56 protein-coding genes, 1 tRNA gene, 1 other RNA gene and 1 pseudogene (1 of these 59 cut by a window edge) are annotated in these 57,671 nt (G+C 46.0%); 9 read left to right on the top strand and 50 right to left on the bottom strand.

Going from position 1 to position 57,671, the window contains the following annotated elements:
• The 6 genes from rnr to gap all read right to left on the bottom strand — a co-directional run.
• Nucleotides 1-251, bottom strand: partial view of a ribonuclease R gene (gene rnr / locus M3M39_RS06715; RefSeq protein ID WP_252797078.1) — the 5' portion only. The gene continues 2,089 nt to the left of window position 1, outside the view; only the first 251 of its 2,340 coding nucleotides appear in the window; the start codon lies at nt 249-251; its stop codon lies beyond the left edge, outside the window.
• An 89-nt stretch (nt 252-340) separates the two neighbouring features.
• The gene (gene secG / locus M3M39_RS06720; protein ID WP_252797079.1) at nt 341-577 is read right to left on the bottom strand and encodes a preprotein translocase subunit SecG; all 237 of its coding nucleotides are present in this window, start codon (nt 575-577) and stop codon (nt 341-343) included.
• Between the two features lie 143 nt (nt 578-720).
• Complete coding sequence (eno, locus tag M3M39_RS06725) at nt 721-2,040, bottom strand: phosphopyruvate hydratase (RefSeq protein WP_252797080.1); 1,320 nt, start codon at nt 2,038-2,040, stop codon at nt 721-723.
• 87 nt (nt 2,041-2,127) lie between these two features.
• Nucleotides 2,128-2,886: a triose-phosphate isomerase gene (gene tpiA, locus M3M39_RS06730; RefSeq protein ID WP_252797081.1), complete on the bottom strand. Its 759-nt coding sequence runs from the start codon at nt 2,884-2,886 to the stop codon at nt 2,128-2,130.
• A gap of 115 nt (nt 2,887-3,001) precedes the next feature.
• Complete coding sequence (locus tag M3M39_RS06735) at nt 3,002-4,219, bottom strand: phosphoglycerate kinase (RefSeq protein WP_252797082.1); 1,218 nt, start codon at nt 4,217-4,219, stop codon at nt 3,002-3,004.
• A gap of 103 nt (nt 4,220-4,322) precedes the next feature.
• Nucleotides 4,323-5,327: a type I glyceraldehyde-3-phosphate dehydrogenase gene (gene gap / locus M3M39_RS06740; protein ID WP_252797083.1), complete on the bottom strand. Its 1,005-nt coding sequence runs from the start codon at nt 5,325-5,327 to the stop codon at nt 4,323-4,325.
• 248 nt (nt 5,328-5,575) lie between these two features.
• On the opposite strand from gap, the gene M3M39_RS06745 reads away from it, so the two are divergent.
• Nucleotides 5,576-5,647 (top strand) — tRNA-Arg (locus M3M39_RS06745).
• Between the two features lie 91 nt (nt 5,648-5,738).
• Here the strand turns inward: M3M39_RS06745 and M3M39_RS06750 are convergent.
• Nucleotides 5,739-6,245 carry a phenolic acid decarboxylase gene (locus M3M39_RS06750; protein ID WP_274705462.1) on the bottom strand — a complete coding sequence of 169 codons (507 nt, stop codon included), beginning with the start codon at nt 6,243-6,245 and terminating at the stop codon, nt 5,739-5,741.
• A 169-nt stretch (nt 6,246-6,414) separates the two neighbouring features.
• On the opposite strand from M3M39_RS06750, the gene clpP reads away from it, so the two are divergent.
• Complete coding sequence (gene clpP / locus M3M39_RS06755; protein ID WP_274705502.1) at nt 6,415-7,041, top strand: ATP-dependent Clp endopeptidase proteolytic subunit ClpP; 627 nt, start codon at nt 6,415-6,417, stop codon at nt 7,039-7,041.
• A 56-nt stretch (nt 7,042-7,097) separates the two neighbouring features.
• On the opposite strand, the gene whiA is transcribed toward clpP, so the two are convergent.
• From whiA to M3M39_RS06835, 16 genes are all read right to left on the bottom strand, one after another.
• Nucleotides 7,098-8,030: a DNA-binding protein WhiA gene (gene whiA, locus M3M39_RS06760; RefSeq protein WP_252797085.1), complete on the bottom strand. Its 933-nt coding sequence runs from the start codon at nt 8,028-8,030 to the stop codon at nt 7,098-7,100.
• 12 nt (nt 8,031-8,042) lie between these two features.
• Nucleotides 8,043-9,050 (bottom strand): gluconeogenesis factor YvcK family protein, encoded by a 1,008-nt coding sequence (locus tag M3M39_RS06765; RefSeq protein ID WP_252797086.1) that lies wholly within the window; start codon nt 9,048-9,050, stop codon nt 8,043-8,045.
• An 8-nt stretch (nt 9,051-9,058) separates the two neighbouring features.
• A complete protein-coding gene (gene rapZ, locus M3M39_RS06770) occupies nt 9,059-9,934 on the bottom strand; it encodes an RNase adapter RapZ (protein ID WP_252797087.1) in 876 nt (291 codons plus the stop codon).
• 85 nt (nt 9,935-10,019) lie between these two features.
• On the bottom strand, nt 10,020-12,878 hold the full coding sequence (gene uvrA / locus M3M39_RS06775) for an excinuclease ABC subunit UvrA (RefSeq protein ID WP_252797088.1): 2,859 nt from the start codon (nt 12,876-12,878) through the stop codon (nt 10,020-10,022).
• A gap of 21 nt (nt 12,879-12,899) precedes the next feature.
• On the bottom strand, nt 12,900-14,906 hold the full coding sequence (gene uvrB, locus M3M39_RS06780; RefSeq protein ID WP_252797089.1) for an excinuclease ABC subunit UvrB: 2,007 nt from the start codon (nt 14,904-14,906) through the stop codon (nt 12,900-12,902).
• A 143-nt stretch (nt 14,907-15,049) separates the two neighbouring features.
• The gene (trxB, locus tag M3M39_RS06785; protein WP_252797090.1) at nt 15,050-15,979 is read right to left on the bottom strand and encodes a thioredoxin-disulfide reductase; all 930 of its coding nucleotides are present in this window, start codon (nt 15,977-15,979) and stop codon (nt 15,050-15,052) included.
• Nucleotides 15,980-16,068: 89 nt separating this feature from the next.
• A complete protein-coding gene (locus tag M3M39_RS06790) occupies nt 16,069-17,085 on the bottom strand; it encodes an NAD(P)H-dependent glycerol-3-phosphate dehydrogenase (RefSeq protein ID WP_252797091.1) in 1,017 nt (338 codons plus the stop codon).
• A 4-nt stretch (nt 17,086-17,089) separates the two neighbouring features.
• A complete protein-coding gene (gene lgt, locus M3M39_RS06795; protein ID WP_252797092.1) occupies nt 17,090-17,920 on the bottom strand; it encodes a prolipoprotein diacylglyceryl transferase in 831 nt (276 codons plus the stop codon).
• Between the two features lie 15 nt (nt 17,921-17,935).
• Nucleotides 17,936-18,898 (bottom strand): HPr(Ser) kinase/phosphatase, encoded by a 963-nt coding sequence (gene hprK, locus M3M39_RS06800; RefSeq protein WP_252797093.1) that lies wholly within the window; start codon nt 18,896-18,898, stop codon nt 17,936-17,938.
• Nucleotides 18,899-18,913: 15 nt separating this feature from the next.
• A complete protein-coding gene (locus M3M39_RS06805; RefSeq protein WP_252797094.1) occupies nt 18,914-19,252 on the bottom strand; it encodes a phage holin family protein in 339 nt (112 codons plus the stop codon).
• The gene (locus M3M39_RS06810) at nt 19,249-20,430 is read right to left on the bottom strand and encodes a PDZ domain-containing protein (RefSeq protein WP_252797095.1); all 1,182 of its coding nucleotides are present in this window, start codon (nt 20,428-20,430) and stop codon (nt 19,249-19,251) included. The genes M3M39_RS06805 and M3M39_RS06810 overlap by 4 nt, the downstream gene beginning before the upstream one ends.
• A gap of 11 nt (nt 20,431-20,441) precedes the next feature.
• A protein-coding gene (prfB, locus tag M3M39_RS06815) for a peptide chain release factor 2 (RefSeq protein WP_252798009.1) occupies nt 20,442-21,555 on the bottom strand; the annotation gives its coding sequence in 2 pieces (ribosomal slippage) (nt 20,442-21,482 and nt 21,484-21,555; 1,113 coding nt in all).
• Nucleotides 21,556-21,630: 75 nt separating this feature from the next.
• Nucleotides 21,631-23,997, bottom strand: coding sequence for a preprotein translocase subunit SecA (secA, locus tag M3M39_RS06820; RefSeq protein ID WP_252797096.1), 2,367 nt, complete (start codon nt 23,995-23,997; stop codon nt 21,631-21,633).
• A gap of 171 nt (nt 23,998-24,168) precedes the next feature.
• Complete coding sequence (locus M3M39_RS06825; RefSeq protein WP_252797097.1) at nt 24,169-24,702, bottom strand: ribosome hibernation promotion factor; 534 nt, start codon at nt 24,700-24,702, stop codon at nt 24,169-24,171.
• An 82-nt stretch (nt 24,703-24,784) separates the two neighbouring features.
• Entirely contained in the window at nt 24,785-25,465 is a 681-nt protein-coding gene (locus M3M39_RS06830) for a ComF family protein (RefSeq protein ID WP_252797098.1), read from the bottom strand.
• Nucleotides 25,458-26,777, bottom strand: coding sequence for an ATP-dependent helicase ComFA (locus tag M3M39_RS06835; RefSeq protein ID WP_252797099.1), 1,320 nt, complete (start codon nt 26,775-26,777; stop codon nt 25,458-25,460). The genes M3M39_RS06830 and M3M39_RS06835 overlap by 8 nt, the downstream gene beginning before the upstream one ends.
• Nucleotides 26,778-26,817: 40 nt before the next feature.
• Between M3M39_RS06835 and M3M39_RS06840 the strand changes: the two genes are divergently transcribed.
• The 3 genes from M3M39_RS06840 (at nt 26,818) to lrgB (ending at nt 28,690) form a co-directional block, all read left to right on the top strand.
• On the top strand, nt 26,818-27,465 hold the full coding sequence (locus tag M3M39_RS06840; RefSeq protein WP_252797100.1) for a YigZ family protein: 648 nt from the start codon (nt 26,818-26,820) through the stop codon (nt 27,463-27,465).
• Between the two features lie 70 nt (nt 27,466-27,535).
• Nucleotides 27,536-27,946, top strand: coding sequence for a CidA/LrgA family protein (locus M3M39_RS06845; protein ID WP_252797101.1), 411 nt, complete (start codon nt 27,536-27,538; stop codon nt 27,944-27,946).
• Between the two features lie 6 nt (nt 27,947-27,952).
• Complete coding sequence (lrgB, locus tag M3M39_RS06850; protein ID WP_252797102.1) at nt 27,953-28,690, top strand: antiholin-like protein LrgB; 738 nt, start codon at nt 27,953-27,955, stop codon at nt 28,688-28,690.
• Nucleotides 28,691-28,756: 66 nt separating this feature from the next.
• On the opposite strand, the gene M3M39_RS06855 is transcribed toward lrgB, so the two are convergent.
• The 4 genes from M3M39_RS06855 to M3M39_RS06870 form a co-directional block, all read right to left on the bottom strand.
• Nucleotides 28,757-30,595 (bottom strand): APC family permease, encoded by a 1,839-nt coding sequence (locus tag M3M39_RS06855; RefSeq protein ID WP_252797103.1) that lies wholly within the window; start codon nt 30,593-30,595, stop codon nt 28,757-28,759.
• Nucleotides 30,596-30,733: 138 nt separating this feature from the next.
• Nucleotides 30,734-32,359, bottom strand: a complete 1,626-nt coding sequence (groL, locus tag M3M39_RS06860) for a chaperonin GroEL (protein WP_252797104.1) — start codon at nt 32,357-32,359, stop codon at nt 30,734-30,736.
• A 61-nt stretch (nt 32,360-32,420) separates the two neighbouring features.
• Nucleotides 32,421-32,705, bottom strand: a complete 285-nt coding sequence (gene groES, locus M3M39_RS06865) for a co-chaperone GroES (RefSeq protein WP_252797105.1) — start codon at nt 32,703-32,705, stop codon at nt 32,421-32,423.
• 134 nt (nt 32,706-32,839) lie between these two features.
• Entirely contained in the window at nt 32,840-33,484 is a 645-nt protein-coding gene (locus M3M39_RS06870) for a redox-sensing transcriptional repressor Rex (RefSeq protein ID WP_252797106.1), read from the bottom strand.
• A 225-nt stretch (nt 33,485-33,709) separates the two neighbouring features.
• On the opposite strand from M3M39_RS06870, the gene M3M39_RS06875 reads away from it, so the two are divergent.
• Nucleotides 33,710-35,656: an ABC-F family ATP-binding cassette domain-containing protein gene (locus tag M3M39_RS06875; RefSeq protein ID WP_252798015.1), complete on the top strand. Its 1,947-nt coding sequence runs from the start codon at nt 33,710-33,712 to the stop codon at nt 35,654-35,656.
• 55 nt (nt 35,657-35,711) lie between these two features.
• On the opposite strand, the gene M3M39_RS06880 is transcribed toward M3M39_RS06875, so the two are convergent.
• The 20 genes from M3M39_RS06880 to M3M39_RS06975 all read right to left on the bottom strand — a co-directional run bounded on the left by M3M39_RS06880 (nt 35,712) and on the right by M3M39_RS06975 (nt 50,732).
• A complete protein-coding gene (locus tag M3M39_RS06880) occupies nt 35,712-36,212 on the bottom strand; it encodes a hypothetical protein (RefSeq protein WP_252797107.1) in 501 nt (166 codons plus the stop codon).
• A gap of 174 nt (nt 36,213-36,386) precedes the next feature.
• Nucleotides 36,387-37,178: a MucBP domain-containing protein gene (locus M3M39_RS06885; protein ID WP_252797108.1), complete on the bottom strand. Its 792-nt coding sequence runs from the start codon at nt 37,176-37,178 to the stop codon at nt 36,387-36,389.
• 91 nt (nt 37,179-37,269) lie between these two features.
• Nucleotides 37,270-37,641 (bottom strand): hypothetical protein, encoded by a 372-nt coding sequence (locus M3M39_RS06890; protein WP_252797109.1) that lies wholly within the window; start codon nt 37,639-37,641, stop codon nt 37,270-37,272.
• Nucleotides 37,642-37,794: 153 nt separating this feature from the next.
• Nucleotides 37,795-38,853 (bottom strand): tRNA (adenosine(37)-N6)-threonylcarbamoyltransferase complex transferase subunit TsaD, encoded by a 1,059-nt coding sequence (tsaD, locus tag M3M39_RS06895; RefSeq protein WP_252797110.1) that lies wholly within the window; start codon nt 38,851-38,853, stop codon nt 37,795-37,797.
• Nucleotides 38,853-39,452: a GNAT family N-acetyltransferase gene (locus M3M39_RS06900; RefSeq protein ID WP_252797111.1), complete on the bottom strand. Its 600-nt coding sequence runs from the start codon at nt 39,450-39,452 to the stop codon at nt 38,853-38,855. The genes tsaD and M3M39_RS06900 overlap by 1 nt, the downstream gene beginning before the upstream one ends.
• Nucleotides 39,436-40,161, bottom strand: coding sequence for a tRNA (adenosine(37)-N6)-threonylcarbamoyltransferase complex dimerization subunit type 1 TsaB (tsaB, locus tag M3M39_RS06905; protein ID WP_252797112.1), 726 nt, complete (start codon nt 40,159-40,161; stop codon nt 39,436-39,438). The genes M3M39_RS06900 and tsaB overlap by 17 nt, the downstream gene beginning before the upstream one ends.
• Nucleotides 40,158-40,928 carry an acyl-[acyl-carrier-protein] thioesterase gene (locus M3M39_RS06910; RefSeq protein ID WP_252797113.1) on the bottom strand — a complete coding sequence of 257 codons (771 nt, stop codon included), beginning with the start codon at nt 40,926-40,928 and terminating at the stop codon, nt 40,158-40,160. Before M3M39_RS06910 ends, tsaB begins: the two co-directional genes overlap by 4 nt.
• Nucleotides 40,928-41,827 carry a 16S rRNA (cytidine(1402)-2'-O)-methyltransferase gene (gene rsmI, locus M3M39_RS06915; protein WP_252797114.1) on the bottom strand — a complete coding sequence of 300 codons (900 nt, stop codon included), beginning with the start codon at nt 41,825-41,827 and terminating at the stop codon, nt 40,928-40,930. Before rsmI ends, M3M39_RS06910 begins: the two co-directional genes overlap by 1 nt.
• 2 nt (nt 41,828-41,829) lie before the next feature.
• Nucleotides 41,830-42,156: a DNA replication initiation control protein YabA gene (locus M3M39_RS06920; RefSeq protein WP_252797115.1), complete on the bottom strand. Its 327-nt coding sequence runs from the start codon at nt 42,154-42,156 to the stop codon at nt 41,830-41,832.
• Between the two features lie 17 nt (nt 42,157-42,173).
• Nucleotides 42,174-43,187, bottom strand: a complete 1,014-nt coding sequence (holB, locus tag M3M39_RS06925) for a DNA polymerase III subunit delta' (protein ID WP_252797116.1) — start codon at nt 43,185-43,187, stop codon at nt 42,174-42,176.
• Nucleotides 43,188-43,203: 16 nt separating this feature from the next.
• Entirely contained in the window at nt 43,204-43,530 is a 327-nt protein-coding gene (locus M3M39_RS06930; protein ID WP_252797117.1) for a cyclic-di-AMP receptor, read from the bottom strand.
• A 21-nt stretch (nt 43,531-43,551) separates the two neighbouring features.
• The gene (tmk, locus tag M3M39_RS06935) at nt 43,552-44,187 is read right to left on the bottom strand and encodes a dTMP kinase (protein ID WP_252797118.1); all 636 of its coding nucleotides are present in this window, start codon (nt 44,185-44,187) and stop codon (nt 43,552-43,554) included.
• A gap of 118 nt (nt 44,188-44,305) precedes the next feature.
• Complete coding sequence (locus tag M3M39_RS06940; protein ID WP_252797119.1) at nt 44,306-46,246, bottom strand: ABC transporter ATP-binding protein/permease; 1,941 nt, start codon at nt 46,244-46,246, stop codon at nt 44,306-44,308.
• Nucleotides 46,247-46,378: 132 nt separating this feature from the next.
• On the bottom strand, nt 46,379-46,624 hold the full coding sequence (locus M3M39_RS06945) for a YaaL family protein (protein ID WP_252797120.1): 246 nt from the start codon (nt 46,622-46,624) through the stop codon (nt 46,379-46,381).
• Nucleotides 46,625-46,631: 7 nt separating this feature from the next.
• Nucleotides 46,632-47,231: a recombination mediator RecR gene (gene recR, locus M3M39_RS06950; RefSeq protein ID WP_252797121.1), complete on the bottom strand. Its 600-nt coding sequence runs from the start codon at nt 47,229-47,231 to the stop codon at nt 46,632-46,634.
• A 25-nt stretch (nt 47,232-47,256) separates the two neighbouring features.
• On the bottom strand, nt 47,257-47,598 hold the full coding sequence (locus M3M39_RS06955) for a YbaB/EbfC family nucleoid-associated protein (RefSeq protein WP_420843011.1): 342 nt from the start codon (nt 47,596-47,598) through the stop codon (nt 47,257-47,259).
• Nucleotides 47,599-49,362, bottom strand: coding sequence for a DNA polymerase III subunit gamma/tau (dnaX, locus tag M3M39_RS06960; RefSeq protein WP_252797122.1), 1,764 nt, complete (start codon nt 49,360-49,362; stop codon nt 47,599-47,601).
• Nucleotides 49,363-49,514: 152 nt separating this feature from the next.
• An RNA gene (gene ffs, locus M3M39_RS06965) (signal recognition particle sRNA small type) lies at nt 49,515-49,603 on the bottom strand.
• A gap of 32 nt (nt 49,604-49,635) precedes the next feature.
• On the bottom strand, nt 49,636-50,127 hold the full coding sequence (locus tag M3M39_RS06970; protein WP_252797123.1) for a nucleoside deaminase: 492 nt from the start codon (nt 50,125-50,127) through the stop codon (nt 49,636-49,638).
• Nucleotides 50,124-50,732 carry a class I SAM-dependent methyltransferase gene (locus M3M39_RS06975; RefSeq protein ID WP_252797124.1) on the bottom strand — a complete coding sequence of 203 codons (609 nt, stop codon included), beginning with the start codon at nt 50,730-50,732 and terminating at the stop codon, nt 50,124-50,126. The genes M3M39_RS06970 and M3M39_RS06975 overlap by 4 nt, the downstream gene beginning before the upstream one ends.
• A 154-nt stretch (nt 50,733-50,886) precedes the next feature.
• On the opposite strand from M3M39_RS06975, the gene nrdH reads away from it, so the two are divergent.
• Genes nrdH through nrdF form a run of 3 tightly spaced genes read left to right on the top strand, consistent with a single transcriptional unit; the run spans nt 50,887 to nt 54,384 of the window.
• The gene (nrdH, locus tag M3M39_RS06980) at nt 50,887-51,132 is read left to right on the top strand and encodes a glutaredoxin-like protein NrdH (RefSeq protein WP_252797125.1); all 246 of its coding nucleotides are present in this window, start codon (nt 50,887-50,889) and stop codon (nt 51,130-51,132) included.
• A gap of 39 nt (nt 51,133-51,171) precedes the next feature.
• Nucleotides 51,172-53,340, top strand: a complete 2,169-nt coding sequence (nrdE, locus tag M3M39_RS06985; RefSeq protein WP_252797126.1) for a class 1b ribonucleoside-diphosphate reductase subunit alpha — start codon at nt 51,172-51,174, stop codon at nt 53,338-53,340.
• Nucleotides 53,341-53,355: 15 nt separating this feature from the next.
• On the top strand, nt 53,356-54,384 hold the full coding sequence (gene nrdF, locus M3M39_RS06990; protein ID WP_252797127.1) for a class 1b ribonucleoside-diphosphate reductase subunit beta: 1,029 nt from the start codon (nt 53,356-53,358) through the stop codon (nt 54,382-54,384).
• A 55-nt stretch (nt 54,385-54,439) separates the two neighbouring features.
• Here the strand turns inward: nrdF and M3M39_RS06995 are convergent, their stop codons facing one another.
• The 3 genes and pseudogenes from M3M39_RS06995 to M3M39_RS07005 all read right to left on the bottom strand — a co-directional run bounded on the left by M3M39_RS06995 (nt 54,440) and on the right by M3M39_RS07005 (nt 57,657).
• Entirely contained in the window at nt 54,440-55,363 is a 924-nt protein-coding gene (locus M3M39_RS06995; protein WP_252797128.1) for an L-lactate dehydrogenase, read from the bottom strand.
• A 55-nt stretch (nt 55,364-55,418) separates the two neighbouring features.
• The gene (mmuM, locus tag M3M39_RS07000; protein ID WP_420842997.1) at nt 55,419-56,333 is read right to left on the bottom strand and encodes a homocysteine S-methyltransferase; all 915 of its coding nucleotides are present in this window, start codon (nt 56,331-56,333) and stop codon (nt 55,419-55,421) included.
• Nucleotides 56,305-57,657: pseudogene (locus M3M39_RS07005) on the bottom strand (amino acid permease). Before M3M39_RS07005 ends, mmuM begins: the two are co-directional and overlap by 29 nt.
• Nucleotides 57,658-57,671: the final 14 nt, after the last annotated feature.

Genomic DNA, 57,671 nt, shown 5'->3' on the forward strand with positions numbered 1-57,671 from the left:
CCAAATCCCTTCGGATTAGAGTGAAAAACCCCCTCGTGTGAGAGTTCTTGCGGGTTAATTTTGAAATTGCCGTCGTTAGTCACCACGACCACACGCGCCCGTTCTAATTCAGCTAGTTCTTGCACGATTAGTTTAAAGGCCGCTGAGCCATGGTAGCGGAGTTGATCCGCAATTTTTTCCACGTCAAACTGTTCATTTGGATGCGTTTGGAGCAGTTCAGCGATTTCTTGTTGTAATTTATTATCTTGCACGTTAATTTCCTCTTTTTTCTCTTACTTGCACTGCTAGTCTAGCCGGAATTGTATAAAAAAAGCCCCTGTAAGCAACAGGAGTTTTTTAATTAATGTTGCGCAATCCACATTAAAACGAGGGCGATCGCAAAGAACAAAATTCCTAATCCCACCGTTACTTTTTGGATAAATGATTCAAAGCCCCGGGATTTTGATTCTGAAAATAGGTCGCTAGCCCCACCGGTAAATGATGCCATGGCATCGTTATTCTTGGAAGGTTGCATTAACACGGCTACAATAATGAGCACGCTTACGATCCACAGGATAATCATCAATACATTAGTCACAAAAATTCCTCCTAGACAGTTATTCACGGTCTAACAATTCATGTTTTCAATTATAACACAACCACTCTAATGATTCTAACGTGGAGGAAACTTTTGCAAAAGAAAAAGCCGTTAGCAACCGCTAACGACTTTTAAAGGGTAATTTACTTGTTGATGATGTTTTCGCGAGCATCGTAGTCCAAGTTGTAGAAGGAGTGAATTCCTTTGTATTGAGCAACTGAACCTAATTGGTCTTCGATTCTCATCAATTGGTTGTACTTGGCAATCCGTTCGCCCCGGCTCATGGAACCAGTCTTGATTTGACCAGCGTTTAAGGCAACAACTAAGTCAGCAATCGTGGTGTCTTCCGTTTCACCAGAACGGTGGGAAATGATGGCCGTGTAGCCGGCTTCCTTAGCCATGTTAACGGCGTTAACCGTTTCAGTTAAGGTTCCAATTTGGTTTAACTTGATCAAGATCGAGTTAGCCACGTGCATCTTAATTCCCTTTTCAAGGTATTCAGTGTTCGTTACGAAGAGGTCGTCTCCCACGATTTGCACTTTCTTACCTAATTCAGCAGTAGCAACCTTCCAGTCTTCCCATTCGTTTTCGTCCAATGGGTCTTCGATGGAGATGATTGGGTACTTTTCAACTAAGGAATCAAGCAAGGCCACGAATTCAGAAGCAGTGTAAGACTTGCCGTCTCCCACTAAATCATACTTCTTCGTTTCCGTGTTGTAGAATTCAGAAGCAGCACAGTCAAAGGCAATGCAGATGTCCTTGCCAGGCTTGTAACCAGCTCGTTCAATGGCTTCTACCAAAATTTCAAATGGCTCTTCGTTGTTCTTCAGGTTAGGAGCAAATCCACCTTCATCACCAACGGCCGTGGAGTAACCACGTTCATTTAAGATAGCCTTTAAGTTGTGGAACGTTTCAGAACCCATCCGGACGGCTTCACGTAACGTTGGAGCACCAACTGGCATAATCATAAATTCTTGGAAGTCAACCTTGTTGTTGGCGTGCTTTCCACCATTGATAACGTTCATCATTGGAGTTGGTAAGACGTGAGCGTCAAATCCACCCAAGTAGTTGTATAAAGGAGTGCCTAATTCATCAGCAGCTGCACGAGCAACGGCGATGGAAACGGCTAAAATTGCGTTGGCACCTAACTTAGCTTTGTTAGGAGTACCGTCTAACTTAATCATGGCTTGGTCAATGCCAAGTTGATCAGTAACATCGTAACCGATAACTTCCTTAGCGATCTTATCGTTTACGTTAGCAACGGCCTTCGTCACCCCTTTACCCATAAAGCGGTTTTTGTCGCCATCACGTAATTCAACGGCTTCGTGTTCACCAGTTGAGGCACCAGAAGGAACGATTCCGCGTCCCATTGCGCCGTCTTCAGTGTAAACTTCAGCTTCAACCGTTGGATTACCACGAGAGTCAAGGACTTCACGTGCATATACATCAGAAATAATTGACATAGTAAATCTCCTTAGTAGTTTAATATACTATTTCTATCCACCTAAATTTTACAGTTTTAAAAATCACTTTGCAAATGATTTCACCAACTATTTTAAATGGTTAAAGTTAGCAAGCTTTGTAAATTCATCCGTAGTTAAACTAGCTTTCCCGGCCAGCACCCCGTCGATGTCTGGTTGTTTCATGAGTTCCCGAATGTTTTCGTGGTTAACACTACCACCGTATAAAATCCGAACCTGATTAGCAATTTGGTCAGAATAAATATCAGCAATGGTCTGCCGAATCAAATAACAACCTTCCTCAGCAGCATCGGCCGGAGCGGTATGTCCCGTTCCGATGGCCCAGCTTGGTTCGTAAGCAACCACTGCTTTTTTCACGTCATCAGCATCTAAACCACGAATAGCAGCCGTAACCTGGTTCACCATCCAGGAAATGTGATCCCCAATTTCATAGCGACCCATCGTTTCGTCACAACAGATAATCGGCAACATGTGGTTCCGGTAAACGGCATGAACCTTTTTATTCACAATTTCATCAGTTTCATGAAAGTATTTGCGCCGTTCTGAATGACCCACAATGCTGTACTTGATGCCCATCTCACTTAGCGCCTTGGGACTCACCTCACCGGTATAAGCCCCTTCATCTTCGTAAAAACAGTTTTCCGCAGCAACTAGTAACGGACTATGGTTGTGCTCCTGCATTGTTTGTAAAAACAACGGGGAGGCAGCCAGAACCGTTTCCACCTCGCTACTAGGGGGTAACTCAGTTTGAATTTCATCAATAAACTGAGCGGCCTCCGCAAGCGATAAATTCATTTTCCAGTTACCACCAATAAAGGGAGTTCTCATTTTCTCTTTCTCCTCTCGTTTCATTAGTTTAATTTTAGCGGAAATCTCCCCAAATAACTAGCAATCTCTCCAAAGAAAAAAGACCGATGCTAAATTGCACCGGTCTTTTTTGGAATTAATCTTTATTTGAAACACAAGCAATTCCTGGTAAAGTCTTTCCTTCCAAGTATTCCAAGGAAGCTCCCCCACCAGTAGAGATGTGAGTTAACTTGTCAGCAACGCCGAGTTCTTTCACGGCAGCAGTTGAGTCTCCTCCACCAACGATGGTGGTAGCATCCTTCAAAGTCCCAAGGTAACGACCAATTGCGAGCGTACCTTCGGCAAAGTTTGGCATTTCAAAGACACCCATTGGTCCGTTCCAAACCACCGTCTTAGCGTCCTTTAAGACGTCTTCAAACAGTTGAATTGATTTTGGTCCAATGTCTAAGGCCATCATGCCATCCGGAATTGAACCATCCACGACTTTGGTGTTGGCATCGTTTGCAAACTTGTCAGCACAAACGGAATCCACGGGCAGCACAATCTTGTCGCCACCCTTTTTCAGAATTTCTTTGGCAACGTCAATCTTGTCTTTTTCGACTAATGAGTTTCCAACGCCAATTCCCTTAGCAGCGTAGAAAGTGTAGGTCATTCCCCCACCGATGATGATCTTATCGGCCTTATCTAAGAGGTGATCAATCACACCGATCTTATCGGAAACCTTAGCACCCCCTAAGATAGCTACGAATGGGTGTTTTGGATTATCAACCGCATTTCCTAAGAACTTGATTTCTTTTTCTAATAAGAAACCAGCGGCAACTGGCTTGCCAGCTTTTTCCATTGCCGTCGCAATTCCTACGTTAGAAGCATGGCTCCGGTGAGCAGTCCCGAAAGCATCGTTTACAAAAACGTCGCCAAGGGAAGCCCAGTATTCGCCAAGTTTAGGATCATTGCCAGATTCACGTTTAACCTGTTCGCCGTTAATGACATCTTGGTAACGAGTATTTTCAGCTAGTAGGACTTGCCCATCTTGCATGTTGTCGATGGCTTCTTCTAGTTGGGGTCCTTCGTTCACTGGAACAAAGGTTACTGGTTTCCCCAATAATTTGGATAACTTTTCTGCTACCGGACGTAATGATAATCCAGGCTTGTCATCTTCAGATTTAATCCGACCCAAGTGAGAGAACAAGATGGCTTTGCCACCGTGATCAATCACGTATTTAATGGAAGGTAAAGCGGCTACGATTCGGTTATCGTCTCCAACTACACCATCTTTAATCGGCACGTTGAAATCAACCCGCATTAAGACTTTTTTATCTTTGAGATCTAAATCATCAATGATTAATTTACTCATGCTGTGTTTCCTCCTCTTGATCCCTTGATTAGTAAAAAAGCGGGGGAGGTTTCCCCTCCTCCGCCTTTTCAATCACATACAGTTCATTGAACTAGTGGTTAAATTACATCGTAGCGAACTTAAGTAAAGTCCGAACCATGTTGCAAGTGAAACCCCATTCGTTATCGTACCAAGCGACCGTCTTAACTAATTGTAAACCATCGTTTTCAACGATTTCAGTTTGGTTAGGATCGAAAATGGAACCGTGGTCATCATCAACGATGTCTGAAGATACGATGAAGTCGTCGTTGTAACCAAAGGCTTCGTTTTCGTGGCTCTTCATAGCGTCGTTAACTTCGTCAACCGTAACGTTCTTGTCTAGAACAGTTACTAATTCAGTTAAGGAACCATCGATAGTAGCAACCCGTTGTGCGTGACCCTTCAAAGCACCATCAAGTTCTGGGATAACTAAACCAATAGCTTTAGCAGCACCAGAACTGTGAGGAATCGTGTTAACGGCAGCAGCACGGTTGTTAGCAAACTTAGCACTCCGTGGACCATCTTGCAATGCTTGAGTAGCAGTGTAAGCGTGGACAGTGGTCATAGTACCAACCTTAACACCGAAGTCTTTGTTTAACCAGTAAGCCATAGGTGCTAAACAACTAGTAGTACATGAACCAGCAGAAACGATCTTATCGTCTTGGCTCAAGACATCCAAGTTAACACCAGGAACAACAGTAGTAATGTCACCAGCAGGAGCTGAAATCAATACTCGTTTTGCACCAGCGTCCAAGTGAGCTTGTGATTTTTCTTTGGAAGTGTAGAAACCAGTACATTCAAGTACGAAGTCAACACCATCGTTCTTAACCCAAGGAATGTTCTTAGCATCACGTTCTGCGTAAACAGGAATGCGCTTACCATCAACGATGATTGCATCTTCAGTTGATTCAACTTTACCAGGGAAACGACCGTGAACAGAGTCATACTTCAATAAGTAAGCCAACATTGAAGGGGTAGTTAAGTCGTTAATTGCAGCAACTTCGATCCCTTCAGCGCCAAGTTCGTGAATCCGACGGAATGCAAGACGACCAATTCGTCCGAAACCATTAATACCAATCTTTGTAGTCATAATCGGCTTCCTCCTTCAGGAATATCTAATTTTTAATACGTAATTATATTACCACTTTTGTCAGGAAATGTCAGTGATTCCTACTCGCTGATCAAGCGGTAACCGATAATCACCGTATTAGTAGCCGGTCGCTGGCCAACTACGGTTTTTAGTATAGCAAAAGCGGCTTTGAATGCAAAATAAACCGTTTTTAAATTAGGGGTTGATTATTTGGTATGAATCGTTTAATATAATAAGAGTGTTTTGACGCGCCACTAGTGTAATGGATAGCACGTAAGATTCCGGTTCTTGAGATGGGGGTTCGATTCCCTCGTGGCGCATTTATAATAAAAAGAGAGGTTGCTTAAGCAGCCTCTCTTTTTATTTATTTTAAAAATAAGCTATTTTTTCACTAAAAAATATGACCAACCATTAAATTTTTTTGGTTCTAATATCTTCAACCATTCCTGAGTAAGGAGCTTGGTTGATTACACTTTCATCATTACTTCCTCGTTGCCGCTTAACGGTAATCGTTGAAAACTCAGAAACGACCGTTTTCGGATAAGTGGAGTACTTTTCTCGAGCCTCATGCATCTGCTCAAGATAATCATTTTGATAACAAACTGTAATTTCTGGATGTTCATCAACCCACTTGGGAAAAAAGATTTCCCCGTGCGTTTTATTTTCATTGGGCATGAAGTCCAAGGATACATCAGTTCCAGTGGGTTCCGTCCAAACCACCTTAAAAATTCCCGGAGCCAGTTCTATCAGATTAACGGTTTGATTTTTAACCCAACGTCCCCCCACGATACCACTATGGATCCGGTAATCAATTTTATTGGCATTTTTAATGTAAATTTCATACTCCCATCCATTATCATAAGTATAAATTAATTGCATTCCAATAAAATCCTGCAGAGTGATAATTTCACGATTCATCTTTAATAATTCCTTTCTAAATTATTTTACATTATAAATTTTACACTAATAAATCATTAAGAGTGGCTTAAAAAATAAAAACTTACTTTTTAAACATGATTTTTAAGCTCTTTGTTTGACCTTGATTGACCATCATTGTAAGATAAACTCACGAATTCAAAAAATTCTAATTAAATTTAAAACAGAAAGAGAGGATTCAACTATGCCATTAGTTCCAACTGTCGTTGAAAACTCACCACAAGGTGAACGCGCATATGACATCTACTCACGCTTACTGAAAGACCGGATCGTTATGCTTTCCGGAGAAATTGAAGATAACATGGCCAACGCCGTGATTGCCCAGTTACTGTTCTTGGATGCCCAAGACTCTGACAAGGACATTTATCTCTACATTAACTCTCCTGGTGGTGTGATTACTTCCGGGATGGCCATCTACGATACCATGAACTTCATCAAAGCCGACGTGCAAACGATCGTCATGGGGATGGCCGCTTCTATGGCCAGTGTTTTGGCTACGGCCGGTGCCAAAGGAAAACGGTTTGCATTACCACACGCCCAAATCATGATTCACCAACCATCTGGTGGAGCTCAAGGGCAACAAACTGAAATTGAGATTGCTGCCAAAGAAATTCTGCGGGCTCGGAAAATGATTAACGAACTCTTAGCAGAACATTCTGGTCAACCACTTTCAAAGATTAACCGTGATACAGAACGGGATAATTACTTAACCGCTCCTGAAGCAGTTGACTACGGATTGATTGACGGCATCATGAAAAATAGTTCCGATAAAAAATAACGCTTAGCAAAAAGGCAGCGAGAAAATTTTCTCGCTGCCTTTTTTGTTTACCATTTTTAGAGTTCTGCTCGTAACTTTTCGGCATAATCATTAATTTTATGAAGCCGATGATTCACTCCCGATTTAGAGATGGGCCCATTTTCCACCAGTTCCCCGAGTTCCTTTAAACTAACTTCCTGATTCTTCAACCGGGTTTCAGCTACATCCCGAAGCTTGGGCGGTAAAGCATCCAGGCCCACCCGCTCTTCAATCAGTTGAATGTTTTCAATCTGTCGGGTTGAGGCGTTGGCCACCTTATTCATATTGGCATTTTCACAGTTGACCAGTCTGTTCACAGAGTTCCGCATGTCGCGCACAATCCGAATGTCCTCAAATTTTAACATGGCATTCGTTGCCCCAATCAATTGCAAAAAGTCCGCAATTTTTTCGGCTTCTTTGAGGTAGACAATGTACCCACTCCGCCGTTTGGTCTGCTTGGCTCCCAAGTGATACTGGTTCATCATCTCGGTTAACATCTCACTGTGATCTTCGTAGAGGGAGTAGATTTCCAAGTGGTACCGTGAGGTTTGTGGATTATTAACCGATCCTCCCGCTAAAAAGGCCCCCCGAAGGTAGGAACGAACCTGCAGGTCATCTTGTAACAATTCGACCGGTACCCGTTCTAAAATCTGGTAGTGGTCCAAGATGCCAAGGTCATCCAAAATGGGCTCTACCCGTTGCTGGAGCCGGACCACGTAGAGGTTATTCTTTTTAAGTTTCATCTTTTTTCGAACCACAACGCTGGCCTTCACCTGATAAAACTGCAACAACAAACGATAGATGCGTTGCGCAATGGCCGAGTTTTCCGACTGCACTTCTAACGAGAAGTGTTGATTGGATAATGTCAGCGTTCCATTCATCCGAATCAAAGCCATCAATTCTGCTTTGGCATTGGTGCGATGCACCTCTAACCGGGTCAGTTCTTTTTTGACATCACTTGCATATGACATCGCGCGACCCTCCTAATGATTAAATTTTGGTTGGCCGAGTAACCGAATCAATTCGTTAGAAACCAATTGACCATTATGAAACGCTCCATGATCCTTGAGTTCTAAAAAATCAGATGAAATCACCCGGCAGCCCAAATCCTTGAGCCCCTGGTAGTCATGGCCCACCGGTTGGGATTCGTCTCCCCACCGTTGGTGATCAATGTAACTAGCGGGGACGGGCCGATTATTAACCAACACCGTGTTAACAAACTGTTGCCCTAATTGCCGGTCTAGCACCCGCACGTGATCGGCATCCGTAAAGTGGTCCGTCTCCCCTTTTTGGGTCATGATGTTACAGATGTACACCACTTCGGCACTGGTTTTCTTCACTGCTTGTCCGACGTTACTAACCATCAGATTCGGTAAGATACTGGTGTACAAACTCCCGGGTCCCAGCACAATTTGATCTGCATTCATGATGGCATCGATCACATCGGGAACGGCCTCTGGTTGATGATCATCGGTCGGTGACTCTACCCAGACCCGTTTTACTAACTTTTGTGCCGCAGTAATTTCGGCTTCTCCGGCCAATTGACTCCCATCGCTAAATTCAGCATGAAGCACTAGTTCTTCGTCACAAACTGGGTAAACGTGACCATCGACCTGCATCATTCGGGTTAATTCCTGCACCGCTGCAAAAAAGCCTCCCTCCATCTCTGAGAGTGCCGTAATGATTAAGTTTCCAATCGCATGCCCCGACAAAAACTTGTCAGAAGACTTAAACCGATACTGAAAAATATCCAGGTAAAGTTCCGGTAACGTTGACAAAGCTACCAACACGTTGCGAATGTCGCCTGGCGGTAACACGTTGATGTAATTTCGCAGGATTCCAGACGAACCCCCGTCATCGGCCACCGTTACGATCGCCGTAATGTCCACATCTCGTTTTTTCAGGTTGCGTAGGATCACGGGCAAACCGGTCCCTCCGCCAATCACCACCATGCGGGGGCGATCAATTCGTTTTGCAACTTTATCTACCATTGCAGTTCCTATGCTCCTTTATGTCGTTCGATGTCACGGTGGGTTACGTTAACTACATAACCCAGTTTCCGTAAATGGCTGGCGAACCGTTCGGTCATTGCAACCGACCGGTGTTGACCCCCGGTACAACCGATGGCAATCGTTTCACTAGCCTTAGAACTCTGGCGAATCCGGGGCAGTTCAAATTCCAATAAATCAAGGGCCTTAGTAAAGAATTCCTCGGCACTATCCTGCTGCATAACGTAATCATACACCGGCTGGTCTTTGCCAGTTTGGTCGCGCAACTTTGGTAAGTAATACGGGTTGGCCAAAAAACGGACGTCAAACGTCATGTCAGCATCCAACGGCAACCCGTATTTAAACCCAAATGACATTAACTCAACGTGAAAACGGGGAAAGTCACGCTGTTCAAACCGCGCAATAATTTTTGCTTTTAAATCCTGTGGCTTCAAATCAGTGGTATCAATGACCCAGCTAGCGTTAGCGCGCACTGATTTTAACAACTGCCGTTCTTTTTCAATTCCATCCACAACCCGACCGTTCCGAGCTAACGGGTGATCTCTACGACTTTCTTCGTAACGAGAGACCAACTTTTCCGTGTCAGCATCCAAAAAGAGAACTGCTTCGCGTTCATCATGCCGTTTAGCAATCTCAAGCAGAGTCTGCACTACGGCCTGGCTGGATTCCGCTGACCGCAAGTCTAAGACCACGGCTACTTGATTAATCTCACTGGAGGTTCGCAGTAATTCCGTAAACTTTCCCATTAAAGCGGTGGGCAGGTTATCCACACAAAAGTACCCCAAGTCTTCAAAAGTTTGCAGGGCCTTGGTTTTTCCCGCTCCACTCATTCCGGTTATGATTACCAACTGATCATCTGTACGCATTGTAATCTCCTCCAAACTTTGTCTAAGTATAGCATACCGGGTGTTTCATCCTAAGAAAAAAGAACCGTCAGCGACGATTCTTTCGTTAATCTGTGCTTTGGGCCTTGGTCCGGGCAGTGTCTTGAGCCAAAATTGGTTTTAAGTACTGGCCCGTGTAACTAGCAGCCACCTTCGTAATTGCCTCCGGAGTTCCGGTAGCTACCACCGTTCCCCCGGCGTCTCCACCTTCTGGACCCAAATCAATCACGTGGTCAGCTTGCTTAATTACATCCATGTTGTGCTCGATGATTAAAACGGTGTTTCCCTCATCAACCAGGGCTTGTAGGACTTGCAATAGCCGTTTCACGTCGTCCGTATGGAGGCCGGTCGTTGGTTCATCCAAAATATAGAAGTTCTTTCCGGAGGACCGTTTGTGCAATTCAGAAGCAAGCTTCATCCGTTGCGCCTCGCCTCCAGACAGCGTGGTAGCTGGTTGTCCCAACTTCACGTATCCCAGGCCAACGTCTGCAATCGTTTGTAACTTGCGGGTGATCTTTGGAATGGCCGAGAAAAAGTCGAGCGCTTCGCGGACCGTTAAGTCCAACACTTCAGCAATGTTTTTGCCCTTGTATTCTACCTGGAGGGTTTCGGCGTTATAACGTTTCCCATGGCAAACCTCGCAGGGAACGTAAACATCCGGCAGAAAATCCATTCCAATCTTCAGGATTCCGTCTCCATGACACGTTTCACAGCGACCGCCCTTGATGTTAAAACTAAAGCGTCCCTTGTGATACCCCCGTAGTTGCGCTTCATTGGTCTTAGCAAATAAGTCCCGAATATCATCAAAAACCCCCGTATAGGTGGCCGGATTACTCCGGGGAGTCCGTCCAATTGGACTTTGATCAATGTTAATTAATTTTTCAATCTGTTGGTAGCCCGTTAGCGATCGATAACGTCCTGGTTTAGCCGAATTATGGTTAAGTTTTTGGGCTAAAGCGCGCTTCAGAATATCATTCACCAGCGTTGACTTTCCTGATCCCGAAACTCCCGTCACGACGTTAAACTCTCCCAGGGGAAATTTCACCGTGATGTTTTTCAGATTATTTTCCTGAGCCCCCTTCACCGTCACGAATTTTCCGGTGCCAGAACGCCGGTGCAAGGGTACGGGAATAAACTTCTCTCCCGCTAGATATTGCCCCGTTAAAGAAGCCGGATTATGTTCCACTTCTGTCGGGGTCCCGGTGGCCATAATTTGACCTCCGTTCGCCCCTGCTCCGGGGCCCACGTCAACCAGATAGTCAGCAGATAGCATCGTCTCCTGATCGTGTTCTACCACAACTAGGGTGTTTCCAAGATCTCGCATCTGTTGTAGCGATTTAATCAAGCGAGCGTTATCGCGTTGGTGCAGCCCAATCGATGGTTCATCCAAAACGTACAGAATTCCCGATAGGTTAGATCCAATTTGAGTTGCTAACCGAATCCGTTGGGCTTCTCCACCTGAAAGGGTTCGGGCTGCCCGAGAGAGCGTCAAATAACTTAACCCCACGTTGAGCAAGAAATCCAAACGATCCCGAATCTCTTTAATCACTGGTTTAGCAATCGTTGTATCCTGTTCGCCAAGTTCTACCTTCTCAAAGAAGTGAAACTCGTCCGTAATGTTTTGCTCACAAACTTCGGCAATACTCAAGCCGTTGATTTTCACCGCCAGAGCCTTTTCGTTTAACCGCAACCCCTGACAAGCCTGACAGGTTAACTCGCGCATGTATTTACGCATTTGATCCCGGGTAAAGTCACTACTAGTGTCATGATAACGGCGTGCAATGTTATTCATCACACCTTCAAACGGAACGTCAGCATCCCGCACGCCCCCAAAGTCACTTTCGTAGTGGAAGTGAAATTCTTTTCCCTGGGAACCATGTAAAAGCAAATCTTGCTGTGCTTTGGGAAGCTGTTCAAACGGCGTATCCATATCAATCTTAAATGCAGCCGCTGCTTGCTCTAAAAGTGTTGGGTAGTACTTGGAACTAATCGGATTCCAAGGTTCAATTACCCCTTCACGGAGGGTTTTGCCTGGATCCGGAATCACAAGTTCTTCATCTACTTCTAATTTAGCTCCGAGTCCATCACACTCTGGACAAGCCCCGAGCGGCGAGTTGAATGAGAACAGGCGTGGTTCTAATTGGCCCACGGTAAACCCGCACACTGGACAGGCATAGTGTTCAGAAAATAACAGTGGTTCTCGTTTCCCCAAGAAATCCAACGTGGCATAGCCCTCACTCAAGCGTAGAGCCGTTTCTAGTGAATCAGACAAACGGGCGTTAATCCCTGGTTTCACGACGATTCGATCAATTACAATGCTAATGTCATGCCGTTGGTTCTTATTCAAATCGAGTTCATCGTTGACGTCATGCTGTTCGCCATCAACAATGATGCGGACAAATCCTTCTTTTTTAATTCGTTGTAAGACTTTCTTGTGCTGTCCCCGTTTGGAACGCACGATGGGCGATAAAATTTGTAATCTCGTTCGTTCTGGCAGTTCCAGGGTCCGATCAATCATCTGATCCACCGACTGGCTCTGAATGACCGTACCGTCGTTAGGACAAACGGGGGTTCCTACCCGGGCCCACAATAACCGCAGGTAGTCGTTAATTTCCGTAACCGTTCCCACCGTGGACCGCGGGTTTTTTGACGTTGTTTTCTGATCAATCGAAATAGCCGGACTCAGTCCCGTAATCGAATCCACGTCTGGTTTGTTCATCTGACCTAAAAACTGACGCGCGTAGGAGGATAAACTCTCTACGTACCGCCGTTGTCCTTCCGCATATAGGGTATCAAATGCTAAAGAACTCTTCCCCGAACCGGACAGTCCCGTCATTACCACCAGTTTATTCTTCGGAATATCAACGTTCACGTCCTTTAAGTTGTGTTCACGGGCACCCCGAATCTTAATCACATCATTGGCCACCAGTTCCACCTCCTTCGTTTATTAATCCATTTCTTGCTTTAACTTTTTAATTGTATCACGCAAATTTGCAGCCTGTTCAAAATCTAGCTGACGCGCGGCGGTTTGCATCTCATCACTCAGGTTTTGCAACACTTGCTGCTGCTCTTTGGTACTCATTTGTTCAAAGTCCGACTCTGCAAACGGTTTTTCCTTGTTGTAGTGGTCCGCTTCCGTTTGTTTGTAAGCCGAGATAACCTTTTCAATTGGTTTAATGATCGTGTGTGGTTCTTGGTGGTGTTCCTGATTATAAGCAATTTGCTTATCACGCCGCCGTTGGGTTTCATCCATGGCCAACTGCATCGAATCCGTCACGTGGTCTGCATACATAATTACATGACCATCTTCGTTTCGAGCGGCCCGTCCAATCGTCTGAATCAGTGAGCGTTCGTTGCGCAAGAAGCCTTCCTTATCAGCATCCAAAATGGCAACCAGGGAAACTTCTGGCACATCAATTCCCTCTCGAAGCAGATTAATCCCAATTAAAACGTCGAACTTTCCCAGTCGGAGATCCCGAATAATCCGGGTTCGTTCCAAGGTTTTAATGTCACTGTGCAGGTACTTTACTTTAACTCCCAGATCCTTTAGATAGTCGGTTAAATCCTCAGCCATCTTCTTGGTCAAGGTAGTCACAAACGTCCGTTGGTGCTTTTTAACCCGCGCGTTAATTTCTCCCAGTAAGTCATCCATCTGATCCTTAGTGGGCCGCACCTCCACTGTCGGATCCAATAGTCCCGTTGGTCGAATGATTTGTTCGACTACCTGGCTACTGTGTTCTAATTCATAATCACCAGGAGTAGCTGACATGTACACGACCTGGTGAATGTGTTTTTCAAATTCTTCAAAATTCAGAGGACGATTATCGTAGGCACTTGGCAATCGAAACCCATAGTCAATCAACTGTTTCTTCCGGGCCCGATCTCCCTTCAACATCCCGCGAACTTGCGGGACAGTCTGGTGGGATTCATCGATGAACATCAAAAAGTCCTTTGGAAAGAAATCCAGTAAGGTATACGGTGGTTCACCGGGTTTTCTGCGATCCATGTAACGGGAATAATTTTCAATTCCCGAGGTATACCCCATTTCTCGCATCATTTCGAGGTCATAGGTCGTCCGTTGCTTTAACCGCTGTGCTTCTAACAGTTTTCCAGCGTGTTCCAGTTTTCCAACCTGAGTTTCCATGTCCGCTTTGATTTCTGGAAGCGCCACGTTCATGATTTCATCGTTGGTTAAAAAGTGGGTGGCCGGGAACAAGGTGACCACGTTTGGTTCCCCAATCACTTCACCAGTTAATGTGTTGACTTCGGTAATCTTATCAATTTCATCACCAAAAAATTCGATGCGGTAGGCGTTCTGGGTTCCAGAAGCCGGAAAGACTTCCACGGTATCTCCATGAACCCGAAAACGGCCCCGATCAAAATCAATATCGTTCCGTTGAAACTGAATGTTAACCAGTTTACGCAGAAACACATCCCGTTCCATTTCATCACCAACCCGAAGCGAAACGGTGTGGTTTTGGTATTCTTCGGGATTCCCTAATCCAAAGATTGATGAAACGGAAGCCACGACAATCACATCGTTGCGGGACAACAATGCACTCGTTGCCGCGTGTCGGAGTTGGTCAATTTCGTCGTTAATCGAAGCATCCTTTTCAATGTATGTATCACTAGATGGCACGTAGGCCTCTGGTTGATAAAAATCATAGTAACTTACGAAGTACTCCACGGCATTGTGGGGGAAAAATTCCTTTAACTCGTTATACAGCTGACCCGCCAACGTTTTGTTGTGCGCTAAAACCAGCGTTGGTCGGTTTTGATCCCGAATAATGTTGGCCATCGTAAACGTTTTTCCGGTTCCGGTTGCCCCTAACAGGGTTTGTTCTTTATCGCCCGCCTGTAACCCCGCATCAATTTTAGCAATGGCCGTAGGCTGATCGCCGGTGGGTTGGTACTTAGACACCAACTCAAATTTATTTTGTGTTTTGGTAACCATGATGATCCTCTTATTCTTAATTAGTGATAAGTCGCAGATGCTAGCTATTTTAGTCAACTAGTCAGTTAATTATTATCTTAGCACACGAACATACTTTCGCCAAACAAAAAAAGAAGCGCTCTTTGAGCCCCTCTTTCCTTGGTTTATTTACTTTTAACGGATTCGACGTAATCAAAGACGGCTTGACCCGCAATGCCACCGTCACCAACTGCCGTGGTAATCTGACGCAGGCCCTTTTTCCGGACGTCCCCGACCGCAAAAATTCCTGGTACCTTAGTTTCCATCTGGTCGTTGGTAATAATCCAGCCTTGCTCATCAGTAATGCCTAACTGAGTGAAGGCTCCAGAGATTGGGAGAATTCCGACGTACACAAAGACTCCTGCCGTTGGTAATTCACTCGTTTCCCCAGTTTGGTTATTCTTGAGGGCTACCCCCGTGACCTTTTTGTCGTCACCCAGAATTTCTGTCACGTTACTGTTCCAGATAAACTCAATGTTATCGCGTGCAAAAGCCCGATCTTGCAAGATCTTTTGGGCCCGCAACTGGTCGCGTCGGTGTACAACCGTGACCTTTTTGGCAAGGTTGGCTAGATAAGTGGCCTCTTGAACGGCCGAGTCACCACCGCCGACCACGACGACGTCTTCATTCTTAAAGAAAGCTCCGTCACAAACGGCACAGTATGAAACTCCCCGACCACCGTACTGGTCTTCACCAGGAACCCCGAGCTTTCGGTATTCTGACCCCGAACCAATGATAACGGCTGATGCTTCAAATTGCTCTTCAGCGGTGTGAACGATCTTTTGGTTCCCAGCCAGTTCAATCCCGGTAACTTCTCCGTAGGCATACTCAACGCCGAACTGGGTGCTACTTTCATACATTTTTTCCGATAGATCTGGACCTAAAATGGACTTAAAGCCCGTGTAGTTTTCGATTTCTGCGGTGTTATTCATTTGCCCACCGTAAACCCCACGATCTAGCATCAAAACGGACAGTTCTGCCCGTGAAGCGTATAAAGCAGCTGTCATTCCAGCTGGTCCTGCTCCAATTACAATTACATCGTATTTTTTCGTCATTTTATTCACCTCATTGCTGATCACTTTTACTAGCATCATCCTAACACACTTACTTAAAGTTAGTAAAAGAATTAGCTTTCCGTTTCCAGTTAACCGTTTTCGGTTTGTCCTTCCCGGGTCATCAACGCATGGATGGCCGCTGGAACCGTTTCTTCCTGGTTCAACACGGCGTGAATGGCTTCCGTAATCGGCATTGAAATTCCCGTTGTCTGTGCTAAATCATAGGCTGCTTGGCTGGTGGCAATTCCTTCGATCACCATTCCCATGTTTGCAATTACATCAGCTAACGGAATTCCCTGACCGAGTTGATACCCGGCGCGATAATTCCGCGAGTTGGTACTAGTTGCCGTCACAATGACGTCCCCCATTCCAGAGAGACCAGCAAAGGTCAGTGGATTAGCTCCAAAACTAACTCCTAGTCGGGAAATCTCAGCCACCCCGCGGGTCATTAAAGCAGCCCGCGAATTATCACCATAACCTAGCCCAGCTAGCGCTCCTGAAGCTAAGGCAATGATGTTCTTTAAGGCGCCCCCAAACTCGACTCCAATCACATCGGAGTTGGTGTAAACCCGGAAGTAATCATTCATAAAAAGCTTTTGAAAGTGGGTTGCAGCATCAAAATCATCACTCGCTACGGTTACTAGCGTGGGGTCGTGCTGTGCGACTCCCTCCGCATGACTTGGTCCCGAAATGACAGAGATGCTCTCCCGTTGCTCTGGAGCAATCGTTTCTGCTAATACTTGGGAAATCCGCAGGTGGGTCGTTGTTTCTAATCCCTTACTTCCATGAATCAAATGGGGTTTCAGGTCTAACTTTTGTAAAATAGGAGCAACGTCTGCAGCAACAGAACGCGTTGCCTGGGCAGGAACAATGAAGAGAACGTCCGTAGCATCCGTGAGGGCAGTCTCTAAATCAGTGGTTGCCCGTAAGTTAGTGGGAAACGTGTAGTTTTTAATGTATTTTTCGTTGGTATGTTGCTGGTTCAATTCTTCAGCTTGGGCAGCGCTTCTCGTCCACAACTGAACGGTGTGTCCGTTTTCGTTTAAGATGGCAGCTAACATGCTCCCCCACGATCCGGCTCCCAATACGGCAATTTTAGTTTTCATTTAATTAATTGTCTCCTTTAGCATTTTCCACATCGTACCATTGTAAATTCTGATCAGCGCGACGGCGATAAATTAACACGACCAGCGCTCCCACGCACAGAACCACTGAGAGCACCTGCGAAACCCGCAGCGGCCCTAACATTAAGCTGTCGGTGCGCATGCCTTCGGTAAAGAAACGTCCGTATGCATACCACATCACGTAGGTTAAAAAGATTTCCCCACGCTTAAAAAGATGATTAGAGTGGCGCATGGTTAGCAAGAGGACGAAGCCCAACAAGTCCCATAGTGATTCGTAGAGAAAGGTGGGTTGCCGATACGCTCCGTCGATTAACATTTGCTGCATAATCACGGCTGGCAGGTGTAAATGTGCAAGAAAAGAATGGCTGGTAATCGCTCCATAGGCTTCTTGATTCATGAAGTTGCCCCAACGCCCGATTCCTTGTGCCATCACCACGGTCGGTGCAGCAATATCAAAAACCTGCCACAAAGACATTTGGTGCCGGCGACAGAACCACCAAATGAAGAGTCCCGCACCAAGAAGTGCTCCATAAATGGCAATGCCTCCGTCCCAGATCGCAATGATTTCACCGGGGTGACTCGCATAGTAATTCCACCGAAAGACGACGTAGTATAGGCGAGCCGAAACAATCGCAATGGGGATGGCTCCGAGAATTAAGTTGTACACCAGGTCCTCATTAAGGCCCTGGCGGTGCACTTCGCGCATTGCTAACCAAACCGCCAGTAACACGGCAGTTGCAATGATGATTCCATACCAGCGAACGTTGAAGGGACCGAAACTAATCGCAATCGGATTTAAGGCTGCAATTGCAAACATTGTGATTCAGCCTCCCTAGTGTCCCTCGTCTGCCTTGGGTTGATCTTCTTGACTGTGTTCCTTAATCAACCCATTTAACTCTTCGTCAAACATATTAGTAGCGTTGTACCCCATCGTGTTGGCCCGGAAGTTCATCGCAGCCGTTTCAATGATAATCGCTAAATTTCGGCCGGGTTTAACCGGGATGTCGAGTTGCTTGACTTCCACGTCAAAAATCCGTTGTTTGGCATCACCGGTCCCCAGCCGATCATACTTCTTACCCTTCTCCCAAATGTCTAAGTGGATAATAAGGTCAATCCGGGTTTCTGACCGCACCGCCCCGGTTCCAAAGAGGGTCATGACGTCAATGATTCCGATTCCCCGAATTTCTAACAGATGATTCAAAATCTTTGGGGCCTGCCCAATTAAATCCTGTTCGTCATGTTGATGAACGTCTACCCGGTCATCAGCAATCAGCCGGTGCCCCCGTTTAACTAGTTCTAATGCGGTTTCACTCTTTCCGATCCCAGAATCACCGGTAATCAGAATTCCAACCCCATAGACTTCTACTAGTACTCCATGAATGGACTGACGGGGAGCTAGCTGGGCTTCTAGGTAGTCAGTCATGTTACTCAGCACCCGGGAGGTGTTTAACTTCGATTCAAGGATGGGAATGCCAGCGGCTTTGGCGGCGCGAACCAGTTCCACGGGTGGTTCAATGGCTGTCGAAATCACAAAGGCCGGCGTATCTGGTTGACACAACCGCGTCATGTATTCCTGTAAGTCTTTTTCTTCCAAGTGTTTTGCAAATGAAGTTTCCGTAATTCCCAGCAACTGAATTCGTTCTGACGGATAGTAGGCAAAGTAACCGGTTAATTCCAGCCCGGGCCGCGAAATATCACTGGTCGTAATGGAGCGATCTAGATGATCAGACCCCGAAAAAACACTCAAATGGGTATTTTCCACTAATTCTTTAACGCTCACACTGTTATTACTCATGAAAATCCTCCTTGGTTACACGTCCGGGGTAATGAAGTAGTTGCAAATTGACATTAACAAAGAGATTAAAAAAACCATTCCAAACGAGGAAAAGCTCATCATCGGTCCGACTAACACCGCGGTTAATTCTAAGATTAGGGCGTTCAACACCAGGTTAAAAAGCCCAAACGTCAAGATGTTAATCGGCAAAAACAGAATCGATAAAATCGGTTTAATTAAAACTTGTAAAAGGGTTAAAACGGCGGCCGCCCCTAGTGCGACCTGCCAACTTTCGATGTAAAAGGAAGTTGGAAAAATAGTAGCAAAGGCTAATAACAAAATGAAATTAACCAGCCACCGACTAATCACTCTCATTTTTGTACTCCTGTTTCATCCTTGGGAAAAGTCACAATCCCAATTTCATGGGGAGCTCCAGCATAAATGGCCGAATCCTTCAGCTCTAGTTGACCATCCCGATTCTTAATCTTCAAATGACAGAAAGTGGGATTACTCTGTAAGGCCCGGTATAATTGGTCCTCATTGCGAACCGCTTGGTCGTTAACCTCTAAAATCAAATCTCCCGTTTGGAGTTTCATCTTGCTAGCTGGAGTGTTAGGTTTTACGGCTAAAATCCGAATCCCATCCACGGCTTGTTCCACCTGTTTGGCTGACGCCTTGCGATCCACTCGGTGGTAATGGTACAGCACCATTGCATAGGCCAATAGCAAGACGATAATTGCGGCCACTTCAAACCATAAGTTCTTCCAGAGAAAGGCATCGACCGTTAATCCCAGACTTAACCAAGCTAACCACCCAGTAGCATTCGCTAATCGTTTCACAATATTTTCTGACATATCACTAATGAACTTAAAGCGGTACCCAATCAAAAACGGAACGACTAAGATGCTAACCTTACTTCCAAACAGCCGAAACATTGGCCAGAAGGGACTGTTTGCAACGAACAATTGACCCGGTACCAAAAAAACTAGTGGAACAACCGTAAATTTGTTGAACAGGTACGAAGCGACCCGGTTCCCCCGGATATTTTTACTAAGCACCGGTGAGTTTACCGATTTTCGATTAAACTTCAAGAACAGATACTGCAGAATCAGCATCACCGTTAGTAACTCCAAGAAGTTCATTCCAACGGGCATCGTGTTTTGCAGGGTTAAATTAAAGTTACCATTAAGAATGTGAGTGTAGAAATTATTTCCTAACAGTAAAATTAACAGCATCAAGATTCCCATGCCCGCAAACGGAAACATAAATCCAGGAATTACGACCATGAACGCCATGATCACTTCGTAAGCAAAGATCCATGCAAAGGATACTTCGATTCCAAACCCAAAGGAGAGGATGGAACCTACGATTCCTAATCCAATTGTCCCCAGCAAAAAGGTCTTCAGCTCGGTGTGCTTCGGATTAATCGCGCTTCCGTAAAGATCACGTTCCCGCTTCATCCGTAAATGGTGATCGACGAGGGTGCGCCCGATTCCCAACCAGAACACCGGCATCATAAAGAAAAATAAGACGTTAAATAGTAACTGTTGCATAATTGCCATCCTTATTGATTATCTTGTTGTAATTTCCACTGTAAGTACGCGTTAATAAACGGATTCAAATCCCCATCCATCACCGCTTTCCCGTTGGCCGTTTCGTAACCAGTTCGGTGATCTTTAACCATCGTATAAGGGTGAAAAACGTAGGAACGAATTTGTGATCCCCAGCCAATGTCTAACTGAGTTCCCGCTAATTTGGCTTTTTCCTCAGCCTTCTTTTGTTCTTCACGTTCATACAACTTTGATTTTAACATATTCATCGCCGTCACCCGGTTTTGAAGTTGAGAACGCTGGGCTTGACTGGACGTAACGATTCCCGTTGGCAGGTGAGTAATCCGAACGGCGGAAGAGGTTTTGTTAATGTGCTGACCCCCAGCTCCGCTCGAACGAAAGACATCAATCCGTAAGTCATCAGGATTAATCTCTACCGTCACGCTCTCGTCTAATTCCGGCATTACATCAACAGACGCAAAGGAAGTATGCCGTCGCCCCGCTGAATCAAACGGAGACAGCCGCACCAACCGATGAATCCCCTTTTCAGCCTTCAGATACCCGTAAGCATTGGGCCCACTTACGGTCATTGTCACACTACTTAAACCGGCAACTTCACCGGGTTGGTAGTCATCAATTTCCACCTTAAAATTGTTTTGTTCTGCCCAGCGGGTGTACATCCGGAGTAACATTTCTGCCCAGTCTTCGGCTTCTGTTCCCCCGGCTCCCGGGTGAATTTCTACGATGGCATTATTATGATCGTATTTGCCGTTTAACAACAGACTTAACTGGTAATTTTGCAGGTGCTCTTCGGTTTGGGCTAAATCACGTTCAAAATCGTGTTCTAAATCAGGATCACTTGCTTCCGTCAGCAGTTCCAAACTAACTTCCAGGTTCTCCGCTTCTGTTTCTAGTTGGTGAAACTGATCATACTTTGCCTTCAGATGGTTGGTGGTCGTAATTAATTCCTGGGCGGCTTGCTGATCATCCCAGAAACCAGGCTGTGCCATCTTAGCCTCGTTAATGCTAATATCTTCGTTTAACTGATCCAGGTCAAAGAGACCCCCTAAAGTTACTAATGGCGTCGTTAATCTCTGCCACTTTGGCTTTTGCAGTACTTAATTCCATCATCATTGTTCCTCCTCTAGTGAGCAAGTATCATGCCAAGAAAAAGCGAAGAACCATGGTCCTTCGCCTGTCTTGTTATCTTTGAATGTTTTGCCGGATTTCGGCCTTCATGAAGAGCCGGGTGACATCGTAATCAATGTCTGCAACCATTTCTTCAAACATTCGGAATCCTTCCCGTTGGTATTCTACCAGCGGATTCAACTGACCGTAACCCCGCAGCCCAATTGATTCTCGTAATTGGTCCATGGCGTCAATGTGATTGGTCCAGTGGTCATCAACCACCCGCAGAATTACAACCTTTTCAAATTCCAAGAACTGACTTGGGTCTGGGAACTGGTTGGCCTTTTGGTCGTAGGCTTTTTCCGCTAATTGATAGAGGTAATCCTTAATTTGTTCAGCATTTTTCCCTTGTAAATCGTCAATCCCAATTTCGTTTGGACTAACCAAAGAACTAATCGCAAAGTCCAAAATGGTATCTAAGTTCCAGTCCTTTTGGTCTCCCTGAGTATGCAGGGACACGATCCGATCAATGGTCCGTTTTACCATCGGCATAATGACCCACTTCAACGACTTGTCTTCTTCAATGACCCGGTTTCGTTCACCGTAAATCACATCCCGTTGTTCCGACATGACGTTATCGTACTTCAACACGTTTTTCCGTGAGTCGTAGTTATTCCCTTCAACCCGCTTTTGGGCAGATTCAACTTGGCGCGTAATCATCCGACTCCGAATTACCGCATCGTCGTCTTCCACTTTTAAAGTATTTAAAACGTTTTTAATTCGTTCTGACCCAAAGCGCCGCATCAGGTCATCCTCTAGAGATAAGTAGAATTGTGAGTAACCAGGGTCTCCTTGCCGGCCAGCCCGGCCCCGGAGTTGGTTATCAATCCGCCGAGATTCGTGCCGTTCCGTACCAATCACGGCTAAACCACCCACGCCAACGACGCCAGGTCCTAATTTAATATCGGTTCCCCGACCAGCCATATTAGTGGCAATGGTCACAGCCCCTTTTTGCCCAGCGTTAGCCACGATGTCTGCTTCCTTAGCATGATTCTTGGCGTTCAACACCACGTGGGGTACGTGTTCTTGATCCAATCGTTGTGACAGGTATTCAGAAGTTTCCACAGCCACCGTACCCAATAGGATTGGTTGACCCCGTTTATGCAACGCCTTAACCTTATCAATTACGGCATCAAACTTGGACTGTAAGGTTGGGTAAAGAACGTCTGGTTCATCGATCCGTACCACAGGCTTGTTGGTTGGAATGGCCACCACGTTCATGTTATAAATCTCACGGAACTCTTCTTGTTCCGTTTTCGCAGTTCCCGTCATCCCAGCTAGCTTACTGTAACGCCGAAAGAGGTTCTGGTAGGTAATGTTAGCCATCGTCTTGCTTTCTTCCTGGATGGTAACCCCTTCCTTTGCTTCGAGCGCTTGGTGCAAACCATCAGAGAAACGCCGGCCTTCCATGATTCGTCCGGTAAAGGAATCCACGATTAAGACCTCATCGTCCTTTACCACGTAGTCCTTGTCTCGTTCCATCACATAGTTCGCCCGTAAAGCTTGGTCAATGTGGTGGGTTAAGGCCGTATTATCGGGATCATAAATGTTTTTCAGGTTAAAGAATTTGTCGGCCTTCTTGATCCCCTGTTCCGTTAGCGAAACGGTCTTCGTTTCGAGGTCAACCTTAAAGTCATCCTCGGCAGTTAGAGTCTTTGCAAACTGGTCGGCTTGGCGATACAACTCGTTGGCTCCCTGAGCTTGTCCCGAAATAATCAATGGCGTCCGGGCCTCATCAATTAGAATGGAATCCACTTCGTCGACAAGGGCAAAGTTTAACGGCCGTTGGACTCGATCTTCCTTATAAACCACCATGTTATCTCGCAGGTAGTCAAATCCAATTTCACTGTTCGTGGAGTAAGTAATGTCGGCGTTATAAGCGGCCCGTTTTTCTTCTGGATTCTTTTCGGCGGTGTTAACTCCCACCGTCAAACCGAGCCAGTTGTATAGCTCTCCCATTTGTTCCGCATCACGAGCAGACAGATATTCGTTCACAGTTACCACGTGTACTCCCTTACCAGAAATGGCATTAAGGTACACAGGCATTGTGGCTGTCAGGGTTTTCCCTTCCCCGGTCTTCATCTCGGCAATGTTTCCTTCGTGTAAAACAATCCCACCCATGATTTGCACCCGAAACGGTGTCATTCCAAGTACCCGCCGTGCGCCCTCGCGAACAACGGCAAAGGCTTCGGGAAGTAAGTCATCCAAACTTTCTCCGTCTTGATAGCGTTTTTGTAATTCGGGCGTTTTCGCCTGTAGATCGGTATCGCTAAGTTTACGATATTCTTCAGAATAAGAACTAACCTGATCGGCAATTTTACCGAGCTGTTTAATTCGGCGTTTATCGCTTTCCACCCATTTTTTTAATACGTTTGTTGGCATGCTCTCAATCTCCTTGATGTTTCAGAATCGTGTACTGGTTATTACTAGTTAGATACCTTTCATTTTACCATTTTGTTTCCTTAATTAAAAATCTGTCTCCTTTGTGTAAGAACAGGAAAGCTCTCAAAAACTAGTTTTTGAGAGCTCTAACTTAGCACAATAATCAAACCATTAACTTTCCGTCGTAATTTGTCCATAATGACCATCATTCCGTCGGTAAATAATATTAATGGTTTCGTTATTAATGTCTTTATAGATGTAAAAATCGTGATTGAGTAAATTCATTTGTAAAATAGCGGTTTCAGAATCCATCTGCTTTAACGGAATCCGCTTCTTACGCACCACGTCCAGCATAACCGCTGGGCTCGCTTTCTCTTGAAAGAGCTTCGGATGGCCACTTTGTTCGGCATGTTCATTCACGTTCTCACGATAGCGGTGAATCTGACTCATGATTTGTTCCACCGCGTTTTTCACGCTAGTATCCAGCAGATTGGTCGTGGCTTCACCGCGCAGTAAGAGGAAAGGAAAAATAATCGTAATTTCCGCTTTAATCAACTGGTTAGGATAACTAACTAGGTTAACGTGAGCGACGGCTGAAACCCCATCCGCGAGCTCTGTATTAATTTGGTCAATTTGGTCACCAATGGTCTGACGAACCTGGTCCGTGACGTCAACGTCGTCACCCCGCACGTTAAAAGTTAGCATGATGTAAATCTCCTTTACGAATTCCTGCAGGTAAAACCCTACTACTTTAATTATAGTGAATTTAACCTAAAATAACAATTAATTACCGAGCCAGTGTAACGCTTCGCACCGTTTGTACTCCATTACTGAGTAACAATCGTTGTGCTTCGTGGAGCGTTTGTCCGGTTGTATAGACATCATCCACCAAACAAACGTGGGATCCTTGAAGTTGGTCTAAAACCTGCTCGTTCAGCGTAAATGGTTCCCGGGTTTGCAACCGTTGTGCCCGCGTTTGCTGATGTTGACTAATCGCTCGAGGTCTTGCTACTAATGCTGCCACCCACACTACTTCCGTCAGCCAGCCTTCTACTTGGTTAAACTTTCGTTGCTTTCGTTGCGTGGCCGTTATCGGGATAGGAATGATCAACTCCTGCTTGTGCTGCAGGCACCGTTCTAGTCGCTGCTTGACTAACCACCGAAGCACATAATCTCCCTGAAATTTATACCGCTCAAGATAACTTTGCATGATTCCATGGTACGGGTACACGGCTTGATTAACGAGGGGAACGCCACTCCGCTTTTTCCATTCCTGACAATCACGGCAGGGAACCGATTCGGCTTGAAACCGGCCACATTGAGGACACTGGCTGCCAACGGGTGGAATGAACAATTCCTGACAGCGCCGGCAAAGTCGCGGGGGAGTATATTCTCGTCCGCTTAATAAGAACGTTAGGGATAAATTGGGGCGTAACGGATTAGCACACCACAAACACAGCTCAGACATCGGTTGCTCCCCGTCGATTCATGTGAGCAATTTGTTGGCGTGCTTTACGAACGTTTTTCGTATAACCACTGACAATACAATCAACGTGACCGGTAGGACAAGTTGCCTTGCGTCCGACTCGTCCAGCCATTTGGACTAAAGAGGCCACAGAGAACACCCGATCATCTCCTCCCAAAATAATCACGTCAATCCCAGGAAAAGTCACTCCTCGTTCTAAAATTGTGGTGGTCACTAAAAAAAGCACCGTCCGCTGACGCATCTGCTCCACCTTCCTAATTCGTTCAGAATCGCCGGCATGAACCGTTTCCCAGCGACACGCTGCTCGAAAATGCCGCTGTAAATACCGATCCACCACCGCCAGATCCCGAATGCGCGGAACAAACAGTAAAAAGGGTTGCTGGTTGTGGATTTTAATCCATAACAACCGGCGTAATCGTCGCGGAAGTTGCCCGCGTTCCAATTGCTGGCGCCAGCGAAATGCAATTCGCCACTGAATTTGGGGAAGCGGATGCCCGTGAAACCGCCGGGGCAGGTAAGCGATCCGTCCGCGATACTCCCGTTGCAATCGTACGCTCGGAGTCGCTGTCATTAACAACCAGGCCCCGTGCGGTTTTAACGCCCGCTGAGCAGCCTGCTCTAGCATTGGATTATCCGCATACGGAAACGCATCGACCTCATCTAGAATTAAAACATCAAATGCCGCTTGGAAGCGAAGCAGTTGGTGAGTCGTACAGATTGTTAGTTGCCGGTATCCGTAGCCCGTATCACTATGACCATGCAGGAGTGCGATTGGAACCGTGGGGAACACAGCTTGATAGCGAGGATAGAGTTCACCACAAACATCCACACGTGGTGCTGCAATTGCAACCCGCAGGCCGTGATTTAATGCCCAAGCAACCCCTGGAAAAGAAATTTCCGTCTTGCCTGCTCCCGTCACGGCCCATAGTAACAAGTGTTCCTGGTTCTGAAATGCTCGTTGGACCTGATTGGCACAGCTCTGTTGTTGCGGGGTTAAATGTCCCGACCACTGCAAGGAATCCTCCACCGGGATAAAGGCATTCGGCTCGGACAGGCTCACGAGCTGGAGTCCCGTGTCTAACCGCCCTAAGTTCAAACACGCCCGACAATAATAATCCCCACTGGGGAGTCTTTGCTGCTCCTTTTCACAATCAGTTTGGCATCGGTTACAATGAAGGGAGACCTTTTGAATTTCTACCGCCGGACTAGTCTGAATTGGGGTGGGCAGTTCAAGTGCTCTAACCGTTGACGGTGCTAGTGGAACTAACCGCCCCCAAAAACTTTGTTCATTCATTTGCTTCACCTCTAACCTAAGATACGGAAAGGATTTCATCATGGATCAACCCTTTTTAACGATTGCGCACGCTGGCAATCATGAAATCGACATCAAAAAATCAAAATTCATTGCTAACGTAGCCCGCATTCAAAGTGAGGATGGCGCTAATAACTTCATCCAACAAATCCAAACCGAGCACAAGAAAGCCACCCACAACTGCTTTGCCTACGTCTGTGGCGAAACTGATCAGATTCAACGCGAAAGCGATAATGGAGAACCGAGTGGAACTGCCGGAGTACCCATTTTGGAAGTAATCAAAAAAAATCAACTTCATAACGTGGCCATTGTCGTGACCCGTTACTTTGGTGGCATCAAACTTGGGGCGGGCGGTTTAATTCGGGCTTACAGTGGGTCTGCTGCTCAGGTCATTACCACCGTTGGTATCGTAGAGCGGGTCACTCACGAAGGCCTCCAAATCACAGTTGACTACAAAAACTACGACCAGTTGAATTACTTTCTCACTACCCACGACTTCGTCATTCAAAACGTTGACTACCAAGCTAGTGTCACCGTCACGACCTCAGTAGCAGTTGAGCACCTAGAAGAACTGCAAACTGACCTCCAAAATTTGCTGGCGGGAAATGTAACCATTAAGCTCATGGGAAAGCAGTTTGTCGAGGTTCCTGTCCCTAATTCCGGGGAATGATTGCGTTTACATTAAGCTCTGTTATAATAAAAGTAGTGAAATATATCACAATTTTGAAAGGAGCTTTTTTATGTCATCCAAAAATTCATCTAATGCGCCAGCAGCGGCCCCCATCATGGTTCAGATGGGGATCTACGCGGTTGTGCTCTTTGTTTCTTACATAATTTCCGCCCTCTTCCCCAAGAACTTCCCGGTTCCAGCGCCAGTGGTCGGTTTAATTATTCTGTACTTGCTGTTAACCTTTCACATCATTAAACCCCTGCACGTGGAAAAAGTGGGAAACTTTTTAATTAGCATCCTAGCGTTCCTTTTTGTTCCATCGGGGATTCAACTCGCTGCCGATTTAGACATCATGAAGCACTCTGGACTCCAAATGGTCATCATGATTTTAATTTCTACGGTCGTCATGTTGGTATCAGTGGCCCTCGTTGCCACAGCGTTAATTTGGCTCCGGAAACTTTTATTTTCGGGAAAGGAGTAACCACAAATGCAAGCAGAATTACTAAAATTTTTGGGGACTCCCATGTTTGGAATCGCCCTGTCGCTCGTTGTGTATTTGATTGGAACGTTCTTGTTTAAAAAAACCAAGGGCTTCTTCCTCTTTCAACCGCTGTTTGTCAGCATGGTGCTCGGGATCTTTATTCTCTGGATGATCGCCGCTGTCACCAAATTAGATGTGACTTGGGTTTACAAAAACCTTTACAAACCCGGTGGCGACATCATCTTCTGGTTCTTATACCCAGCCACGATTGCCTTTGCCCTGCCCCTATTCAAGCGCAATGACATCGTTAAGAAATACTGGTTAGAAATCATCCTGTCGTTAATCATCGGCTTGACCATTTCGGTTGTCATCATGTACTTTGTTTCGAAGTTATTGGGATTAAACAACGCTGGAATCGCTTCGATGTTACCCCAAGCTGCTACTACCGCCGTGGCCATGCCCATTGCCGCTGGAATCCATGGAATTCCGGCCATCACCGCCATGGCCTGCATCCTCAACGCCGTTATCATTTACGCAATTGGGGACTGGCTCATTAAAATCTTCCACCTCAAGAACCCCATTGGGGTGGGATTAGGCTTGGGAACGGCTGGTCACACCCTTGGTTCTGCCAAGGCCTTAGAACTAGGGGAAGTTCAAGGTTCAATGGCAGCCATCTCCGTTGTCATCATTTCGATTGTGGTCGACGTGGTGGTGCCTCTCTTTGCAAACCTAGTTCATATTTAATTCAACTACGTCACAAAAAAAGAGTTCGGAAAATTCCGAACTCTTTTTGCTTTGGCTAAATCAGCCTTAGTTACTTAAATGATAATTATAGGTTGAAACAATGATGTTTTGCCGTGAATTGAGGGCGGCCCGTAACCGAAGTCCCGTTTGGTTGTGTAGCACTTGTTGCCAGTGTTTGCGTGGGACAAACTGCGGAACCAGAACGGTGGTTGAGTAGTTAATCTCATCGTCCTTTCGTGCGATTACATCACAGAAACGGAGAACTGGATCGTTCAAGGACCGGTACGAGGTGTGAATGTTAACGAACCGAATTTCTGGATATTCACTCTTGAACTGACTCTCAATCTTATTTTCCTTGTCTGGATCAGACGCAAAAGAAACGTGCACCGCCACGACTTGGTCGGCAATCGAGTTTGCATAACTAATCGCCTGCCGGGTCACTTGCGTTACGTTCCCCACCAGCACAATGACCGTAGACCCACTGTATTCACGAATCTTCACAGACTCCGTCTTGTTGTGAATCCGCAATTGCCGAGCCACTTGTTGGTAGTGATTGTGGACCCGGTAGAACAGGTACAAAATCAACGGCATGATAATCAAGTACGGCCAAACTTCTTGGAAGTGTAGCGCAAACAAGAAGAGCACCAGCATGACCGAAATTCCAGCTCCCACCAGGTTAATAAACATTTTCCCGGGCCAGAAGCCTTCCTTATGATGCAACCAGTGCAAAATCATTCCTGATTGTGACAAGGTGAAGGGAACAAACACTCCGACCGCATACAGCGGAATCAGGAGGTTGGTCTTTCCGTTAAAGATCCAAATTAAGACCACGGCTCCAATCGCCAAGGAAATAATCCCGTTGGAATAACCCAACCGATCTCCCTTATCAAGATAAGCGTGGGGCAGGTATTTATCCTTTGCCATGTTGTAAGCCAAGATTGGAAAAGCAGAGAATCCCGTGTTTGCAGCTACGGCCAAGATCAAAGCAGTTGATAACTGTAACATGTAGTAGAAGAATCCGTGACCAAAAACACCGGTCCCGATTTGGGACAATACCGTATCCTTCGCACTCGGGATAATCCCCATGTAATAACTTAAGAACGTGATTGAACCAAAGAAGATGGCCAAGATAATCGCCATTAATGCCAAGGTATTTGAGGCATTCTTCCGATTCGGTTGCTTAAAATTTGGTACCGCATTACTAATCGCTTCCACTCCGGTCAACGAAGCAGACCCAGCTGAAAAGGCTTTAAAGAACATTAACAGAGTCATGCCTTTAACGGAGGCCGTGATCGGTGCTGCAGCATGATAAGTAATCTTTCCAGTCAGGATATTATAACCACCAAAGATTACCATCAAAATGATCATCAGGATGAAGAAGTAAACCGGCAACACTAGGAAGGACGCGGAATCCCGCATCCCCCGGAGGTTTAACACCATGATGAATAACACGATTAGAATCGCAATTGGTACCTGATAGTGATACAGGCTCGGAATCGCCGAGGTAATGGCTTCGGTTCCAGACGTCGTGGACACCGCCACGGTTAACATATAGTCAACCAGTAACGAGCCCCCGGCTACTAGCCCAGCGCCTTCTCCCCAGTTGGTTCGCGCTACTACGTAGGCTCCTCCTCCAGAAGGGTACGCATAAATAATTTGCCGGTAGGACAAGGTAATGGCAGCCAGCAGGATTAATACCAGCAACGCAACCCACATTTGGTACATGAGGGCGGCGGTGGATAAGGTAATCAAGACTGCCGTAATCTGTTCCGTTCCGTATGCCACTGAAGATAACGCATCTGATGATAACAGGGCTAATCCCTTAAAAATCGTAAGGGACTGCCCTGATTCATCAGTACTTTTCAGCGGTCGGCCAATAATTAAACGTTTTAAATATCGCCACATGAAACTGTACTCCTATATCTTGAATTTGCTAACTAGCATTTTTATACACCTGCTACTATACTCCGACTGCCCGGTTCCGACAACAGCAAAAGGGAAGTTTACCGAAGTAAACTTCCCTTTTTCGTGCTAAACATTAAATTACATCATACCTGGCATTCCACCTTGAGCCAGGGCAGGATTATCGTTGTTATCGTCCTTTGGTTCTTCAGCAACCACTGCTTCCGTGGTTAACAATAAGGAAGAAACAGAGGCAGCGTTTTGTAATGCAGACCGACTAACCTTGGTTGGATCTACCACTCCAGCGGCAATCATGTCTTCGTACTTGTCGTCAGCGGCGTTGTAACCAACTCCTGGTTTTTCTTGCTTCAAGTGATCCACAATCACAGCACCGTCAACTCCAGCGTTTTCAGCAATTTGCTTAACGGGAGCTTCTAAGGCGCGCCGCACGATGTCAACTCCAGTTTGTTCGTCGCCATCAGCATCAACGGCAGCTACATCAGCTAGGATGTTAATGAAAGCAGTTCCCCCACCAGGAACGAAGCCTTCTTCAACGGCAGCCCGAGTGGCGTTTAATGCGTCCTCAATCCGGTACTTGCGTTCCTTCAATTCGGTTTCAGTTGCAGCACCGACTTTGATTACGGCTACTCCACCGGCTAACTTAGCTAACCGTTCTTGCAGTTTTTCTCTGTCAAAGTCAGAGTTAGTAGCAGCAATTTGGCCTTTGATTTCGGCAACTCGTTTAGCAATGGCATCCTTGTCACCCTTGCCTTCTACGATCGTGGTCTTGTCTTTCGTAACGTTTACTTTATTGGATTGGCCGAGTTGATCAATCGTCGTATCCTTTAAGTCTAATCCCAAGTCATCACTAATTACAGTTGCACCCGTTAACGTAGCAATGTCTTGTAATTGTGCTTTCCGCCGGTCACCAAAGCCAGGGGCTTTGACAGCAACCACGTTAAACGTTCCCCGCATCTTATTCAAAACTAAGGTTGGCAGAACTTCACCACCAATGTCATCAGCAATCATCAAGAGGGAACGACCTTGTTCCACAACGGATTGTAACAATGGCATGATGTCTTGCATGTTGTTAATCTTTTTGTCAGTAATCAAGATGTATGGGTTGTCTAAGTCAGCTTCCATCTTTTCTTGATCGGTTACCATGTATTGTGACATGTAACCACGGTCAAATTCCATTCCTTCAACCACGTCCAAGCTGGTTTCTACTCCCTTGGAGTCTTCGATGGTAATTACTCCATCGTTACCAACTTTTTCCATAGCATCGGCAATCAAACTACCCACTTGTTTACTTGCAGAAGAAATCGAAGCAATTTGGGCAATGTCGTCTTTGCTTTCCACTTTGTGACTCATCTTGTGTAAGCTGTCAACGGCTGCCTTGGTTGCCTTTTCAATTCCACGGCGCACACCAACTGGGTTAGCACCAGCAGTCACGTTCTTCATTCCTTCTTTAACGATGGCTTGCGTTAAAACTGTGGCAGTCGTGGTTCCGTCCCCGGCCACATCGTTCGTCTTAGAAGCAACTTCAGAAACTAACTTAGCTCCCATATTTTCGAAGTGATCTGGTAAACTAATTGCTTTAGCAATCGTCACCCCGTCGTTCGTGATGGTTGGATCTCCGGCAGTTTCTTCCAAAACCACGTTCCGACCCTTTGGTCCCATCGTCGTTTTAACTGTGTCAGCTAACTTGTCAACACCTTTAAGCATGGCGCTCCGAGCGTCATCTGAAAACTTTAATTCTTTAGCCATTTTTATTCACCTCATATTAATTAATTGAAACTTACTAATTAATTTTGATTGTTAATTTGCTTTATTTAACGATTGCGAGGAGGTCACTTTCATGCATGACCAGGTATTCTTGATCCCCATCGTTAACCTTCGTCCCAGCGTACTTATCAAATACAACAACGTCGCCTTCGTTAACCACGGGAGCAACCTTTTCACCGTTATCAAGAATCCGGCCCGTTCCAACCGCAACGACCTTTCCTTGGGTTGGCTTTTCCTTAGCGTTTTCTGCTAATACAATGCCACCGACCGTTTCTTCCGGTTGGTCTTGAACTTCAATAATGACACGATCTCCAATTGGTTGTAACATCTTAAATCCCTCCAATAAAGTAACGTTTTAGCACTCAAACTCTTCAAGTGCTAATTACATTATTTAATATAAGCTCCCCCGCAGCAAAATGCAAGAATTTAGCTTCAAAAAAAGAGTTACTGCAACAGTAACTCTTAGTCTTCGCCGGCATGATCGTAATGATCAATAAAATAAATTAAAGTTTGCAGTTCGTTGGTGAGGTCAACATTGTGAACCCGAATTCCAGCGTCCACGTTTAAACGCCGGGAGGTAAAGTTCAAAATCCCCTTCACACCTGCTTCAGAAACCTGATCTGCCACATCCTGAGCCACGTTGGTGGGGACAGTCAAAATGGCCACACTAATTTGTTGGTCACGCAGTTGCTTAATCATCTGATCCATTGGATAAATGGGCACTCCCCCTTGGATCGTGTTCACGTTCTTCGGGTTCACGTCAAAGGCAGCGGAAATGCGGATGTTACTATCCTGGTGAAAGTTAAAGTTCAACAGGGCGTGCCCCAAATTGCCGACTCCGACCAGGGCCACGTTGGTTAAACGGTCCTGGTGCAGAATGTTTTTAAAAAACTCCAAGAGATTGTCAACATCATATCCGTATCCTCGTTTGCCGAGGGCACCAAAATAAGAAAAATCTCTGCGGATGGTGGCGGAATCAACGTGAATTGCATCGGCTAGTTCAGTCGATGAAACCCGCGTTTTGCCTCCATCGTGTAAAATATTTAAGTAGCGGTAATACAATGGTAACCGCTTTGCGGTTGCGCGGGGAATTTTCACTTCTGCCATTAGTTGATGGCCTCCTTCAAGTTAGTCGTACTTTTCCTTTTCTCATTTTACCACAAAGTTCCAGCTTGTGAATTTGCTCGTTAAAGCCGCCGGACTTCTTTAATGTAGAGGGTGCTTCTTGCCGTGCCCAGCAAGCTCCAGCTTGGGAGTGCTTGTGAATGGTTTCGTTCCCGTTGGAATTAAAAACGGGCAAAATATGATAAGATGGCGAAAGGAGGAATCATCATGATTATCTTACAGGCACAACACCTGACGAAACGTTTTAACGGGACCGCCATTTTTGACAATCTAAACCTCACCATCAACGACCACAGTCACATCGGACTGGTGGGTCAAAACGGGGCGGGAAAATCAATACTTTTAAAACTACTCGTTGATCCCCAAACTGCTAGTGAGGGCCACGTAACTACTAAACAAGGGCTGTCAATTGGTTATCTCCCTCAAAATACCGGTCTTCATTCAAACCGAACCATCGAAGCCGAGTTAGAACTACCCTTTTCTACTTTAATTCAAACCGAAAAACGCCTACATCAATTAGAACTTGAAATGAGTCAATCGGACGTGAGCAACGATCCTGAGCGGTTAGCAACAATTTCCAAAACATATGACCAACTGCAAGCTGACTTTACCCGCCAAAACGGTTACGGTTACCACGCAGAGATTCGGACCATCATGAGTGCGTTTGGTTTTACCACGGCTGACCAAAATCGTCCGATTAACGAACTGTCTGGTGGTCAGCAAACTCGAGTGGCCTTGGCCAAGCTTCTGTTAGAAAAACCCGATCTTTTGATTCTAGACGAACCAACTAACCACATCGACATGGAAACTACGGCGTGGCTGGAGAACTTCTTAAAATCGTACGGAGGAGCGCTGCTGGTGGTTTCTCACGATCGGTACTTTCTCGATCAGGTTGTCAATGAAATCGAGGACCTCGAACACGGTCGGCTGACGCACTACTCCGGAAACTACAGTTTTTTTGTGAAAGAAAAGCAGCACCAGCAAGCAGTGGCCGCAAAGCAATACGAAAAACAACAGCACCAAATCAAAAAGGATGAAGAATTTATCCAAAAGAACTTGGTGCGCGCTTCAACCACTAAACGAGCCCAGTCCCGGCAAAAACAGCTGGCTAAACTCGACCGGGTGGAAAAACCTCATCCAGAACATGCCACCGCCCACTTCCAGTTTCAACCGGAACGAAAAAGTGGCGAAGTAGTGCTTGACGTCGAACAACTGGGGATTGGCTACACAACTCAGCTCAGCTATCCGATTGAACTTCACCTCCGGCGCGGCTATCGAGTGGCGGTTTTCGGTCCCAACGGGGTCGGTAAATCAACCCTGCTCAAGACGATTGTGAGTGAACTCCCACCCCTAAAGGGAACCATCCGCTTTGGAACGGGCGTTCAGATTGGATACTACGACCAGCAACAGGCTCAATTACATCCAGAAAAGGATGTCCTCCACGAACTGTGGGATGACTATCCCACCACTCCCGAACGAGAAATTCGATCCATCTTAGGAAGTTTCTTATTCAGTGGCACGGCCGTGGAAAAACAGGTGGCCAACTTGTCTGGAGGCGAACGAGCCCGCTTGTTACTCACCAAGCTTTCCATGCAACGCGATAACTTTTTAATCCTGGATGAACCGACGAACCACTTAGACGTTGATAGCATTAACGTTTTAGAAACAGCGTTACTCCAATTTCAGGAAACAATTCTTTTCGTTTCTCACGACCGGTACTTCATTAACCAACTAGCTACTCACATCGTAGAGCTAAGTCCTCAGGGGTCTACGACTTACATGGGTAATTATGATTATTACGTTGCCAAAAAGGCAGAGGAAGCAGAGATTGCCGCCCACGAACAGGCCGAAACAGAGGAGTACCCTACCGCTCCCGTCTCAGAAAAGAAACAACAGTTCCAACGCCAAAAAGACGTTCAACGTAAGCGTCGGAAGTTAGAACGAACCATTCAGGAACTAGAAAAACAACTGGGGCAATTTGAAACCCAAATTACTCAGGTTCAAACTGAAATGACCCAACCCGAAAACTACCAAGATCCAGAACGGAGTCAAACCCTCCAAACCCAATTGAGTGAGTTACAAACCCAACAAGAACAGGTGGAGTCTGAGTGGGAAAATGCGAGTGTTGAATTAGAAGAACTAGAGGAAAACTAAAAAACGGAACTGTAGACGTGGTCTGCAGTTCCGTTTTTTAACAAGAATTACCGTTTTAATAAATAAAGAATAATTGAATTATGTTTAACAAAATTGCTACAAACCCAATTATTAAAGTTCCCCTTCCATCTTGATGCTTAGTAAAGCTGTTGTAACTAATCATCAAAACTACAACTGCAATAATAGCGCTTAACGGCGGAAAAACCACTTTAAACAAAACCACTACCACAAGTGACAGGGAAGCTGTCATTAGAAACTCAAAAATCATTGCCATAAATAAATCCATGGAATGAGCTTGCTTAGTAAATAGTTTGAGCAAGCTCCAACTAATTAAATAAGTAACTCCAAAAATGAACGTTACCCAAACGGCCAACTCCAAAACCTGAACAAAAATAAATTGATAATTAGATAAATTTAATTCGTTTTGAATTTTTAATAAGCTATTTCGCTCCGGAATAAAATTAATACTAGTAAAGTACAGGACTATTTGTGGTAATAATGCACTAGAAATAAATAAAAATAATCTCCAATACCAGGGCCATGCTTTTCTTTTCATTAGGGGGTTCCCTCCGATTCAGCAAAGGATAAAATGACACTCTGCTTATCATGGTAACAAATATCAACATTAATAACAATTACTATTAATAAGTACTAAAATCTAAATTGGTAATTTGTCTCAAATAAAAAGAGCAGCAAACTAATTTGCTGCTCTTTTCTCATAGAAATTCAATTAATGGCGTGGTTCATACCGATGATTCCATAAACCAGCTCCAACCACAATCGCAACTAGAATAACTCCACCGACAATCCACGGCACAATGCTGTGGTGCTTTGGCTGTTTTTTCTTCTGTTGGTCGCTTTTTTGATCTGTTTTTTTAGTGGCCTTTTTGGTTGCTTTTTTCTTTTCCTGCTTCTTTGGCTGTTGGGATTTAGCTTTTTGCTTGGATTTCGTTGGTTTAGAGGATGATTGCTGATCATGCGTCCCAGTTTGATCCGTTTGTGCCTGCTGACTCATAGCGGTTTGATTAGTAGCATCAGATGATTGCCCAGCTGAAGAAGTAGTTTGCTGACTGGTATTTCCTGCAGACTGACCAGTGGCCGTGCCAGTCTGATTGCCAGTGGCAGAACTTCCCGTGATTTGCGAACCGGATTGCGCCGGGGGGTTACTAGGAGCATACACAATTGACATTTCTTGGACACCCGTCCCCGTATCATTACCGCCAAAAATCATCGCAGCTCCATAGCTATCATTTTGACCGTTTTCAACTCGCGAATACGTGTATCCTTTAATGTTAGGAATGGGAGCATAATAAACCGTTCCCGCTTTTCCCGTTGCTACGGTAGCAGAACGCAAAACGTTCCCACTTTGATCCACGTAATGAACCACAATTTCACCTTGAGTACTGCTATCGCTCGTACTCTGAGCCTGTACGGAGACCGGGTGTAACGGCAGGGTCGCAATCCCAACGGTTCCAAACGTCAACGCTGCTAGTCCCGTTAGGAAAATTTTCTGCTTCTTCATTATCATAAATCCTCACTTCACCATTTTATTAAGTTAATCATATCACTAATAAAGTTAAAACTTAAGGTACATTCCACCCCTGGTACCGTAATTAACGCTTTGGTTTTCGTTGTCGAGCAACTTGGCGTTTTTGCCCTATCCGGTGCGTATGCCAACTGGTTAGTAGGATGACCACTATTAAACACAGTTCTCCTCCCATCAACCAATCAAAGTGTGCTTGAAAAATTGCAACCATCACCCCAGAAAACACCAGAAAAACGATGAGCAGCGGAACCACTTTTATTTTCCCAGATCCCTTAGATTGGTACGGATACAGAAACAGGAAGATTGCCAGAAACACCAACGAAAGCACGGTACAGATGTTATATAGCGACTGACTGAAATAGGTGCCATACAATGCACCGATTGAACTAAAAAACCACAAAACACAATCTAGTAACAAAATGCTTTTTAATTTATTCATCATCATCCTCCATAACCCACATAATGATTGTCATAGTATCACAATTTTTATAGCAAAATAAAATAGGAGGAGCAATTTCGCTGACAAAGCGAAAACGTTCTTCCTAAAAAGGATAACCATTTATAGTTCATTTAGTTGATTAACAATGTATTTTTAATGTGGTTCGTTTGTTTCCCATTCAAATTCCAGGCCTGGATCAGCATTAAGTAACATGTCTGCTCGCGCACCGTGTCGTTGTAACATTGCTCCGGCCGCTCCAATCATCGCAGCATTATCGCCACACAACTTCAGCGGTGCCATCACAAATGGAACGTTTTGCCGCTGCACGGCAGCTTGCAAAGCGGTCCGTAAGCCGTGATTAGCTGCAACGCCTCCGGCCAAGATAAATTCTCGGGCGGGATATTTATGTAAGGCATTCATTGCTTTAGTTACCAAGACATCCACTACAGCAGCTTGAAAACTAGTTGCTAGGTCTTGTTTGTTAAGCTGGGTCCCCACTTGATCAGCATGATGCACCGTGTTGATAAAGGCACTCTTAAGACCACTAAAACTAAAGTCGAAGTTATCTTCCTTCAACATAGCACGGGGAAAATCAAAAGAATCCTGACCTCTTTGGGCCCATTGATCAACGGTAGGACCCGCCGGATAGTTGATTCCAAGTACCCGACCAATCTTGTCATAGGTTTCGCCCGCGGCATCATCCCGGGTCTCCCCGATAATTCGAAATTCCCCTTCCCGTGGCATCCAGACCAACTCCGTATGCCCACCAGAAACCACCAACGCCAACGCTGGAAATTGAATGGGCGTTACAAAGTTAGTTGCATAGATATGACCGGCCAAATGGTTAACCGGAATCAGCGGTAAATCATGAGCCCAGGCTACGGCTTTGGCAGCCGTAATTCCAACCAGCAAGGATCCCACTAATCCGGGTCCATATGTAATCGCAACTCCCGTGAGGTCCGTGTAAGTTACTTGTGCTTTTTGCAAAGCTTTTTTTAAACAAATTGTGATCTGTTCAATGTGATGACGACTAGCAACTTCTGGAACCACTCCACCAAAGCGTTGGTGACTTTTAATCTGGGTGGCCACGACGTTACTTAAAATTTCGTTCCCATTTTTAATGACTGCAACGCTGGTTTCATCGCAACTGGTTTCAAATGCGAGGATTAAACTTGTCTGTTCTTCCACTTTTTTCACCACTTCTTTATTCATTAGCGACCAAAGTTATTGGCAGCTAAGTAATTCCGTTTATCGAGATGCAACTGATAGTTCACCGCTGCTTCGCCATCGTCATAATAATGGTCCTGTTCTTCTCCCGGTACAAATCCCAAATCTCGAACCAAACTTTGCGAACGCTTGTTACTCTTCCGGCAGGTAAAAATCACCCGCCGTAAATCCATTTCGCGCGCCCGTTCAATGATCGTTGTAACTAGAAAGTAGCCGAGGCCTCGCTTTTGAAAACCGGGAAGGATGGCAAGATTCTCAATGTGACAACAGCTTTTCTTCCGTGAAATCACAATGCAAATAAATCCCACTAGTTCGTCGTTATGCCGCAAAATCAAATAGAACCGATCGCTCCGGTTTTTCAGACCGGTTTTAAAGCGCTTGGTCCCCCACTTAACCTTGCTTCCGTAGGCGGCTTGGTCCACCTTCACTAGATCTGGTAGATCCGTCATCGAACCCTTCGCCAAAAAGTACTTCATTCCCCCGATTTCTACAAGCCGATTTTTAAAATCCAATGCCTCAGAAATCCTTTGTTCCTTTTGATCATGAATGTTTTTCCGATACCACTCTTTAAACTTGTTCAACATATCCTGTCGATCCTTCTCCTGGGTGCTGATCCTGCCATTCTGCTTCTGCCTGGGTAAGCCGGAGGTAGTGTGGCACAACCTGGTCAATTGCGGTAACCGGAGCTAACTGTTCGCCAAAGAGCCCGAGTTGCCCAGCTTGGGGAAGATTATTCATCCCCAGTACGGTGTGAACCCGTTGCCCCAACCGTTCCTGCAACTGGGGTAAGAAGTGCGCCACGTCTTCCCCCACAAACGTAATTGGTTCGGCAAGGGGGTCTAGCTGATCGAGCCAGTCTGTGATTCCTACGTGTTGCTCTGGAAGCACCAACCGTGGTCCCGTGGTGCTAATCCGATAACAACCAGAAAATACAATCTGATTGCGAGCATCAAACAACGGTACGACCAACCGGTGCCGCTGCGTTACATTTAAAGCTAGCGTCTGTAAGCTAGAGACCGTGACTAAATCTAAATCAAGCGTCGTGGCAAGCACCTTTCCAATCGTAACTGCCACCCGTAAGCCGGTATAGGATCCTGGTCCAAATGCGATTACTACTCGTTCTAAATCCGTTGGTTTCAGGTTTGCCAGTTGCACGAGCCGAGCGACCTCATCCATGGCATAAGCCGCGTGCTTTCTCTGGGTTGTGATTGTCGTAGTCGCTAACACCTGCTCGCCATCGACCACTGCCACTGAAAGCGGTCGATTTGATGTGTCAATCGCTAGAGTTTTCATACATCCGCCTTCTTTGCGTTAATTCTCTTCCATTTCATCCGCGCCGTTGCCCGGACTTGATCCGCTGCCGTAATTTGATGGAGCGTGACCGGATGCTCCTGGTTAGAATCCAGAAACTGGGCTTGACTAGTTACCTGATCGCCATACCGAACCTCATCGGCATATTTAATGCAAAACTCAGTCGGTAAATAATCCCGTAAAAAGTCAAAGTCCATGGTATTAGTAATCCAACCCACGTAATGGGTGTTGCTAACGTGACCGTTAAAATCAATGTCACTAAACAACACCGGATAGGTCATTGTTTGATCCGGTTCTCCGCTGAACGCTGGAATTTTGGTCAACCGCGGCAACCGTTTTACGTGCTCACTTCCAAACGGTTCGGTTAACGCTGGATTAATTTTTACCATTTTACGAGTCTGTAAGTTCATCATAACCCATAAGCTATCAACGTCCACCAGGAGCTGATCGTCTAAGTCATAAACCCGGTATAGGCGTTTAGCAAAATAATTCGTGTGCGATGCTGCCTGGGTTTCAATCCGGACCCGTTCGTTAGCCCGGGGAAGCCGGTGAATATGCAGATCCTGTTGCACCACGATCCAGGTCACTCCGGTCGCTTGCACGTCACTCACACCCACGGCCAATTTAACTGATTCATCCTCTGAAACCTGAATAAAGCTGTCAATCAAGCACTGCAGAGTAATCTTGCCGTGTAGTTCCGTTTGAAAGTTAGCAATTTGATATTCTTCTGAAAAAATTGAAGCTGGCATTAACTTTTCTCCTCTGCGTCAAGATGATGGAAGCGATTATAGACGTCCTGACGAACCAATTGATTGGCCTTGGCCACCTGTTTAATCGCCTGATTTGGCTTTAAACCCGTCTGAATTAACCGGTCAACTTGAACTTCAATCGGGACCTCCGCTGCTCCGGTTGTCGCTTGAGTTAGCGGTTCTGGATGGGGATTACCGGCAACTAAAATTACAAATTCTCCTCGAATTTGGTTGCTGGTTGCCCAGTCCACCAGTTCAGAGAGGGTTCCACGCACGTACTCTTCGTGCTTTTTGGTTAGTTCCCGACCCAGGACTGCTTCACGCTCTCCGAGTTCATGCAACAAATGGTTCAATGTTGCTTTTAAGCGGTGTGGGGCTTCGTAAAAAATCAAGGTTGCCGGCTCATTTCGAAGCTGCTCCAGTTCTGCCCGTTGTTCCTTCGGTTTTCGTTGCAAAAAGCCATAGAACAAAAAGGGTTGGGGCGAAAGTCCAGAGGCAACTAAGCCCGTCAATCCGGCCGTTGACCCGGGTAAACTCACAACCGGAATTTGTGCTTTAATGCAAGCTACCACCAGCTCATGTCCCGGATCACTAATCGAAGGCATCCCAGCGTCACTCACCTGAGCAATCGTGTTTCCTGCTTGTAACATTGTTACCAATTCTGGAATCCGACTGGCCGTATTATGTTCGTGAAAGCTGATTTGCTTGGTTTTAATTTCAAAATGATTTAAGAGTTTCTGGGTGTTCCGAGTATCCTCTGCGGCAATCACATCGGCCGTTTGTAAGATGTTTAGGACTCGCAACGTAATGTCATCCAAATTTCCAATTGGCGTGGGTACGAGGTATAGGGTTCCTGTTTTAGACTGGGACGTAAAGCTACTCTGCGCGTAAAGGGTCATGGTTAACGTTCTCCGTAAATAATGTCCGTACAAAAAATACAACTCTCATTTGCTTCCCGTCGTTTTCCATAGTACTGGTTACAAATGTGATATCCCTGGTTATAGAGCTTTTCCAGGTTCTTTTTGGATTGCGACAATTCGCGAACCCCTTGGTGCTTTTTTTCCGCGGATCCCAGTAATTCTCGTAGATGTTCGTTTTCAATCCGCAACTCCGAGTTCTCCTCTAAAATTGCCGCCACTTTGGTGCGGAGGGTCGTAATTTTAGTAAACATCTGCTCGAACTGTGTCGAAAGGTCATCCATGCCCTCATCTACATTTTTGTTTGACAATCCCTTCATCCCTCTCGTTAGCTAGTGATAACATGCAAACATTTTAAAGTGATAACTTCTAAAATCCCTTGAAATCCCACGTTGGCCCGCTGCAGTTGGCTCGTCGTCAGTATGTCATTAATCATACTGACAATTTGTTGGTCTGACAATTGCTGCGCCATCGATTTAAGCAAATCATAAACATCACCAAATGCTAAGTCTGCAGCCGCCTGGTCACGAAACTTGACGTTAAAAACGTCCTGAAAAATTAAACAAATCATGGTAATTGTCACGTTTTGGCTAAAGCGGTCTTTAACTAACGGCATTAAATTCGTTTGAACGTAAGGAAAGGCCCGGGCATCCCCCTTGCTAATCCAGGTTAGCCACCCTTCCAGTTGGCGTTTCATTTTGCCTAGCCACTGGTCAGCAAGTAACTGATCTAATTCCGTGGTGGAATTGGTAATTTTTAAGGCCAAATTAATCTCGGTCCGACTCAATTCTTGTTGCTTTAAGAACTGAACTAGGGCCTCCTGCTGAATCTGGGGAAATTCTACTAGTTGGGTTCGAGACCGAATCGTCGCTAAGATGTGGTGGTAATCAGTCGTCAATAGGAACGCTGTAACCGTCGTTAGTGGTTCTTCAATTACCTTTAACATACTATTAGCCGCTCCGACCGTCATTGTGTCAGAATCATCAATGATAAAGACCTTCTGCTTGCCTTCCACCGCACTCTTGGAAAATTCACGCTTTAAGGCCCGAACCTGCTCAATTTTAATCGACTGACCATCCGGTTGCACGGTCAACACGTCGGGATGTTCATTATTGGCAATCCGCAAGCATTCGTTACACTGCCCGCACGGAAACCCAGTTTCATCTGGGTGTAAACAGAACAAGGCCATCGTTGTTACTTTCGCGAGTGCTAGTTTTCCGACCCCGGCAGCTCCTGAGAATAAATACGCATGACTCAGATCTCCCGACTTTACCACGTGCATAAAATGTTTGGTTAGCTCCGGTTGCTTGGTTTGAGCCTCGGTTAAAAATTGTTCTGCCACCGTAATTTCCATCGCGCTAGAACCGGAAGAAGGATTCGATCGGCAATACCATCACCGTTGCCCCACCGACTTCAACCTCAACTGGATAAGCCGTATCGTTAATGCTCCCCACGAGGTTAATCGGTGGAGTTACGTATTGATCGCGCGCCTGACAAGAATCTTTAATCAGGTCCAATAACTCTGGAACCCGTTCATCATCCAAGCCAATCATATAGGTCACGTTCTTGGCTCTTAAAAAACCACCCTTGGTTGGTAATTGGGTTGCAATGATTTTATGTTCGTTTAACTGGGCTTGGAGTTTACCGGCATCTTTTTCTTGAATAATTGCTAAGACTAGTTTCATTGTCATGACCTCCTCTGGTCGCTAAGCATGGTGCAGGTAGTTTGTAATAATCTGCAACACTTGGTCGGTAACCGCGGTTACGGACTGCGTGGCATCTACCCTTACAATTCGATCGGGGTGTTGGTTTGCCAAGCGTTCGTAGGCATCGTGCACCCGAACGTAAAAATCGCGGTGTTCTTGATCCAAGCGATTAGTGGCTTGGGCATCCCGGCTTTCAATCCGTCGTAATCCCACTGAAACTGGGACCGCTAGGTAAATTGTAAGGTTCGGAAGCACCCCGTTTGTCGCAAACTGATTGAGCTCAATCACGTTGGCTTCCCCGAGCCGACGTCCTGCTCCTTGATAGGCCACCGAACTATCGACGTAGCGATCACACAGCACGACTTGATCAGCTGCCAGTGCCGGTAGAATAGTTTGGACTAAGTGCTGGCGGCGTGCGGCCGCAAAGAGCAGTGCCTCCGTCCGGGCGTCCATGGCCTGATTGGCTTGATCCACAATCAAGTTACGAATTTGTTCTGCAATCGGATCCCCTCCCGGTTCACGGGTAACCACTAATCGAGAACCGATTGTAGGCGTTAACCGCTCCACCACCTGGTTTAAAATGGTCGTTTTTCCGGCCCCATCATTTCCTTCAAACGTTATTAACTGCCCGCTCATTAAGTCATCATTCCCCTTATTTTATGTTTCGATTGTACTGTAAATTAGTCAAATTGTCTATTTGCTCCCCGTGACCGAGGCCACAAAAAAAGACCGTAAAAACGGTCTTTTTAGTTAATTATTCGGCACTCAAACTAACCACCGGATCCACTTTAGCTGCTTTTCGAGCCGGTAACAGTGCTGCTAAGAGACAAATGATTACGGAGACGATTAAGCCAAAGAAGGCATTGCCTAAAGAAACTTGTACGATGCTGTAATGAATTCCGCTTCGCGACAAGGAGTTGGCTCCCCATTCAGCTAAGTAAGCCAAAATGATAGCTAAGACGGCAGAGAAGAAACCGAGAAAGACTGATTCAAAGATAAACAACTTGCGAATGTTTCCCTTGGAGAATCCGAGGGCCCGCAAAATCCCAATTTCCTTGGTCCGTTCGGCAACACTGATGTACAGAACCACGATAATCATGATGGCAGAAACTAATAATGAAATCGCTGCAATTGAGGTTAAGACGGCTACTGCCAGGTTCACGTAGGTGTTCAATACGGATACGATTGACCCTGCTCCAGTAATTTGGTAGGCCGGTTTATCGCCGTTTTTAATCGCCTTAATCCGATTTTGGACCGGTTGCACGTTCTGCACCCCACCAGTGATATCCACAGCCAAATAGTTAGGCCCAAACGGAACGTTCCCGGCTTGATGCATCGCTTTGAGGGTTCCATAGGTAACGGCATCTGGAAGACTACTCCCATCCGTCACTCCACTAATGGTGACTTCTTTTTGTAGAATTTGCGGTGCCTGGGTCTGATCATCACCACTGCTGAGGTAGAAGGTCGCCTTGGTTCCAATCACCTGGTTCGGATGATCATGGTTTAGCTGTTTAGCTTCCTTTTTGCTAATTAAAATTTCGTTTGCACGGGGAGCTCGTCCTGCTTTAATCTTGGACTTGCGCAACGTGTTATCAAACGTTTGAACTAGCGTTAGTGGTACCGTCTGGTTTCCATTCTTCAATCGGGCACTGCCAGCGGCAAAGTAACCAGGAGAAACTTTTTTCACCCCGGTAAGCTTCTCCAACTTTCGAATGTCTTGCTGGTGTAGCGTGGTCTGTTTGGGAGTCGGGTTGTCACTTTCAACGTTTTTAGCCACCTGAATCGTATTGGGATTTATCTGCGAATAAATTTCGTGGTTGATGTAACCCTTGGTTCCGTTTCCAAGGCCCAGCATCACGATCACGCTAAAAATTCCAATTGCAGCTCCAAACATGATTAACAGGTTGCGCTTTAAGTTGTACCGGAAGTGCTGCCAAGCCATCCCAGCCATTGATTTCATGCTGGCAATTTTATCCCGGAATGGTTTTTGGTGTTCCCCCACCGAGTAGGCTGGTTTTAAAATCCGGTCATCATCAATCAAACCGTTCGCAAGGTGCACGATTCGGGTTCCGTAGTCAGCCACTACCTGCGAGTGGGTTACAGCAATCACCAGTTTGCCGTCTTCTGCAATCTGGTTTAGCAACCGCAAAATTTCATCAGTATTTTGGGCGTCCAATGCCCCAGTTGGTTCATCGGCAATGATGATGTCTGGGTCGGAAGCCAGGGCTCGGGCAATCGAAACCCGTTGCTTTTGCCCTCCAGACAGCTGGTTGGGATACTTGTTTTTGTGTTCGGATAAGCCTACTTGGTCTAACAATTCATCTGCACGTTGCACCTGATCGTGGTGAGATAAATTCGTCATTTCTAACGAGACCATCACGTTAGCCCGAATCGTCAGGTGACTAATCAGGTTAAAACTTTGGAACACAAAGCCAATGGTACTCCGGCGGTATTGATCCAGTTCCTTGGGCGTATCATTTTTTAACGATTTTCCGTTTAACAATACGTTTCCCGTGTACTGGCTATCCAGTCCGGCGATGATGTTCATCAACGTCGTCTTTCCACCCCCGGATTCCCCCAGGATGGACACAAATTCGCCCCGTTCAAAGTCAAGGTTAATTCCATTTAAAACGTGAAATTCCTGGTGATCAACCTGATAGGACTTATGAATATCTTGTAGTTCTAAATAAGCCATCTAGTTCTCCTTTAGTGTTAATAATCATTATTATTTTAGTTGATATTATACACCATATAGCATTAGTTGCAATTCTTTTTCCAATTTTTTGTTGCAAAGCAAAAAAGGAGCCTACCCTGAGTAGTTGCTCCCTTACGAATCATAAACACTAGATTGAATGTGATCATTCTTAATCTTGCGCAATCGGGCTTGCCGATACATAAACTCAAACTTTTGCTTGGCCAATTCGGTCTGTGCTTGTACCTGCGGATCGACATCCGCTACGGCGGCTTCAGTTTGCTGGGCCTGATCCCAGTCCTGCTTTAACAAGTTCAGAGACTGCAGCAGCTCTTCATCGTAGTCTTTTTCAAAGTTTCTCGGTTTAAACAAGTTAAACATGCGAACCTCACATTTCTGTTCGTCCCTCGACAGCCCGAAAGAGCGTCATTTCATCGGCATACTCGATATCACTACCCACGGACAAGCCCCGTGCTAGTCGTGTGACCTTCAGGCCGGCTGGTTTTAGTAAGCGTGCCAAATACATGGCCGTCGCATCCCCCTCCGGAGTAGCATTAGTAGCGATAATCACTTCTTTAATCTGCTCTTTTTTTTGCAAACGTTTAATCAAAGCACTGATGTTAATATCATCGGGACCTTTTCCTTCCATCGGCGACAAAACTCCGTGTAACACGTGATACAACCCGTGATAATCCTTCATCTTTTCCATGGTCGCAATGTCTTTAGGTTGCTCAACCACCAGAACCTGGGATTGATCGCGCGTCGGATCAGTACAGATATCACACGGATCGGTTTCAGTAATGTTGCCACAAATGGAGCAGAAGGTTAATTTTTCCTTGGTATCCTGCAACGCCTGGGCGAACTGTTCTACCTCGTCTTTTGGCATATCAATCGTATAAAAGGCTAACCGGGTCGCCGTCTTGGCTCCAATTCCCGGAAGGTGCATGTAACCATCAATGAGCTTGGCAACTGGTTCTGGATACTGCATTCTGATTCCCTCTTTATTCTAAATTCTAAAGTCCGGGGATGTTCATTCCCTGGGTAAATTGTCCCATCTTTTTCTTGGTAGTTTCATCAATTTGCTTCAAAGCATCATTAACGGCTGCAAGCGTTAAATCAGAAATCATGTCTGGATCATCGGGATCAAGCGCTTCTTTTTTAATTTGCAAGTCTTTCATGGTCCGATCCCCAGTAAAAGTAGCTACCACTAAATCATCGGGAGCTTTTCCAATGAATTCTTGTTGGTCAATTTCTGCTTGTTGCGCACTCATCTTGCGTTGCATGTCTTGTGCCTGTTTCATTAACTTTCCCATGTTCATTCCGTTCATTGCCATTGTAAATCTCTCCTTTGAAATTTAATCATTTTCAACGTTCACTAATTCATCACCAAACAATTCTTTGGCCTTCCGCACGCTTTTAGGTTCCTCGGTCGGATCGGATTTTGCTACTGGTTGCTCCGCTTGTGGTTCAGCCACAGATGAGGTCTCTTTGTCGTTGATTTTCCCCCCACGGGGGTGTTGCTGCAGGTATTCCTGCCTGAGCGTCGGCCACTCCTCTTTTGGAACAAAGTACACCTGAGGAATGCGACCTAGCAATTGTTCGAGCCCCTGCTCTAAGGCAGTCATTAACTGCTCGTCACTTCCAGCCTTTTGGTACAAAAAGCCGTAGTCAAAGGCAATCACCACGCCTGCTTCACTAGCTGCCACCGGTCGGGCCACGTGTAATACGGCTCTTTGGGTAACACTCAGCAACTGTAATAGCGCCCCCCAATTACTTCGGTACTGTTCTAAATCAGCCTTAGTCGCCGCATCTAAAATCCCAAAGATGCCATTTACATCCGGTTTGGGTGCCTTTGGATTATTAGGTACCGTGCGTTTGGATACCGGCTGGTCAGATTGCGCTTGCGCCAAAGCAGGAGCAGCCGAAGTTGGACGCTGTTCTAACGCTTGGAGCTGCTGTTGCAACTGCGCTACTTGTTGCTCCAGTTGCTGATAAGCGCTTGCCGATTCTGGCGCAGTCGGAGCAGCTTGCTCTTCCTGTTCATCGGACAACCGCACGGTTAAAATATCGAGGTACAAATCAGGGTGGTATGTAAACCTCAGTTGTTGTTGGACCTCATTCATAATTTCTACAAATCGATAAATGCGGTGTTTTGCCAATGATCCCGCGATCTGTTGAAAGTGATCCCCAAGTAATCCCAGTTCATCGGCACTCACCAACGCCTCGTCTTGTTGGTACAACAACAAGCTTTGGCAGTAATCCACCAAATCCTCAATGAACTGACTGGCATCCTTTCCTGCTGCTAGCGTGGCCGTTACCACCTGCAATCCCGTACTAACGTCTCCGGCTACTACCGCTTCAAAATAGCGCTGTAACTCATCACGAGCCACGCTCCCAGTAACCTGCAGGGCACTTTCGTAGGTCAGTTGTTGAGAATCATACGAAAGGGCTTGATCCAGGATGCTAAGGGCATCCCGCATTCCCCCTTCGGCACTCTTGGCGATGATTTTAACGGCCCGTTCGTCGAATTGCACCTGCTTACTTTCCAGGATTTTTTTCATTTGGGCTGCAATGTCTGCGGCACTAATCCGACGAAAGTCAAAGCGCTGCAATCGGGATAAAATCGTTGCCGGAATCTTATGTGGTTCCGTGGTGGCGAGGATAAATATAACGTGAGCTGGCGGTTCTTCCAAGGTCTTTAGCAGAGCGTTAAACGCTCCCGTGGAGAGCATGTGAACTTCGTCAATGATGTAAACCTTATAGCTCGCTTCCGTGGGCGCATACTTGGCCTTGTCACGGATATTACGAATCTCTTCGACTCCGTTATTTGAAGCAGCGTCAATTTCAATCACATCGTTTAAAGAACCTTGGTTAATCGCCACACAGGTGGCACACTCGTTGCAAGGTTCTCCATCCTTTAAATGTTCACAATTGACCGCTTTCGCCAAAATCTTAGCGGTCGAGGTCTTCCCCGTCCCCCGGGGGCCACTAAATAGATAGGCGTGACTAATTTGATCGGTTATCAAAGCGTTTTTTAACGTTTTGGTAATGACCTGTTGCCCCACAATTTCATCAAAGCGTTGGGGGCGCCAAACCCGGTACAGTGCTTGATAACTCATGTCACCCTTCCTTTCCTCGTTAGTGTCACCTGCATTCATTATAGCGGGAACGGCTGATAATTACCATGATTCTAATTGCCAATTTCTTACTGGTTTATACCATATTATTGTAAAAAAAATCTCCCAGTCAATTTGACTAGGAGTTGATTTGCTAATAACAGGAAGCACAAGGCAAAAAATACTTAGTGCTGCTTCCTTCCGGACCTGACACGGTTCGTAAGTCTGCCCTTGCTTCCAGGCCTTACGGCAATTACTATCATAACTTACACCAGGCTACTTGTCTAGTCCTAACCACCGGTTTTTCCGGCGCCGATTTCGTTTCGTCCGAAAGAACTGCCGCATCAGGTTTCCGGCCTCCGTTGCTCGACAGCCAGTCACAAGTTCCACCTGGTGATTTTGCCGTTCATCGGTTAATGCTTGATACAGACTTTCCCCTGCTCCGGCCTTCGTATTAGCTGCCCCATACACTACCCGATCAACGCGCGCGTTTAAAATTGCTCCGGAACACATTAAACATGGTTCAATCGTGACGTACAGAGTACAGTCAGTTAACCGCCAGCTCTGAACCATCAGGCAGGCTGCTTCAATCGCAATCAACTCTGCGTGTTGCGTCGCTAACTGGGTGTGTTCGCGCAGGTTATGGCCGGTCCCAATCACCTGTTGATTCTTCACAATTACCGCCCCAATGGGAATTTCGCCAATTTGACCAGCAAAACGGGCCTCGGCCAACGCCATTCCCATGTAACGTTCATCTTGATTCATCATGACTGCTTTGTACTTTCTAACACGTAGTAACCCTTATCGCGCTTCAAAATTTGAACATTGCCGAAGGTGGCTTGCATCAACCGTTTGGCAGAGGGGGCTCCCTGCTTTTTTTGTAACACCACGTAGAGCCGGCCGTTGGTTACCAAATGAGTGGCTGCTCCTGTAATCATGGCATCCACCACGTCTTTTCCAGCCCGAACTGGCGGATTCGTGACCACGGCCGCAAACCGTTGTTCTGAAACCCCAGCGTAAACATCCGAAGTTCCCACGGTTACGTTAGCAAGCTGATTGGTGGTGGCATTTCGTTCTGCAAGGCCCAGGGCCCGTTGGTTCACGTCCACCAACTCAAACTGGCGCTCTGGATGAGCCTGCGCCAAAAAAAGCCCAACTGGTCCGTACCCACACCCCAGATCAAGGATTTTCCCCGCGGGCAATCCTGCCAAATCCACGGCTTGAATCAAAACTCGCGAACCGTAATCGACCGTCCGCTTAGAAAAAACTCCGTTGTCTGAAGCAAAGTGCAACGTCACTGCGTTAATGGTAAAATCCCATTCTTTTTCATCGTGAATCACATCTGGATTCGGTGTATAATAAAAATTGCTCAAAAAAATCACGTCCTTAAATTCTAGAATTTTGTTTCACATACCACATATAGTGTGTTTCTCAGTCAGATACCACAACATGTGGTATTTTTTGGTTGAAAGAATCGATTTTCGTAGTAGAATCAGTACATAGACAAAACGAAAGAAGGAGTCCCGCATGAATCAGATTACCGTATACACCAAAAACAACTGCATCCAGTGCAAAATGACGAAACGCTTTTTAACCGAACACAACGTGGCCTTTACCGAAAAAAATACCAGCGACAATCCGGATTTAATTCCCTATCTAAAGGAACAAGGTTTTCAAGCCGTTCCCGTGGTTGAATCAGAGGTATTAGAGTCTTTTGGTGGCTTTCGGCCCGACCAACTAAAAAAATTAGTTGAACAATTAGCCACCGCTTAAGCTACCACTTTCATTATACACATTAAGGGGAATCAGTATATGTCGCTTAAAGACCACACGGATGCCAGTTATTTTACTTTAAATAACGAGATCAACATCCCAACCAAAGACGGCCGGATTCAGTTAGATAAGGATCAAGAAGCCCTAGCCGCCTTCTTAAAGGAAAACGTTGAACCCAACTTGGTGCAATTTAATTCGTTACAAGAACGCTTTGACTACCTAATCAAGCATGATTACGTAGAAGAAGCGTTTTTAAAACAATATCCACTGACGTTCATCGAAAAGCTTTATGATTACTTAAATAGCCAGGACTTTCATTTCCATTCCTTTATGGCAGCGTACAAATTCTACGCTCAATACGCCCTCAAGACGGATGATGGCAACCAATATCTAGAACGTTACATTGATCGAACGGCTATGAACGCTCTCTACCTGGCCAACGGAGACCAAGAATTAGCCTTAGCACTGGCAGACGAATTAATTCACCAACGCTTTCAACCCGCTACTCCGACCTTTTTAAACGCCGGCAAGAAACGCCGGGGTGAGTTTGTGTCCTGTTTCTTGATTCAATCCACCGACGACATGAACAGCATCGGTCGAACGATTAATTCGGCTCTGCAATTATCCAAAATTGGCGGTGGAGTCGGAATCAACCTCAACAACTTACGGGCAGCTGGTGACCCAATTAAGCACATCGAAGGAGCTGCCAGTGGCGTTAAACCGGTCATGAAGTTGTTAGAAGATAGCTTTAGTTACTCCAACCAACTCGGCCAACGTCAAGGAGCCGGAGTGGTTTACCTCAGCGTCTTTCACCCAGACATTATCGACTTTCTAGCCGTTAAAAAGGAAAATGCCGATGAAAAGATTCGGGTGAACACCCTGTCGCTGGGTGTCACGGTTCCAGATAAGTTCTACGAACTTGCCGCCCAAAACAGAGACATGGCGCTCTTCAGCCCATACGACGTCGAACAAGAATACGGGGTTCCCTTCTCCTATGTTGACATTACCAAGGAATATGACAACCTGGTTCAAAACGACCGCATCAAGAAGAAGTACATCAAGGCTCGGGACCTGGAAACAGAGATTGGAAAGCTCCAGCAAGAATCTGGTTACCCCTACATCATTAACGTGGATACTGCCAACCGGGACAATCCAATTGATGGCAAGATCATCATGAGTAACCTGTGTTCAGAAATCATGCAGGTTCAAACGCCTTCCATCATTAACGACGAACAAGAATACGAACAACTTGGAACAGACGTCTCCTGTAACTTGGGTTCTACTAACGTCGTGAACCTAATGCACTCCCCGGACTTTGGTAAGTCGATTGAATCCATGGTGCGGGCATTAACCTTCGTCACGGACATTAGCCACATTAACACGGTTCCTTCGATTCGGCATGGGAACGAATTGAGTCATTCAATTGGACTCGGAGCCATGGGCTTACATTCCTACTTTGCCCTCCACCACATGTACTACGGTTCGCCAGAATCGATCGAATTTACCGGCGTCTACTTCATGCTCCTGAACTACTGGAGTCTCGTAGCTTCTAACCAGTTGGCACGCGAACGGGGCAAAACCTTCCACAACTTTGAAAAGAGTAAATACGCCGACGGCAGTTACTTTGATAAATACACCGAACAGGACTGGGGTCCCACTTCAGAGAAAGTCAAAGAGTTGTTTAAAGATACCTTCATTCCAAGCCGAGCAGACTGGGAAGAATTGAAGTTAGCAGTTATGAAAGACGGTCTTTACCACCAAAACCGCTTAGCAGTTGCTCCGAACGGCTCCACTTCATACATTGGTGACGCCACTGCTAGTTTGGCTCCGATCGTGAGTCGGATCGAAGAACGGCAGGAAGCCAAGATTGGAACCATTTTCTACCCGGCGCCGTACCTGTCTAACGACACAATTAAGTACTACGAATCTGCTTACGATATCGACATGCGTAAGGAAATCGACATCTACGCCGAAGCCCAAAAACACGTTGACCAAAGCCTCAGTATGACGATGTTCATGCGTTCTACGATTCCAGCAGGAATGTACGAATGGAAGGATGAGCGCGACGAGAAAATGTCGACGCGGGACCTGACGATTCTTAGAAACTACGCCCACCACAAGGGAATCAAGTCGATTTACTACGTTCGAACGTTTACCGATAATAACGACACGATTGGTGCCAACGAATGTGAAAGTTGTGTAATTTAGGAGGGGAAAAAGTTCATGGATTTAAACCAAGTATTGACCGGCAAATGGGACGGAAACTACGAAGCCATTAACTGGAACGAAGTCTCAGATGAAATTGATAAAGCAACCTGGCATAAGCTCACCGAACAGTTTTGGCTCGATACTCGGGTGCCCGTTTCCAACGATTTAAAGGACTGGCGGGAACTAGACGACGACCACAAGTGGTTAGTGGGGCACGTTTTTGGGGGGCTGACCCTATTAGACACCCTACAGTCCCAAGACGGAATGGCGGCTTTACGACTGAATGCCAAGACCCAACACGAAATCGCGGTTTTAAACAACATTCAGTTCATGGAATCGGTCCACGCTAAGAGTTATTCGACCATTTTCTCAACCTTGAACACCCCAAGAGAAATCACCGAAATTTTTGACTGGAGTGATTCAGAGGAATTACTGCAGAATAAAACCAAGCGGATTTATACCCTCTATCACGACGATGAAAGTCCGTTGAAAAAGAAAATCTCGAGTGTTTTCTTGGAAACCTTCCTCTTCTACTCAGGCTTCTTTACCCCCTTGTGGTATCTAGGTCACAACCAACTCACAAACGTGGCCGAAATCATCAAGTTAATCATCCGAGACGAATCAGTCCACGGAACCTACATTGGTTACAAGTTCCAGACCGAGTTTAACCAGTTGAGCGCCAACGAACAACAACAACTCAAGGACTGGATGTACGGCTTCTTGTACGATCTGTACGAAAACGAAGAAAAGTACACCCACCTCTTGTATGATCAAGTGGGCTGGACCGATAAGGTCTTAACCTTCATCCGTTACAACGCCAACAAGGCCCTCATGAACCTTGGTCAGGATCCCATGTTCCCTGACACGGCTGAAGACGTCAATCCGGTCGTAATGAACGGAATTTCCACTTCGACCGTTAACCACGACTTTTTCTCTGAAGTTGGTAACGGTTATCGACTCGGAAACGTAGAGGCCATGAGTGACGACGATTACAAGATTGATTCCTGGGAAAACAAACGAAACCACGATCGTCACAACGATTAATCCTTCCCCAAACAAAAAGCTGTTACCTGAATCAGGTAGCAGCTTTTTTTGTGCCCTAGTTTTTGTACTTTTCGTAATTTTCCTCAATGAAATCTGCCGAGTTTTGCAATTTGGCTAGTTCTTCTTCGGTCAGTTGCAACGGCACGTCGGCAATGATGCCATCGCGCCCGACAATCACCGGATGAGAAAGGTACACGTCATATTCAGCGCGGTAGTTCGACACCGGTAACACGGTTTTGGCATCTGACAAAACCACGTTTGCTAAGCGCACAGCGGCCGTTGCCACCCCGTAGCTAGTGTAACCCTTCCCCTTGAAAACGGCGTAGCCTCCGTGGCGAGCTTCGTGATCCAGAGCATCTAAATCCAGATCCTTAGTTTGAGCCAGTTCTGTCAGTGGTTGATCTAAGGCTCGCACCGTTGACCAAGCGGTAAACTGAGAGTTCCCATGTTCCCCAAGGTTGTATCCGGTCACAGAGCGCGAATCAATCCCCAATTTTTCGGCCACGGCTCGTTTCATGCGGGCAGAGTCTAACAGGGTTCCCGTTCCCATTACGTGTTTCTTCGGTAATCCAGTGATTTGTTGGTACAGTTGGGTAATCACATCAACCGGGTTGGTAATCGCAATGATAATTCCGTTAAAGCCCGAGTCACGAATCCGGGGAGCAACTTCCTTCACTTGTTCACTGTTGTAAGCCAGTTCGGAAAAACGATCCTCATTGGCACCATCGTTCAAGCGGATGTTTCCTAACGCGGAAATAATCACGTCCGCATCGGCCAGCGCCGAATAGTCATTAACCGTGATGTTCGTGTGAAATGGCAGATTAGGCATTGCTTCACGAAAATCAATCGCGTCCGCTGTCACCTTATCCTCATTTTTATCAATTAACACCAAATCGTCGGTAAAACCATTCGCAACGATGTAGTGGGCAACCGTGGATCCCACGTGCCCCATTCCAATTACTCCAATTTTTCGTGTCATCAAAATCCCTCCCGTTCGTTGTTGCATATTTTAACACAAGCTTCAGTTTTTGCCATTATTTTTTTAATAATTTGGCAATTTGTTCGATATCTGCAGGAGTTGTTCGGCAACAGCCACCGATAATGTTCGCACCCGCTGCTAGCCACTCTGGGACTACGTCTGCAAACGTCTGTGAGTGCGCCACGGCTATCCAGGTTTTCGTGACTGGATCGTACACGTCCCCTGGATTCGGATACACCACGATTGGTTTCTCAGAATGGGCGCGGATGAGTTGAACCGCAGGCAGGACGTTTGCAAATCCAGTGCAGTTAATCCCAATGCCACTGACCGCCTGCGCGTGGTCTAACCACTCAACTACCGTTGCTAACGGCGTTCCATCGCTCAAAGTCTGCGGATCCTTAATGCTAAGACTAATCCAGGTCGGCACTAACTGGGATTGCTCCGCTAGCATCGTGGTCAGCGCTTGAACCTCGGCAAAGTTAGGAATTGTATCGACTGATAACAGATCAACCCCATCAGCTAAGAGCGTCTGAATCTTTTCTGCATGAAAATCATCATACTCCGCAGGGCTTAGCTTGTAGGCTCCCGTATACTCAGCTCCATTGGCCAAGTAGGCTCCGTACGGCCCGACACAACCGGCAACCAATCCGTTCGGTTGTACGTCATCACGAGCCCGTTGCGCTAACTGGACTCCTAGCTTGATTAACTCCAAAGCGCGAGCATGCGTAATCCCCAGCTTGGCAAATGCTGCCACGTTAGCTTGATAGGTATCGGTAATCGCAATCGTAGCCCCCGCTTGAAAGTAACTCGCATGGACTGCGTAAATGGCCTCCGGATCAGTTAATAACGCATTAGCGGACCACAAGGCATCGTTCGTTTTCACTCCCCGTTTTTCTAACTCTGTTCCCATAGCTCCGTCTAACACGACCGGAGCTTGTAAACTAGCTGTAATTGGATTGATGGTGGGCATCCTGGTTCCTCCTTTTTTTCTTCCATTCTTTGCAAGCGTAACCAACATAACACACTGCCACAAAGGGAATGGTGACTTCCAGGGCAATTTGCTGGTTAGGATCAAACCAAATTAAAACACACGATAAAAAGCACAAACCAAACGCTAACCACGGTAACCAAGGATAGCCTGGCGTCTTAAACTTGAGTTGTGCCACCTTCCCCTGCTGCTTCAACCGTTCTCGAAAGCGAATTTCTGAAAGAGCAATCGCCATCCACACAAAGACGACCGCCAATCCGGAAATGGAAACCAGTACCAAGTAAACCGTTCCTGCCGCATAGACCGCTGACAGTAACGCCAACACTCCGCCTAACATACTGGTAACTAAGGCAACCATCGGGATCTGACGTTTGGTGGTCTTTTGAAAAAGCTTAGGAATCACCCCCTGGTTTGCCAGGGACCACAACATCCGCGTCGAAGCATAGAGACCGGAATTAGCCGCCGAAATAATGGCGGTTAACACCACAAAGTTCATTAGGTTTCCGGCCCAGGGAATTCCAATTGCCGAGAGAATTGTCACAAAGGGGCTTTCCGTCACGCCCGCTTTTTGGTACGGCAATAAGGCACTCATAACTACCATGCTCCCAACAAAGAACAAGACTAACCGGCCCAGGGTCGTACGAATCGCCTTGGGAATCGTTTGTTCCGGATGCTGGGCCTCACCAGCAGTAATCCCAATTAACTCCGTTTCTGAAAAGGCAAAGTTCACCGTTAACATGGTGGTGAATACCCCGGCAAAACCATTGGGGAACAATCCATTTTTAGTTAGGTTCTGCAAACCAATGAAGTGCCGCACCCCGTGATATGGTAAGAAACCAAGAATGGCTCCGGTTCCCAACACAATAAAAGCGACAATCGCAATGACCTTGATGCTGGCCAGCCAAAACTCGGTTGCAGCAAACCACTTCACCGAAAAAGCGTTCATCAAAAAGATAACGACAATCAGCAAACTACTCCAGACCCAAACTGGTACCCCAGGCACCCAATGCCACATAATCAGTCCTGCTGCCGTAAATTCAGAACCCATCGCAATCGTCCAGGTCAACCAGTACAAAAGCGCCACCACAAAACCAGCGCTCGGACCCAAGAATCGTTACGCATAGACATGAAACGAGCCTGTTTCTGGCATTGCCACCGCTAGTTCTCCCAAACAGAGCATTACAAGATACACAATCACTGCTCCTAAGAGATACGCTAAAATCGTGCCCAACGGTCCTGCTTCGTGAATTGTGTAGCCCGAACTCAAAAATAACACGGTTCCGATTACTCCTCCCAGAGAAATCATAAAAATTTGACTTG

This window comes from Fructilactobacillus hinvesii, assembly GCF_024029435.1.
Taxonomy (GTDB): Bacteria; Bacillota; Bacilli; order Lactobacillales; family Lactobacillaceae; genus Fructilactobacillus; species Fructilactobacillus hinvesii.

Coding starts and splice junctions, on each gene's coding strand:
- M3M39_RS06910 (WP_252797113.1), bottom strand. CDS start 40,928: ATGCCAGCTTCAATTTTTTCAGAAGAATATCAAATTGCTAACTTTCAA.
- M3M39_RS06875 (WP_252798015.1), top strand. CDS start 33,710: ATGATTATCTTACAGGCACAACACCTGACGAAACGTTTTAACGGGACC.
- gap (WP_252797083.1), bottom strand. CDS start 5,327: ATGACTACAAAGATTGGTATTAATGGTTTCGGACGAATTGGTCGTCTT.
- uvrB (WP_252797089.1), bottom strand. CDS start 14,906: ATGGTTACCAAAACACAAAATAAATTTGAGTTGGTGTCTAAGTACCAA.
- whiA (WP_252797085.1), bottom strand. CDS start 8,030: ATGTCATATGCAAGTGATGTCAAAAAAGAACTGACCCGGTTAGAGGTG.
- M3M39_RS06810 (WP_252797095.1), bottom strand. CDS start 20,430: ATGCAACAGTTACTATTTAACGTCTTATTTTTCTTTATGATGCCGGTG.
- M3M39_RS06885 (WP_252797108.1), bottom strand. CDS start 37,178: ATGAAGAAGCAGAAAATTTTCCTAACGGGACTAGCAGCGTTGACGTTT.
- recR (WP_252797121.1), bottom strand. CDS start 47,231: ATGCAGTATCCAGAACCAGTTGCCAAGCTCATTGATGGTTACATGCAC.
- tpiA (WP_252797081.1), bottom strand. CDS start 2,886: ATGAGAACTCCCTTTATTGGTGGTAACTGGAAAATGAATTTATCGCTT.
- M3M39_RS06890 (WP_252797109.1), bottom strand. CDS start 37,641: ATGAATAAATTAAAAAGCATTTTGTTACTAGATTGTGTTTTGTGGTTT.
- eno (WP_252797080.1), bottom strand. CDS start 2,040: ATGTCAATTATTTCTGATGTATATGCACGTGAAGTCCTTGACTCTCGT.
- M3M39_RS06855 (WP_252797103.1), bottom strand. CDS start 30,595: ATGTGGCGATATTTAAAACGTTTAATTATTGGCCGACCGCTGAAAAGT.
- M3M39_RS06765 (WP_252797086.1), bottom strand. CDS start 9,050: ATGGTAGATAAAGTTGCAAAACGAATTGATCGCCCCCGCATGGTGGTG.
- tsaD (WP_252797110.1), bottom strand. CDS start 38,853: ATGAATAAAGAAGTGGTGAAAAAAGTGGAAGAACAGACAAGTTTAATC.
- secA (WP_252797096.1), bottom strand. CDS start 23,997: ATGCCAACAAACGTATTAAAAAAATGGGTGGAAAGCGATAAACGCCGA.
- dnaX (WP_252797122.1), bottom strand. CDS start 49,362: ATGAGTTATCAAGCACTGTACCGGGTTTGGCGCCCCCAACGCTTTGAT.
- M3M39_RS06870 (WP_252797106.1), bottom strand. CDS start 33,484: ATGGCAGAAGTGAAAATTCCCCGCGCAACCGCAAAGCGGTTACCATTG.
- nrdE (WP_252797126.1), top strand. CDS start 51,172: ATGTCGCTTAAAGACCACACGGATGCCAGTTATTTTACTTTAAATAAC.
- M3M39_RS06900 (WP_252797111.1), bottom strand. CDS start 39,452: ATGTTGAACAAGTTTAAAGAGTGGTATCGGAAAAACATTCATGATCAA.
- M3M39_RS06805 (WP_252797094.1), bottom strand. CDS start 19,252: ATGAGAGTGATTAGTCGGTGGCTGGTTAATTTCATTTTGTTATTAGCC.
- M3M39_RS06830 (WP_252797098.1), bottom strand. CDS start 25,465: ATGTCTGAGCTGTGTTTGTGGTGTGCTAATCCGTTACGCCCCAATTTA.
- M3M39_RS06940 (WP_252797119.1), bottom strand. CDS start 46,246: ATGGCTTATTTAGAACTACAAGATATTCATAAGTCCTATCAGGTTGAT.
- mmuM (WP_420842997.1), bottom strand. CDS start 56,333: ATGCCCACCATCAATCCAATTACAGCTAGTTTACAAGCTCCGGTCGTG.
- M3M39_RS06790 (WP_252797091.1), bottom strand. CDS start 17,085: ATGAAAACTAAAATTGCCGTATTGGGAGCCGGATCGTGGGGGAGCATG.
- M3M39_RS06970 (WP_252797123.1), bottom strand. CDS start 50,127: ATGATGAATCAAGATGAACGTTACATGGGAATGGCGTTGGCCGAGGCC.
- M3M39_RS06735 (WP_252797082.1), bottom strand. CDS start 4,219: ATGAGTAAATTAATCATTGATGATTTAGATCTCAAAGATAAAAAAGTC.
- M3M39_RS06995 (WP_252797128.1), bottom strand. CDS start 55,363: ATGACACGAAAAATTGGAGTAATTGGAATGGGGCACGTGGGATCCACG.
- groL (WP_252797104.1), bottom strand. CDS start 32,359: ATGGCTAAAGAATTAAAGTTTTCAGATGACGCTCGGAGCGCCATGCTT.
- M3M39_RS06945 (WP_252797120.1), bottom strand. CDS start 46,624: ATGTTTAACTTGTTTAAACCGAGAAACTTTGAAAAAGACTACGATGAA.
- tmk (WP_252797118.1), bottom strand. CDS start 44,187: ATGAGCGGGCAGTTAATAACGTTTGAAGGAAATGATGGGGCCGGAAAA.
- M3M39_RS06835 (WP_252797099.1), bottom strand. CDS start 26,777: ATGAATGAACAAAGTTTTTGGGGGCGGTTAGTTCCACTAGCACCGTCA.
- M3M39_RS06845 (WP_252797101.1), top strand. CDS start 27,536: ATGTCATCCAAAAATTCATCTAATGCGCCAGCAGCGGCCCCCATCATG.
- M3M39_RS06880 (WP_252797107.1), bottom strand. CDS start 36,212: ATGAAAAGAAAAGCATGGCCCTGGTATTGGAGATTATTTTTATTTATT.
- lrgB (WP_252797102.1), top strand. CDS start 27,953: ATGCAAGCAGAATTACTAAAATTTTTGGGGACTCCCATGTTTGGAATC.
- hprK (WP_252797093.1), bottom strand. CDS start 18,898: ATGAGTAATAACAGTGTGAGCGTTAAAGAATTAGTGGAAAATACCCAT.
- nrdH (WP_252797125.1), top strand. CDS start 50,887: ATGAATCAGATTACCGTATACACCAAAAACAACTGCATCCAGTGCAAA.
- lgt (WP_252797092.1), bottom strand. CDS start 17,920: ATGTTTGCAATTGCAGCCTTAAATCCGATTGCGATTAGTTTCGGTCCC.
- M3M39_RS06750 (WP_274705462.1), bottom strand. CDS start 6,245: ATGAATCGTGAAATTATCACTCTGCAGGATTTTATTGGAATGCAATTA.
- M3M39_RS06930 (WP_252797117.1), bottom strand. CDS start 43,530: ATGAAACTAGTCTTAGCAATTATTCAAGAAAAAGATGCCGGTAAACTC.
- M3M39_RS06840 (WP_252797100.1), top strand. CDS start 26,818: ATGGATCAACCCTTTTTAACGATTGCGCACGCTGGCAATCATGAAATC.
- M3M39_RS06825 (WP_252797097.1), bottom strand. CDS start 24,702: ATGCTAACTTTTAACGTGCGGGGTGACGACGTTGACGTCACGGACCAG.
- rsmI (WP_252797114.1), bottom strand. CDS start 41,827: ATGACCCTTTACGCGCAGAGTAGCTTTACGTCCCAGTCTAAAACAGGA.
- rapZ (WP_252797087.1), bottom strand. CDS start 9,934: ATGCGTACAGATGATCAGTTGGTAATCATAACCGGAATGAGTGGAGCG.
- tsaB (WP_252797112.1), bottom strand. CDS start 40,161: ATGAAAACTCTAGCGATTGACACATCAAATCGACCGCTTTCAGTGGCA.
- trxB (WP_252797090.1), bottom strand. CDS start 15,979: ATGACGAAAAAATACGATGTAATTGTAATTGGAGCAGGACCAGCTGGA.
- nrdF (WP_252797127.1), top strand. CDS start 53,356: ATGGATTTAAACCAAGTATTGACCGGCAAATGGGACGGAAACTACGAA.
- groES (WP_252797105.1), bottom strand. CDS start 32,705: ATGTTACAACCAATTGGAGATCGTGTCATTATTGAAGTTCAAGACCAA.